We start from the raw sequence: 55,031 nt of genomic DNA, 5'->3' as shown, positions 1-55,031 counted from the left end.
CCCTGCTTTTCGATATTCTCCAGCACCTTGGTGATGTCTTCGCGAGCAAGGGTACGTTCGGGCGTCAGCACCAGATCGAAGGCATGCTGAGGCGGACCGAAGGCAGCCAGCAACGATTCAGGCACGCGTGCAAGCGCTTCGCTTCGCTCCACATACAGGTACATCTCGTTCTTGCGCGGGCTTTTGTAGATCGAGCAGATGCGTTTCATGGTGTTTCTTCCAATACATCGAGAAGAGCCTGTCCCATCCGCCCGCGGCGCCAGCCACGCAGGGAATCGGGAAGCTGATAGGGTCCAGTGGGGTAGCCTGTTTTGAGCAATGCTTCGAGCACCTTCTTGCGCAGCATCAGTTCAGGCGCAATATCCAGAACTTCCGCTTCGCGCTGGCCCACCGCGCGCAACTTCTTCAGCAGCCCCGACACCTCCAGCGGCAGGGGCTCCGGCAACGGCGCCGGCCATTCCTGTTCCGGTGTCGCAGCCGCGCTACGGATCAGTTCCAATAGCGTTTCGCCGTCCTGGCGTACGGTTCGCGGGTGCATGTCTTCGATGCGTGACAGGCCGACCAGATCAGACGGCTGCGTTCGTGCCAGTGGCCACAGACTGTGCTCGCGCAGGACACGGTTACGTGGCTGATTGCGTATCCTGGCCTGCCGTTCACGCCAGGCAGCCAGGACCTTCAGTACCGCCAGCTGACGCGGCTTGAGTCGCCAGGCCTGTTTGACATCGCGATAGGCTTCGTCAGGATCGGCCTCACGCTGCAGATTCAGTACCAGTTCCGCGCCATCCTCGAGAACCCAGGCGCGCTTGTCCTCGGACAGCCTGGGTATCAGGGCCTCGTACAGCTCTGCCAGGTGTTGCGCATCCTCGGCGGCGTACTGAATCTGGGTTTCGCTAAGCGGCCGCTGCAGCCAATCCGAACGGGTCTCGCCCTTGGGCAGTTCAATGCCCAGAACCGCCTGCACCAGCCGCGAATAGCCCATGGAAAAGCCGATATTGAGGTAACCAGCCGCCAGCTGGGTATCGAACAGCGGCGCCGGCAAGCTGCCCGCCAGACGCAATAGCACCTCCAGATCCTCGCTGCAGGCGTGCAGCACCTTGACCACGGATGGATCTTCGAGCAAACCGGCGAAGGCGCTCCAATCATCAATGAGCAGCGGATCGATAAGATAGGCGCAGCGCCCGTCACCAACCTGAAGCAAGGCAGCGATCGGATAGAAGGTATCGACCCGCATGAATTCGGTATCCAGCGCGACATAGGGCAGCGTGCGCCATTCGGCGCACAGGCGGGCCAGATGAGCGTTATCCAGTACCCATTGCGTTTCGATGGCCACTAGGCCCTCCTTTCTTGTCCGGCATGCGACCCGTATATCTGGTCGAAAGCCGCGCAGTATATAGTGCTGGCGCGCCTTCGCACGCTGAACATGAATCCTGGCGTTGCGTATTGACGTCTTGCAAACCCACACCGGAGGTCGCCATGCCACTTGCCCACCTGATCACCGCCGACCAACTGGCCGCACGGTTAGAGGATCCGTCGCTACGTATCCTTGATTGCCGTTACGCCCTGGATGACAGGGAATATGGCCAGCACAGCCATGCCAACGGGCATATTCCAGGCGCCAGCCATGTCGACCTCGAACGTGACCTGTCGGGGAAAATCATAGCGGGCGAGACCGGCCGGCACCCGCTGCCCCTACCTGCAGACATGATTGCTCGCCTTGAGGAAGTTGGAGTAAGCAACGACAGCGAGATCGTGCTTTATGACGACGGCCCCGGCGCCTTTGCTGCGCGCGCCTGGTGGCTGCTGGCCTGGCTGGGCAAGCGTGATGGGGTGTACCTGCTGGATGGCGGCTTCCAAGCCTGGCAGGAAGCGGGGCTACCCATCGAGCAGCATTCCCCGGCTGTCCCGCCGGGCCGCTTCGTCGGGCAGCCGGACGACAGCCTCGTCATGAACGCAGCGGCGCTCTCACGCGAACTGGAATCGCCACGCCTGATGCTGATCGATGCGCGTGCCCTGCCCCGCTTTCTCGGCGAAGTCGAGCCGATCGACCCGGTCGCCGGCCACATCCCTGGCGCCATCTGCGTCCCGTTCACGGGCAACCTCGACCTCAGCGGACGCTTTCTCGCACCGGACCTGCTGCGTACACGTTTCGACCAGCAACTGGCCGGCCGATCCGCACAAGACCTGATCGCCTACTGCGGATCAGGCGTGACGGCATGCCACAACCTGTTCGCCCTGTGTCTGGCGGGCTATCCGCTGGGCAAGCTCTATCCAGGCTCCTGGAGCGAATGGATCATCGACCCGGGACACCCGGTTGCCTGATCCAGAAAAATGGCCGACAAGTCAGAAACTGCCCGAGTGGTTTTTACGGATATTCACCCTCTTATCGGTGCCAATCGTCGTCCTTTACGAAAAATTGCACTCTTTCATTTGCGACGGATCAGCGAAGCTTGATAGGGTCCGAGCCGCTTTTTCCCCTGGAGTACAACAATGAAAAAAACATGGTTGAAGACCGCGATCGCAGTAGCCGTAGGCGCCCTTTCCACCCAGACCATGGCTGCCGGCTTCGCCCTTAACGAACAAAGCATCAGCGGTATGGGGACCTCTTTCGCCGGTCGCTCCTCTTCCGCAGACGACGCCGCAACCGTCTTTGGCAACCCAGCTGGCATGGCTCGCCTGAAGCGCGAGCAGGTCACTGTCGGCATGGCGGCCATCAATGCCAACACCGACATTTCCGATGCCACCGGCTCCTTCAGCGCAGGGGGGGGCCGTATCCAGGGTCCGACAACGGGAAGCAATGACGGCGATATCGTTCCGTTCACTGCCGTACCCATGGGTTATTACGTCAAACCCATCGATGACAAATGGGCTGTTGGCGTTGGCCTCTATGTGCCATACGGTGTTATCACCGATTACGAAAGTGGTTTTCAGGGCCGCTACTTTGGCGATTACAGCGAAGTCCGCGTGATCACGGTACAACCCACCGTGAGCTACCGCTTCAATGAAAAGCTGTCTGTCGGCTTTGGCCCAACGATCAACCGGGTCAACGGTGAGCTGCAGAGCGCTTCACCCAACGCAGCTCAGTTGGGAGGTTCCGATGGCCGGGTCAAGGTAACGGGCGACGACACGGCCGTTGGCTTCAACGTAGGCGTTCTTTACGAGTTCAGCCCTGGCACTCGCGCTGGCGTAACCTACCGTTCCAAGGTGGAATACACGCTGGAAGGCGATACAAAAATCACAGGTACCGGCTTTGGCGCTGCTTCTGGAACCAAGTACGACGCATCGCTCGACCTCACCACCCCAGAGACAATCGATTTTTCTCTTACGCACGAGCTCAACGACGCCTGGACGGTCTATGCCGGTGCCATGCTGACTCGGTGGAGCCGCTTCGAATCGATCATCATCGAGAACGACGGCGTACCAGGCCCGCTACAAGGCAGCCTTTCACCCATCATCGAAGAGCAGGACTGGCACGACACCTGGTCCTACGCGCTCGGCGCCGCCTACAAGCTGAACGATCAATGGACGCTGCGTTCAGGCATCGCACTGGATCAGAGCCCGACCAACAACACCCATCGTTCGCCACGCATCCCAAGCGGGGATCGCACGGCGGTGAGTTTTGGCGTTGCCTGGAGCCCAAGCGACGACGTCACCGTTGACCTGGCCTACTCCTACCTTTGGGAAGAGAGTGTCGAGGTCAATCGCAGCAGGGATTACTCAGGCGGATTGCTAACGCAAAACTACAACGCCAGCTACGAAAACAGCGCCCATGGTTTTGGTGCAGGCTTGACCTATCGTTTCTGATACACCTCGCCCCGGCCGCTCGGCCGGGGCACCCTCCCGCTACTTGGCTAACGCCTTTTCCACCGCAGCAATCAGCTCAGGATCGTCCGGCTCGACCTTGCTGGAAAAGTAATCCACCACCTTGCCATTGCGATCGACAACATACTTGTAGAAGTTCCAGCGCGGCGCGCCTCCGGCCTGCTCGGCCAGTTCCTTGAACAGCGGCGTGGCATCGCTGCCCCTGACCGGTTGCGTCTGGGCCATCGGAAAGGTCACGCCATAGTTGACGTAGCAGACTTCGGCCGTCTCGGCTGCATCGTCCGACTCCTGAAAGAAGTCATCGGACGGCACGCCTAGAATGACTAGTCCCTCATCCTTGTACAGCTGATACAGCGCCTCCAGCCCTTTGAACTGGGGAGCAAAGCCACAGAAGCTGGCTGTATTGACCACCACCAGAGTCTTGCCATTGAACTCTTCACACAGGTCGATGGTTTCCTTCGAGCGCAGTTTCGGCAACTCATGCTGTAGCAGCGCCGGACAATCGGCGGCCATGGCGGGGCCGGCTAGCAAGGTCAACGCCATTGATGCAGCGAGTAGATAGCCTTTCATCATGCTTCTCCGATCAGGGTCGCGGTCACGCTAACCCCGGCGCAGTGAGTCGGCAACGTTTTCCTTGGCATGCAGGGCTGCGACCCGAACCGCTATATACAAACGGATATAGCGCTGACAAACTCGCCGCCACTGACAACGGAGGCTCGATGAGCGACCCACAAGATCTCGGCCCGCTACGCATCGATGGCCAACTCTGGTTCAACCGTGGCGAAAAGGGTTACCTCGGCGGCAAACGTATCGAACTGCTCCAGCAAATCGACGCCACAGGTTCGATCACCCGCGCAGCCAAGGCCATCAATCTCAGTTACAAGGCCGCCTGGGATGCGGTCGATGCGATGAACAATCTTTCGGAGCGGCCGCTGGTCATCCGTGCCGCCGGCGGCACTAAAGGTGGCGGCACCCAGCTGACGGAATTCGGACGCGAGATGCTGCATGTCTGGCAGCGCATGCAGCACGAGTACGAACGCTTTCTTGCGCAGGTCGCGAGGGGCATCGACGGGTTCGAGGACATCGACAAATTGCTCAGGGCCATCGCCATGAAAACCAGCGCACGCAACCAGTTTCGTGGCCGCATCCTTCGCGTCGATAAGGGCGCGGTAAACGGCAGCCTCAGCCTCGACATCGGAGAAGGCCAGACCATCACCGCGACGCTGACCAATGACAGCATCGACGAACTGCAGCTGGAAGTCGGAAAGACCGCCATCGCCCTGATCAAGGCCAGCTTCGTGCTGCTGTCGCCTGATCCCGCCGTGAGGATCAGCGCACGCAACCGGCTGACCGGCACCATCAGCGGGCTTAACCCCGGCGCGGTGAATTGCGACGTCAAGCTGCTCCTGCCTGGTAACCGCACACTGGGCGCAGTCATCACCAATGAGAGTGCCGAGGAATTATGCCTGGCGCCTGGACAACCCTGTACGGCGCTGATCAAGGCGTCGCACGTCATCATTGCCGTGGATTAGGAGCGCCCATGAATCCGTTTCGCCCGATTGCGTTACTGCTGACATGTCTGCTGCCACTGGTCAGCCAAGCCGCGGAGGTGCAGGTCGCCGTTGCAGCGAACTTCACCAAACCGATGCAGGTGATTGCCGAGCGGTTCGAGCGGGATACCGGGCACAGGGCCCTGCTCGCCTTCGGGTCTAGTGGAAAGCTGTATGCGCAGATCCGCAACGGCGCACCCTTCGACGTCTTGTTGTCAGCAGACGAACAGGTGCCCAGCAAGCTGGAGCGCGAGGGGCTGGGTGTTCCGGGGAGCCGCTTCTCTTACGCCATCGGCACGCTGGTGTTGTGGTCACCCCGCGCGGGTTACGTTGACGGGGCCAAGACGCTGACCGAGCAACCCTATCGCCATCTCGCCATCGCCAATCCGAAAACCGCACCCTACGGCGCAGCGGCCATGGCGACACTGGAGGGGCTTGGCCTCACCGAGTCCGCTCGTGAACGACTGGTGCAAGGCGAGAACATTGCACAGGCGCACCAGTTCGTGGCCAGCGGCAACGCTGAGCTCGGCTTCGTTGCCCTCTCCCAGGTCGTGGACAAGGGTGTGATCGGTCAAGGTTCGGGCTGGATAGTCCCGGCGCAATACCATCCGCCGATTCGTCAGGATGCCCTGTTGCTGCAAAAAGGCAGCGACAACCCGGCGGCGCTGTCGTTGATCGACTACCTCAAAGGTGAGAAGGCCGCCGAAGTGATCAAAGCCTACGGCTACAACCTGGAGTGAAATCGAGATGATGCCGCTGGACGACATCGGCGTGGCGGCAATCCTGCTGACGCTCAGGCTCGCCGCGACAACGACGGTGCTGCTATTGCTGATCGGCACCCCTATCGCCTGGTGGTTGGCGCGGACGCGTTCGCGCCTCAAGGGACCGGTCAGTGCTGTGGTGGCGCTGCCGCTGGTATTACCGCCCACAGTGCTGGGCTTCTACCTGCTGGTGGCCATGGGCCCGAACGGACCGGTCGGCCAACTTACCGAGAGCCTTGGGCTGGGCACATTGCCCTTCACCTTTGCCGGCCTGGTCGTCGCATCGGTGTTTTATTCCATGCCTTTTGTCGTGCAGCCCCTGCATAACGCGTTCGAGGCTATCGGCGAAGCGCCGCTCGAAGCCGCCGCGACATTGCGGGCCGGGCCGCTGGACCGTTTCTTTTCGGTCGTCCTGCCACTGGCCCGCCCCGGCTTCATCACGGCCAGCATTCTCGGCTTTGCCCATACGGTGGGCGAGTTCGGCGTGGTGCTGATGATTGGGGGAAACATTCCTGAGAAGACACGGGTGCTTTCGGTACAGATCTACGATCACGTCGAGGCGATGGAATATGCCCAGGCGCACCTGTTGGCGGGCGGCATGTTGCTGTTTTCGTTCCTGGTGCTGCTCGCCCTTTACAGCAGCCGCCTGAAACAGGGGTGGCGCGGATGACGAGCAACCCAAGCGGAATCCAGGCCAACCTGAAGATGGAACATCCCGGCTTCGCGCTGGATGTGCAGCTGGAACTACCGGGCCGGGGAGTCAGCGCATTGTTCGGGCCCTCCGGTTCCGGCAAGACCAGCTGCTTGCGCTGCATCGCCGGGCTCGAGCGCAACGCGACCGGACAGGTCAGCATCAACGGCCATTGCTGGCAGGATTCGGTCAGCGGTCTGCTGGTGCCACCGCACCGGCGTGCGATCGGTTATGTGTTTCAGGACGCCAATCTGTTTGCTCACCTGTCGGTGAAGCGCAACCTCGAATTCGGTATGAAGCGGGTCGCGCGCGATGAAAGGCGCGTGGTCTGGGATCAGGCTGTGGAACTGCTCGGCATCGGTCATCTTCTTGAGCGCATGCCTGAACGCCTATCGGGCGGGGAGCGGCAACGTGTTGCGATCGCCCGGGCGCTGCTGACCAGCCCGCAGCTGCTGTTGCTGGACGAGCCTCTGGCCGCGCTGGATTTCAAGCGCAAACAGGAAATCCTGCCCTACCTGGAACGCCTGCATGATGAGCTGGAAATTCCGGTGGTGTACGTCAGCCACGCCCCGGACGAAGTGGCACGGTTGGCCGATTATCTGGTGCTGCTGGATGATGGTCGTGTGGTGGCTCAGGGCGGTCTGCGGGAAACACTGGCGCGCCTCGATTTGCCCACCGCGTTTGGCGAGGACGCGGGTGTGGTGATCGACTCGGTGGTGGCCGAGCACGACACAAGCTATCAACTGACACGGCTGGTGTTTCAGGGCGGCGAGGTACTGGTGGCCAGGCGCGACGAAGCCATCGGGCAGGGTCTGCGGTTTCGCGTTCATGCACGGGATGTCAGCCTGGCCCTGGCCAAGGCCGAAGGCACCAGTATCAATAACCTGTTGCCGGCATGCGTCGAGCAGGTCGTCCCCGCCGACACGCCCGCTCACGTACTGGTGCGCTTGAGCGCTCAGGGCACGCCCTTGCTGGCGCGTATCAGTCGTCGCTCGGCTGATCAGCTGGACGTTCGCGTTGGCAAGCAGCTATGGGCGCAGATCAAGACCGTCGCGCTGCTCGGCTGAGTCAGAGCTGCAGCGCCAGTGCAACCAGGACGCCGCATTCGGTCAGTTCCAGCAAGGCACCGGCCGTATCGCCGGTGGTGCCGCCGATGCGACGAGACATCGCCCGTCGTGCCTGGACACTAATTCCGGCAGCTACCAACAGCGCCAGCCAACCGCCCTCGCCAACCAGGAGACACAGAACGGCTACTGCAACCAGAACCCTGCGAACCGCCGTGCGGGGGAGGTGCTCCGCCAGAGCCTGGCCGAGACCGCCGGTGCGGACATAGGGCGTCGTCAGAAACAGTCCGATCAACGCCGTACGCCCCAACAACGGCGCCAGCAACAGCGCCAGTCTTTGCCCCTCGGCAAGCAGCGTCCAGAGCGCGACGAACTTGAGCAACAGGACCAGCACCAGCACCACTACAGCGATCGGCCCGCTGCGCGGGTCTTTCATGATGGTCAGGGTGCGCTCTCGGTCACCGAACCCGCCCAACCAGGCATCGGCGCTGTCGGCCAGGCCATCGAGATGCAACCCGCCGGTCAGCGCAACCCAGACGGCAAGCAGCAGCGCGGCCTGCAGCGGGATTGCCGCGCTTTCAGTCATCTGAGCGACACACCACAAAAGCCCGCCGATGATCAGCCCCACCACGGGGTAATAAAGCAGCGACCGCCCAACCTGCTCAGGCCGCGGCATCCCGCTCAGACGTACCGGCAGAATGGTAAGGAACTGCAGGGCGATCAGGAATGGCTGCATGCTTCTTCCAGCCAGAGCATGGCGTCGGTGAAGCCGGTCTTCAGCCCGAACATGGCGCCGTGGCCAACCTCCACCTGCAGCAGCTGCTCTCGCGGCAAACCCCGTGCCTCAGCCAGTAGCAGGCGCATCACGCCGCCGTGAGTGACCAGGAGAATCCGCTCGCCAGCGTAACGGTCGGTCAGGCGTTCGATGGCCGTAAGGATGCGCGCTTCGAACTCGGGCAACGGCTCGCCACCCGGTGGGGTGAAGCTGTACGGGTTTTCCCAGAAGCGACCCAGCGCCTCGCTCTGATCGACCATCAGCTCGGCCGCGGTGCGTCCTTCCCATTGGCCGAAGTCCAGTTCACGCAGATCCGGCTCCAACTCCATCGGCAGATCACGCTGCTCCGCCAGTTCGGCCGCAAAGGCGGCGCAACGGCGCAAGGGGGAGCTGACGATCCGATCCCAAGGGCCTGCGTTCACCACCGCCTGGCGCATCTGCTGCCAGCCGACATCAGTCAGCTCATCATCCAGGCGTCCACGAAAACCACCGCCGGTAACTGTCTCGCCGTGACGCAGCATGTCCAGATGCAGGCTCATTCGCCCCGTCCCGCGACAGCCGCTTCGGCGAAGGTCGCCATCTCGTCGTGCAGCGCGCAGGCCAGACGTAGCAGAGGCACCGCCAGGGCGGCGCCACTGCCCTCACCCAGCCGCAGACCGAGATCCAGCAGCGGCTCTGCATCCAACGCTTCCAGCACGGCCAGATGTCCGGGCTCCGCCGACCGGTGCGCGAACAGTAGCCAGTCGCGGCAACCGGGATTCAGGCGCACCGCACAGAGCGCCGCCACGCTGCAGATGAATCCATCCACCAGCACTGCGATACCCTGCTGAGCGCAGGCGAGGTAAGCGCCAGTGAGCGCGGCCAGTTCAAACCCGCCGAGCCGCTGCATCCAGCTGAGGGTGTCGTGCTGACCACCGTGCAAGACCAATGCACGCTCGATCACGGCGCACTTATGCGCCACGCCCGCAACATCCAGACCAGTGCCAGGGCCAGCCAGGCGGTGCGGTTCGCACTCCAGCAAAGCGCAGGCCAGCGCAGCGGCAGTTGTGGTATTGCCGATGCCCATTTCCCCGCCGATGAATAATGCCGATTGCTCGGCATGGGCACGCAACGCGCTGTCACGTCCGGCCTGCATCGCCTGCAGACAGACATCCATGCTCATCGCGGGCCCCTCGGCGAAGTTCGCCGTACCTGCGCCCAATGCCAGGTGCCGAACGCCTGGCAATGGACCGACCGGCATCGCGGTGCCAAGGTCGATCACCTCGAGCCTGGCGTTCAGCTGACGGGCCAGAACGCTGATCGCCGCCCCGCCGCTGACGAAGTTGGCAAGCATCTGCCCGGTCACCGACTGCGGAAAGGCCGAGACGCCCTCCGCCGCAATTCCATGGTCGCCTGCGAAGATGCTGATCCAGACCGGGTCGACGCTTGGCCGTTCCTGCCCACGCATCGCCGCCAGCCCAGGGACCAGCGCATCGATACGCCCCAGCGCGCCACCGGGCTTGGTCAGTTGTGCGTCGCGCTGGATGGCTGCCTGACGCGCGGCCTCATCCAGCCCATGACAGGGAGCCTGCCACCAATGCCTGGTCAAAGCGGTTCTCCTTTCAGAGTCATCGGCAAGCCGGCCACGGTGAACACCACCCGCTGGCAGCGCTCGGCCAGAGCCTGGTGCAGCCAGCCAGCCTCATCGACGTAACGACGGCTGAGTTCGCCCAGCGGCACCACGCCCATCCCGGTTTCATTGCTGACCAGCAGAATGCGACCCGGAAGTTCGTCCAGGCATTCGAGAAAGGCGTCGCGCTCCTGCGCCAGCCGAGCAGGGTCATCCTGCATCAGTAAATTGGTGAGCCACAGGGTCAGGCAATCGACCAGCAGACAGCGGTCGGCGCCGGCGTGCTCATGCAGCACAGCCGCCAGTGCCAGCGGTTCTTCGACCAGCGCCCACTGCGCAGGCCGACGGGCCCGATGCTCGGCGATGCGCGTGCTCATCTCGCCGTCCAGCGGCTGGCTGGTGGCGATATAGGTAACCGCCAGGCCGGACTCGCCCGCCAGGCGCTCGGCCAGCCGGCTTTTGCCGGATCGGGCGCCGCCGAGAATCAGTTCGATCATGCCGTGTTCATCCCAAGGTTACAGACCGCACAGGCTTTTCAGCCGAGGCGTGTCCAGGTACGCCTCGACCAGATCGGCCAGACGATCGATGTCACGTTCGCGCAACGCGTGGTAATCGACACGCAGCACCTCGCCCAACCCGGCCCAGCGCAAGAGCGCCTGGCAGGCGTCGGGGGTTTCGAAAAGGCCATGAAGATAGGTGCCGAGCACCTGTCCATCCGGGCTGATAGCGCCTTCCATGCGGCCATCGTCGAGCTCTACCGCAGCCCGCTCGAGCGCCGCGCCAGAGCTGACGCCGGCATGGATTTCGTAGCCGCTGATCGGAGCATCCCCTATCAGCAGGCGACCGCTGACATTACGCAGCTGCTTTTGCGCCGCCAGCTCGGTGCTCAATTCCAGCAGGCCAAGACCGTCGCTCAGCCCAGCCGGGCCCTCCAGCCCGAGGGGGTCGGCAATCTGCTCACCCAGCATTTGCAGTCCCCCACAGATGCCGAGCAGCTTGCCGCCGTAGCGCAGATGACGCTGGATTGCGGTCTCCCAACCGTTCTCGCGCAGCCAGGCGAGGTCCGCGCGAACGCTCTTGGAGCCCGGCAGGATGATCAGATCCGCACCCGGGATTGCCTGGCCGGGGCCGACGAATCGCAGGTCCACCTGAGGATGCAGGCGCAGCGGGTCGAAGTCGGTATGGTTGCTGATCCGCGGTAACGCCGGCACCACCACCTTGAGGGTCCGCTCGGCCTTGGCCGACTGACGCACGTCGATTGCGTCCTCTGCTTCGAGGTGGAACTCCGTCAGATAGGGCAACACGCCGAGGACCGGCTTGCCGGTACGCTGTTCCAGCCAGTCCAGCCCCGGCTGCAGCAGTGCGATGTCACCACGGAATCGGTTGATCACGAAGCCCTGCACCCGCGCCTGCTCGCTCGGGCTGAGCAGTTCCAGGGTGCCGACCAGGTGCGCAAAGACGCCACCCTTGTCGATATCGGCGATCAGGATCACCGGGCAGTCCACCGCTTCGGCAAAACCCATGTTGGCGATGTCGTTGGCGCGCAGGTTGATTTCCGCGGGCGAGCCGGCACCCTCGACGACTACCACCTGATACGACTCGCGCAGCCGCTGATGCGAGGCCAACACCGCCTCCATCGCCACGCGCTTGTAGTCATGGTAAGCCACGGCGTTCATGTTGCTGACTGCACGACCGTGGATGATCACCTGTGCACCGATATCACTGTTGGGCTTTAGCAGCACCGGATTCATATCGGTGTGCGGCGCCAGCCCGGCGGCCTGCGCCTGAACCGCCTGCGCGCGACCGATTTCGCCGCCTGCCGCAGTCACCGCACTGTTGAGCGCCATGTTCTGCGGTTTGAACGGCGCCACCGCTACGCCCTGGCGATGAAGCCAACGGCACAGTGCGGTCACCAGCGTGCTCTTGCCGGCGTCCGACGTGGTGCCCTGAACCATCAGTGTGCTCATGTGCGAAGGTCTCGATAGTTCGTCAAGGCGCTCCCCAGCCGTCTCCAGCTCGCCTCGACGGGCGGAATGCCGAACCGCAGGCTGGGCGGGTAGTTGAAACGGCGCACGAGAATGCCCTGGCAGGCCAGATATTGATGAAGCAGGGCCGATTCGTCAGTAACGACCCACTGGAACAGATCGCAGCCACCGGTGGGCGCCAGCCCGCTGGAGGCCAACAATTGAGCCAGCCGCCGGGCATCGGCGCGAAGACGCTCGCGCTGGCGGTGCTGTCCTTGCCTATCGGCGAGCAATACCGTACCGATGAAGCGTGACGGTCCGGCGATCGGCCAGGGCCCCAATGCATCTCCCAGCGCGGTAAGCAGTTCGGCCTCTGCGAGGACAAACCCGAGCCGCGCGCCAGCCATCGCGAAGAACTTACCGAACGAGCGCAGCACGATCAGCCCTGGCAGGTGCGCGTGACGGGCCAGGCTGTGTTCCGGCGTCGAGTCCATGAAGGCTTCGTCGACTACCAGCCAGCCACCACGGCTTGCCAGCTGGGCGTGCCAGTCCAGCAACAGTTCGGGAGCCAACAGCCGTCCGGTGGGATTGTTCGGGTTGACCACCACCAGCACATCCAGCCCATCCAGCGCTCGCGGCACGCTGCCTTCACCGATTTCGCTGAGCCGATGCCCTTCGCGGCGCCAGGCCTGGGCGTGCTCGCCGTAACAGGGCGAGACAATGCCGACCTGCAGCTGCCGTCGCAGCCGTGGAAGCATCTGGATCGCCGCCTGCGAGCCGGCTACCGGCAGCAGGGAAGCCGCGCCGTAGTACCCGTGCGCAGCAGCCTCCAGCTCGTCTTCGTCTTCCGGGAGCCGGCTCCAGGCGTCCACCGGGACTGCCGGCAGGTCGAACCCGTACGGGGCGATACCGGTGGACAGGTCGAGCCATTGCGCCAAGGGAATATCGAAAGCCTGTGCCGCTGCCCGCAACCGCCCGCCATGTTCAAGCATGCAGCCAACCCCCCAACAGCAACGCCAGCAGCCAGAGCCCAACGCCCGTCCAGACCATATCCAGCGCCCGCTCGATATCGCGTGCAACCGGAGCGTTGCCCTCTCCCAGCACGGGTCGCTGGTGCAGCTGGCCGTGATAGATCGCTGGCCCGCCCAGGGATACGCCTAGCGCGCCGGCTCCCGCCGCCATCACCGGGCCTGCATTCGGGCTATCCCAGAGCGGCGCCTGCTTTCGCCAGCAGCGCAATGCCCTACCTGTCTGCCCAAGCACCGCATAGGTCAGCGCCACCAGCCGGGCGGGGATGAAGTTGAGCATGTCGTCCATCCGCGCAGCGGCCCAGCCGAAGCGCTCGAAGCGCGGATTGCGATAGCCCCACATGGCGTCGAGTGTATTGCTAAGGCGGTACAGGACCACCCCTGGCGCACCGGCAACGGCGAACCAGAACAGCGCGGCGAAAACTGCATCGCTGCCGTTCTCCAGCGCCGATTCGGTGGCCGCGCGTGCCACGCCCTGCTCGTCCAGTTCACGTGTGTCCCGACTGACGATGAAACCTACTCGCCGACGCGCTTCGGTGAGGTCTCCCTTGCGTAGGGCGAGCGCGACCGGAACCAGATGCTCGCCCAGGCTGCGCAGGCCCAGCGCGACGTAAAGCAGGAGGACTTCGACCAGCCAGCCGATCCCCGGCAGCAGGCTCAGCAACCAGGCCACAAAGGTCAGCGGCAACACCGCCAGGCACCAGGCGGTGACCCCGTGGCTGCGCCAGCCGCGACCATCCGGGCCGTTGAGTTGCCGCTCGATCCGGTCGGCAAATCTGCCGAAGACCACCAGTGGATGAGCGCGGCGGGGCTCACCCAGCAGTGCGTCCAACCCAACCCCGGCAAGGCAGCTCAGGGCAAGACTCAAGATGTCTCTCCCCAGCGATCCTCGAACAACAACTCCTCCAATGGGCGCGGCTGGGTCCAGCCTTGCAACGCGAGCATGGGCGCCGGATAGAACTCATCGACCGGCCCGAGGCAGATCACCGCCACCGGCTCGGCTCCGCTCGGCATCTGCAGCAACCCGGCCAGTGCCTTCGGGTCGAACAGCGAGACCCAGCCCATCCCCAGCCCCTCGGCCCGGGCCGCGAGCCAGAGGTTCTGTATGGCGCAGGCTGCCGAGGCCAGGTCCATGTGCGGCATGGTGCGCCGGCCAAAGACATGGGTTTCACGACCATCCATCAGGGCAACGACCAACAGTTCGGCGCAATCGCTGATGCCCTCGACCTTCAGGTGCATGAATTCACGGCCGCGCTCGCCCAGCGCGTTGGCCGTAAGCACCCGCTCCCGCTCGACCAGCTCAGCGATGGCCAGACGCAGGTCCGCGCTGCGAATGCGAATGAAGCGCCACGGCTGCATCAATCCAACGCTCGGCCCCTGGTGTGCCGCTTCCAGCAAGCGCGCCAGAACCTCCGGCGCCACCTCGCCGCCACTGAAGTGGCGCATGTCACGTCGTTCGGCGATGGCGCGATAGACCCCGGCGCGCTGCTCATCGGTAAAGGCATGCTCGCTCATGGCTTGAACAAGGCAGCCGCTGCCGCGGGATCGGACGGCAGGTAGAAGTGGATATAGGAAGCGGTCAGCCTTCCCTGCCTGTACACCGCCTCCGCCGTTCGCTTGTAGTTCGGGCATTGGCCGCGGGCAATCGGTTGCAGGGTTGAATCAAGGGAGGAGTGGTGGAAGGTATGCCCCCGCAGACGTCCTTCAGGCAGCTCGACGTCCTGCAGCGCCAGCGCGGTAAGACGCTTCTGCATCCTGGCTTCGCCAGAGAGCAGGCCAAGCATGGCTTCACGGTCGCCTGCCTGGTCAGTCAGCCCGTCGAGCAGATAGAGCATGCCGCCACACTCGGCGACAATCGGCTTGCCTGCGGCGTGGTGAGCATGAATCGCCTCGCCCATCGCGCGGTTGCGGCCAAGGGCGCGCGAATGCAACTCCGGATAACCACCCGGCAGGTACAGGCTGTCCACAGCAGGCAATTTCGAGAATCGCAGGGGCGAGAAGAACAGCAGTTCGGCACCGAGCGCCTGGAGCAGATCGAGATTGGCCTGATAGACGAACGCGAACGCTGCATCCCGCGCCACTCCGATGCGCACGCCCTTGAGCAGCGGCTCGATGGTTCCGGCTTCCGGCGCTGGAAAACTCACCGATGACGGCAGGTCGCAATCGGCACTCGCTGCCAGCGCGTCGGCTGCCGCATCGAGCTTCGCGTCCAGGTCAGCCAGCTCCTGCGCCTGCACCAGCCCCAGATGCCGGCTAGGCAAACCGACCGCCTCGCTGCGTGGCAGTGCACCAAACCAGGTGGTATGTGCAGGCAGGCATGCACGAAGGACCTCACCGTGGCGATTGCTGCCGACGCGATTGGCCAGCACGCCGGCGAAGGGAAGATCGGGCTGGTAGCTGGCCAGGCCATGAGCGAGGGCGCCGAAGGTCTGCGCCATGGCTGAGCCATCGATTACCGCCAGTACGGGAATACCGAAATGTCGCGCCAGATCGGCCGCCGATGGCGTGCCATCGAACAGCCCCATGACGCCTTCGATGAGGATGAGGTCGGCCTCGCCCGCCGCTTCCCACAGCAGCCGACGGCTTTCATCTGCGCCCACCATCCACAGGTCGAGCTGGTAGACCGGATGACCGCTGGCACGGGCCAGCACCATGGGGTCGAGAAAATCCGGGCCGCACTTGAAGACGCGCACTCGCCTGCCCTGGCGCCTGTGCAAGCGAGCCAGGCCGGCGGTTACTGTGGTCTTGCCCTGTCCGGATGCCGGTGCTGCGATCAGTAGTGCCGGGCAGTGGCGCGATTCGCTCATGACGCCCCCCTGGTTCCAGCGCAGGCGAGTTCGGGCGCCTGCAACGCAGCGGTACTGCGAGAATGCCGCGTCACCCACATTCTCTTATCTGTGCTGCACGCCCAGCCCATGACCCAAGCTGCCTGATTCCTCGAAGATGCCGGGAACTTCTGCATCAGAACTCGATTCCTTTTTGAGCCTTCACACCAGCCTTGAACGCATGCTTGACCATACCCATTTCGGTCACGGTATCGGCCGCCTCCACCAAGCGCGACGGTGCACCGCGACCGGTGACCACCACATGCTGGAGCAGCGGGCGCGACTCGATATCGGCGAGAACGGGCTCGAGGTCCAGGTAGCCGTATTTGAGTGCAATGTTCAGCTCGTCCAGCACCACCAGCCCGATCTCGGGGTCAGCCAGCAGCTGAGCGGCAACCGCCCACGCCTCCCTGGCCTTGGCCATGTCGCGCTGGCGGTCCTGGGTTTCCCAGGTGAAGCCCTCGCCCATTACGTGATAGCGGACCTCCTCGGGAAAGCGGCGAAAAAAGCTCTCCTCACCAGTACTGGCCGCACCCTTGATGAACTGTACGACGCCGACCCTGATGCCATGACCAAGAGCGCGGGCGACCATGCCGAAGGCAGAACTGCTCTTGCCCTTGCCGTTACCAGTGTGTACCAGCAGCAGCCCGTACTCCTGCTGCGCTTCGGCGATCTTCTCGTCGACCACTGTCTTCTTGCGCTGCATGCGTGCCTTGTGGCGATCATCGCGCTCGCTGGAATCGCTCATGCGCAATCCCCTTGGACGCTCCAGGCGCCCGGCCTGACGACCCGTACCGCGGCGGTAACTCCTGCGCTGCCGATGGTCGTGTCGTATGTGCCGTAACCGTCCTTGTAGGCGCCGCCGGCCATGGACAGGCCGGGTACGGGGCGAAGCAGGCCGGGCAACGACAGCGTCTGGCAGCGCTCGATGCTCTCTCGGTCGAGAACCGTTGTGGCCGTCAGCGTAGCGGTCTGCTGACCGACAGGCTTCGCTGGGACGGTTTCAGGGTCGAGGTCGAGGAGGCGCTCTGCGCCATGGGTCATGGAAAGCGGCGCGAGGCCAAGCAGCGTGCAAACTGCAGAAGCATGGAAGGTCTTGCAGATCAAGTTCAGGTCTCCGTCGTGCCCGCCGCACGACATCAGTCGATGAGGCAGACGGAGAATGCGAAGGGAGCGCAGGTGCAAGCAGCCGCACCCCGATCAGCGCCCGCCGCACTGCCGTGGAATGCGACAGGCCGGTCTCCGGGCTTGCGAGCGGATGCCATGCACCCCGGAACCGCGGCCTTCCCATGCCTGTGGCACAGTGGCTGTGAGCGGTGTCCTGTCTCGCCTACCGTTGCGGGGGCAGCGCCGGAATCTTCATCGAATGAACCGGCTTCCCTGTTTCACCCACTGGCTTTACGCCAGGGGCACCTGAAGCAGCGCGGAGGTTAGTCCAAGGCCCTTCCCAGCGCAACCGGAAGCAGCTCCAGCCTGCACCTGGCCAGCCCTGGATGCGCTTAGGGCCGAGGAGATGAGATGTTTACCGGAACGCCCGGCGCTGATCGGCTTCGAATGCAACAATGCCAACCTGTCACTCACCATACAGACGAGAAGTCACTTGCCCATGACCAGCATCGTGCAGATCTCCGACACCCATTTCGGTACCGAGCAGGCGGCCGTGTTACAAGCCATGGAAGACCATGTACTCGAGCACGGCGCGGATCTGCTGATTTTTTCCGGCGACATCACGCAGCGCGCGCGCGCCGGGCAATTCGCCGACGCCCAGGCATTCGTCCAGCGTCTGCATGGTCATGGAATTCCAGAGGCGCTGGTGATTCCCGGCAACCACGACATCCCGCTGTACAACCTCTTTGCACGTTTCCTGATGCCCTACCGCAACTATCGGCGCCATTTTGGCAATGATCTTGAGCCGACCTTCGAAAATGAAAACGTGCTGGTGATTGGCCTCAACACCACTCACCCGCGCCGACACAAGGACGGGCTGATCACTGACGAGCAGGTTCAAGCCGTCTCGCGACGCCTCAAACAGAGCGACCCGCAAAAGGTGCGCATCGTGGTGGCGCATCAACCATTTGGCGCAATGGTGTTGAGCGATCTGAGCAACCTGCAGCACAACGCTGATGCAGCCTTGCACCGCTGGGCTGACGAAGGACTGGATCTGGTGATGGGTGGCCACATCCATCTGCCCTACGTACTGCCGCTGTCCAAGCAATACACCGAACTGTCGCGGGAGATCTGGATGGTTCAGGCAGGAACCACGCTGTCATCACGGGTGCGTGGCACCTCACCGAACTCCTTCAATCGCCTCAAGCTGCACCCTGGCGCCGACAAGAAGGTCTGTGTCGAGCGCTGGGATCTGCTGGACAATCAGTTCGTGCTTGGTTCGCACTTCAATCTGCATTGGTGAACGCAGCAGGTTGCCCAACCGCCGAGCTTCAACCTGCCGCGACCCCAGGCGAGATCAGCCAAGCATGCCGGCCACCGCGAGTCCGGTGAGATAGACACCGACAAACCCCAGGTTGAACGCGACAAACAGGTACAGGCTGTATTTCAGGTAGCTGCCAAATGTCAGCCCCGGCACCTTGCTCATGGCCACGATGCCGGCCGCCGAGCCGATTACCAGCAGCGAACCGCCGACACCCACCGCGTAGGTCAGCACCATCCATTCGGCGATGCCCATCTGCAGGCCGGACTTGAGCAACGCAGCGGTCAACGGCACGTTATCGATGGCCGCCGAGAGCAGGCCCATCAGGTAGTTGGCGAAAACTGCCGGGACCTGGTCGTAGATGCGCACCAGACCGTCGAGCACATGAATCTCCTTGAGCATCCCGACCAGCAAGAGGATGCCGAGGAAGAACAGCAAGGTCTCGAACTCGACCTGACGCACATACTCCAGGATCGGATCGGTCTCGATGTCGTCGCTGAAGAAGCGCGCCACCAGGAACATGATCGACAGGCCCGTCAGAAAGGTCAGCACCGGCGGGATCTGGAAAAAGAAATTGCCGGCGATGGTGCTCAGAATGGTGCCCAGGAAGATCAGCGCGATGGCGATGTCGACCCGACGCACGTCGGTGCGGTGACTCTCCACTACTACCTGCCCGCTCATGCCCAGCGAGAGCATCGCCGCCAGCAGCATGACCGCGAGGAAGGCCGGGAGCGCCAACAGCAACAACTGCAGGATCTTGACCTTGCCCGCCAGAAAGATCATCAGCGTGGTGACGTCACCGGTAATCAGCGCAACGCCACCGGAGTTCACTGCAAAAACCACCAGCGCGGCGTATTTGATGGTCTTCTCGGCACTGAGCTTGAGCGAGAGGATCAGCGTGATCGATACCAGCGTCGCGGTGATGTTGTCAGCCAGCGACGAGAACACGAAACAAAAGGTGGCGGTCAGGAACAGCAGGGCCCGCTCGCTGATTCGCCTGGGCAGGACCAGGTAGATCAGGTTTTCGATCAGACCTTTCTTGTTCAGGTACGCGACGAAGGTCATCGCGGCGACGAGGAAGATCCACAGCCCGGCGATCTCCGCGATGTTTTCGTTGAGGCTGTCCAGCACCCGTTCGCGCTCGGCGCCCTCTGGGCTGAACACGAACAGCAGCATCCAGGCCAGGGTGCCGAAAAACAGCGTCACCTTGGCTTTGTTGACGTGGGTTATTTCTTCGAGAACAACACCGAGCAGAGCGGCCACGGCGAGGCCGATCAGCACTAGCTGAAGTATTTCAGGCATGGGACACCAGATGCATAAGGGGAACGGTTTGTGCGCGGTCTGCGCACCCGAGGAAGTTGGGGCGCCGATCATATCCAAAGTGCGACAATCCGACACCTGACTAATGTCAAACCCAGGATTATTTCGAAATATTCTGCCGCGCGGCAGGCGCTCTGGAGCTAGTGGCGGGGCACGAAACCGGCAGGTTTGCTGGACAACCAATCGACAAAGGTGCGCAGGCGCGGGTCGTTCATCAGGGCGTCTCGGTTGTTAAACGTGAGCGCCAGGTCCTTTTCGCTGAAAAGGCGATGGATCTGGTTATGGCAGGGCCGGCAAACCCAGAGCGTGGCGGTAATGCGCTCTTCTCGTGCGAAACGCTTGCGCACGTAGGTCTTGCCGTGAAGTGCTTTGGGAATCAGGTGATGACGCGTCAGCGGGGCGCTGCGCTGGCAGAGCTCGCAACGTTCAGGCGGATCCGGCAAGCGCAGGATCGGCATCCTAGCGACTCCGCCCGGAAGCTACCCCCGCCAGTGAGCAGCATCGCAGGGGAAGTTCGTTCAATGCCCTTGCACCAGTCATGTTGACCTCCAGCCAGGCGCCGATGGATCAGGGATTTCGAGCGAGGCGCTCACTGTCGAGCACGCGCTTGGCACCGAGGTAGCTGCTCTTCCAGTAACTGTTGGAGAGGCTGTCAAGGCGTACCGTTCCGCCCGTCGAAGGAGCGTGTACGAAACGTCCTTCTCCAACGTAGATGGCCGCATGACTGACGCGACGCCCGCCGCTGGTGGCAAAGAACAGCAGATCACCCGCCTTGAGCGCGTCGCGCCCGACGGTCATCCCTTGCATGGCATTCATCGCCCGGGTTGTGCGCGGCAACGCGACACCCGCTGCGCCTCGGTAGACATAACTGATCAGACCGCTGCAATCGAAGCCACCATCGGGCGTGTTGCCACCGTAGCGATACGGCGTACCGACAAGTCCCAACGCGGTGAACAGAACATCTTCAGCAGTGCCGGGAGACTGCTGCATCGCTGGCGCAGGCGCGACAACCAGCGGCTCGACAGGCCTCTGGCTGGAACAGGCGGCCAGCAGCATGGCTGCCAGCAAGACCATCGTATATCGAGCCAGAAGCGGCATGGCAGAGCAGTCCAGACGAATGAGCCATCACTCTGCCGGCATGCGCGGGTGGTTGCAAGCCCGGCGCACGGCTATCTCAGCAGTCAGTGATGAGTGGGAATGCTGCTGGAATCATGGGCCAGCGCCAGCACGCGCTTGGCCTGCATGAAGCTGGCGCGCCAGTAGGCGTCGTCTAGGCTGTCGACACGGACTCCGCCGCTGCGGCGACTGGCGGAATGGATGAACTGCTGATCGCCGATGTAGATGCCGGCATGGCTGACACGACCACGACCGCGGTTGTTGAAAAAGACCACGTCACCGGGCTCAAGCTCGCTGCGTTTGATCTTCGGCGCATCCAGATTGATCATTTCGCGAGTCGAGCGCGGCAGCTCGATACCGGCTTCCTTGCGGAACAGGAAGCCGACGAAGCCACTGCAATCGAAGCCGGTCTTGCTCGAGTTGCCACCGTAGCGGTACGGCGTTCCCACCAGCTTGAATCCAAGTTCCAACACGCTTTCGGCCAGTCCGGGAAGCTCGTAGCCCTGTTCGTCGGCGAGTTCACGCAGCTGTTGCTCGGTGGGCTCGCCCGGATCGGCCTGAGTGACGTCCTGCGGCTCCACCGGCAGACTGAACGCGAAGCCCTTCGGCACTGCCGGGGTTTGGCCCTGCTCCGGCTGGCCGGCACATGCAGCCAGCAGCAGGACCAGTGAAACAGGCAACAGAATCGAGAAGCGTCGGCGCATGACAACAATACGTCAGGAAGTCGAAGTGGCGGAACTATGCCCGCTGACGCTTTGATGAGCAAATTCAATCGTTGAAAATGTGACGAACAAGGTGCGGCAAAACGTCTGCCGCGTTTCCAGCCATGTGCAGGTCAACCAAAAGCGACAGTTCGCTGGCGCAAGGGTCGACCTGAGCCGTAAAACCGCCACGGTTTCGCACCTGCAACAAGGGCTCGGCGATATAGGCGAAACTGGCCGAGGTCCCCCCTGCGATCACTGCATCGAAGCCTGTCTGCATCTGCTCATGCAAAGAGTGCAGCGCCTGCTTTGGCAGCAGTTCCTCGAACAGCACCACTGGTGGCCGAAGCACGCCACTGCATCGGGAGCAGCGCGGTGGCAGCGGCTGCGCCAGGTGACCCGCCAGGTCATGGCTTTCCTGGCCGCAGTCCATGCAGAACAGAGGTGCAAGCGTGCCGTGGATCTCAATCAGCCGCTCAGGTGGGCTGCCCGCCGCCCGGTGATAGCCGTCGACATTCTGGGTCAGCACCCAACAGCCGGGTTTTCGATTTTGCAGTTCGGCAATCGCCAGGTGCCCCGCGCTGGGCTCTCCTGTGAGGCAGCCCCGTCCGATCTCGGCGAGGTATTTCCAGCAGAGAGCAGGATCGTGCCTGATCATCGAAGCGGACAGCGCGACTTCGATCGGCACTCCGTCGTCCGTCGGCTGGTTGTACAGCCCACCGACACCGCGGTAGGTCGGCAGGCCTGAATCGGCAGAAAGGCCGGCGCCGGTGATGAACAGAATGCGCTCGGCCCTGCGCAACTCGCGCGCCACTTGCTGGATTCGGTCGTGCATGCGGCTCCCTCGAAACCGGAACGCAACCTTTGACCCTGTCCAAGGCCAGACGTGCCACCTCGCGCCTCTCTGCCCATGGCAGCTGGGCGCGACCGTGATGGTCAGGCGTTGAGCAGCATGGCGTAACCGAGCGAGGCCAGAAACCAGGCCGGCAGCGGCCCGAGCAGCCAGCGCACGGCCCAGCATTGCGGCACGAAACCGACGCCATGGACGAAGCCGGCTGAGACACCCCACATCACCAGCATCAGTTGTGAATGACTGTAGCCCCCCTGTCCGTCGAGCATGGCGGCCGGGTGGATCAGCAACACCAGCGCCAGCGGCGCCGCCAACAGCAGCGAGACGGCGTAGCTGGCTCGCCGATGCAGGACGCTACTGCCCTGAATGATCACTGTTCGGGTCCGCGTCCAGATCCTGGGTCGCCTCGAACCAGAGCGCAGTGATGATGCCGAAGCTGCACGCCAGCAGCACCCCAAGGATCCAGGTGAAATACCACATGTCGTTATCTCCGTTGGCAGATCGAGGCCAGACGCATGCAGCGCCCGACCATTCGCTCAGTACAGTCCGTGCGGGTTGGCTTCTATGGTCCGGTCGTTCAGTCGCCCCCACATGCGCACGTAGCTCCACAGCGTGTAGCAAAGGATCAGCGGCACGAAGATGCAGGCCACGACGGACATGATGCCCAGGGTCTTTTGGCTGGACACCGCGTCCCAGATCGTCAGGCTGGAGGCCGGGTCGAGGCTCGACGGGAAGACGAAGGGAAACAGCGCTAAGCCCGCAGTACAGAGGCTGCCAACGATCATCAGGCTGCTGCCGAGAAAGCTCAGCCCTCCTCTGTTGCGGCCACTGCCGAGCAATGCAAGCAACGCACCGACGATACCGGTCAGTGGCGCGACCATGGTGATGGGATAAAGGCCGTAGTTAGCCAACCAACCCGGGTTGTTGCGCATCACCTGCTTGTCCAGCAGTGGATTGAGCGCCGCCCCTGGGTCTGCCACCCACGGCTGGCTGAAGCCCTGGACTCCAAACGTCAGCCACAGCCCCGCACCGACGAAGCCGGCAAGAAATACCAGCGCGCAGAGGCGGGTCGCCAGGCGTGAACGCTCCCCCAGCGCGCCCTCGGTGCGCATCATCAGCCAGGCACCGCCATGGGCGCTGAGCATGCTCAGGCTGACCACGCCGCATAGCAGCGCGAAGGGATTGAGCAGTGCGAAGAACGAACCGTGGTAGCTGGAACGCATCGACTCGTCGAGCTGGAATGGCAGGCCGAGAAACAGGTTGCCAAAGGCCACGCCGAATACTAGCGCCGGGACGGCCCCGCCGACGAACAGCGCCCAGTCCCAGGCGCTGCGCCAGCGTGGGTCCTGTACCTTGCTGCGGTAGTCGAAGCCCACCGGCCGACAGAACAGTGCAAACAGCACCAGCAGCATCGCCCAGTAGAGCCCGGAAAAGGCCACCGCGTAGACCATCGGCCAGGCCGCGAACAGTGCACCGCCTGCGGTGATGAACCACACCTGATTGCCGTCCCAGTGCGGGGCGATGGTGTTGATCGCCACGCGCCGCTCGTTGTCGGTCTTGCCGACGAAGGGCATCAGCGCCATGGCACCCATGTCGAAGCCATCGGTCAGGGCAAAGCCGATCAGCAGCACACCGATCAGCACCCACCAGACCAGCTTGAGAACCTCGTAATCGAACATCGCTTTTACCTCACACGGGGGCAGGTTCGGTGGGGGTATCTTTCTCTGGCGCCGGCGCGGCGACAGCCTCGCGAAGCTTGCGCATGTGGCTGGCGGCCGCCGCTTCCAGCTCGAAGTGATAGCGCCCGGTATGCAGGCTGCTCGGGCCCAGCCGGGCGAAGCGGATCATCAGGAACAGCTCCACTACCAACAGCAACGTATAGAAACCCACCAGGGCCAGCAGCGAACCCCACATATCCCCCGCTGCCAGGGTCGAGGTCGACAGGTGCGTTGGCAGCACCTCAGCGATCGACCAGGGCTGGCGGCCGTGCTCGGCGACGTACCAGCCGGTCTGTGCGGCAACCCACGGCAACGGCAGGCTGAACAGCGCGAACTTCAGCAACCAGGGTTTGTTCTCTGCATTGCGCTTGACCGAAGCCCAGCTGGCCAGGGCGAACAGCAGCAGCATGAGGAAGCCGGCCAGGACCATGGCGCGGAAGGTCCAGAACAGGCTGAACACATCCGGAATGGTATCCAGCGCGGCAAGACGGATCTGCTCGTCGCTGGCGTCCGCCACGTTATCGGTGTAGCGCTTGAGCAGCAGGCCATAGCCCAGGTCCTGCTTGACCTCGTTGAAGGCCTCGATGTTCTCCGGCGACTTGTCACCGCCACGCAGCGTCTGCAGCCGCGTTTAGGCAAGCATGCCGTTGCGAATGCGCTGCTCGTGCTCGATCAGCAGGTCCTTGATGCCCTTGATCTCTTCGTCCAGCGAGCGGGTCGCAATCAGGCCCAGTGCATAAGGGATCTTTACCGCATAGTCGGTGCGCTGCGCCTGCTGGTCTGGCAGGCCGAACAGGGTAAAGCCGGCCGGTGCCGGGTGGGTTTCCCACTCCGCCTCGATGGCGGCGAGCTTGACCTTCTGCACATCGCCAATCTCGTAGCCCGACTCGTCCCCCAGGATGATCACCGAGAGGGTCGAGGCCAGGCCGAACACAGACGCGATGGCGAATGACCGCCGGGCAAAGCCAAGGTCGCGCTTCTTCAGCAGGTAGAAGGAAGAGATCGCCAGGACGAATATCGCGCCCGTCACGTAGCCGGCCGATACCGTATGCACGAACTTCACCTGCGCCACCGGGTTGAACAGCAGCGCACCGAAGTCCACCAGCTCCATGCGCATGGTCTCGAAGTTGAACTGCGAGCCGACCGGATTCTGCATCCAGCCGTTGGCGATCAGGATCCACAGCGCCGAGAGGTTCGAACCGAGCGCCACCAGCCAGGTGACGGCCAGATGCTGCATCCTGCTCAGCCGATCCCAGCCAAAGAAGAACAGACCGATGAAGGTCGACTCCAGGAAAAACGCCATCAGCCCTTCGATCGCCAGCGGCGCGCCGAAGATGTCGCCCACGTAGTGGCTGTAGTAAGCCCAGTTGGTGCCGAACTGGAACTCCATGGTCAGGCCGGTGGTGACGCCGAGGGCAAAGTTGATCCCGAAGAGTTTGCCCCAGAACTGGGTCATGTCCTTGTAGACCTGCCGGCCGGTGATGACGTAGACCGACTCCATGATGGCCAGCAGGAAGGCCAGCCCCAGCGTCAGGGGCACGAAGAGAAAGTGATACATCGCCGTCATGGCGAACTGCAGACGTGATAGATCGACAACGCTTTCGGAGATCATCTCGGTACTCCCTGAGGGACTGAATCCCGTGTATCAAGCAGATAGCCGGCAACCTGCGCCGGCCCCCTTTCCGGAACACCGGGCGCATCGAACCAGATGGTTTTGATGATCATGAGGATCGCCACCTTGGCCAGCATCACCAGCACGATGTCCCGCTTCAGCGATGACCTGAACATGCCCGCCTCCCCTGCTCCGTAATTGAGGTGCTTTGCGCAGCCTCAGCGCTTCCCGACGGGATCTATGCTGCGATTGGAGGCCCCGCTCGGGAGCCGGGATTACTCTGCTGTCTCGACCCACCCGTGGAAGCTGTGCTCAGGGCCGAGGCAACTGAAGTGTCGTGCGCGCCCACTGCGGCGACAACTGCGACAGGCTGCCCCAGCACACCGTCGCCAGCCGCCGCCGGCCACCGCCTCGCTGCCCTGGCAAGGCCGGCGTGAACTGCGGCGGACCGTCGCATTCAGGGCACCCTTAACCACCGTCGAAAGCCCGTGCCGCTGGTGGTTGAGAGTGGACTCCAGGCGAAATCCCAGGGTACGGGTGGCAGTTCCTCCAGCTCCGCAGCCAAGGGACGGGGGCGCTGGCGTAGCTGAGGTTTCCAATCGAAGACATGAATGTTGTCGCCTCCCCAACCGATCACGATGCCAATCGCCGGGCTGTCGTCACTGACCACCCAACGCGCTGCGGCGGCGATCATCATGGCCTCTATATGGTCCGATTCGATCAGCTCGCGGTAGCCCGACCCGAGGAGCCAGCGGCAAACGCTGAGGTGGAAGGTCCAGCCGAGAGCCACCTGACAACCGTAGGCCCAGGTCATGAACTGGCGGAACACATTCATCCCATCTGGCGGGTCGAACTTGAGTAGTTGAGGACATACATCGAACAACGCGTGCCAATAAGGCAGAAGCCTGGCATCCAGATGCACGAAGCTGCAGGCGTTGCTGGGGTAGTCCGGGAAAGGCAGCCGCAAGCCAACGCGACTGACGGTGCGGTTCGATCTTTCTGTCATCGTCATGCTGAGTCCCCTGTATTGACTGATCCGTCGGTTGCCGACGGTCTTCCGTCCAACCCGCAGCGTCACGGCGGGCAGACGGCGCCATGAACCGGCCAGGAGTTCAGGGGGCGTGGGGATTCAGCGCGGGCCAATGGCGCCGAGGTCTGCGCGGGTCCGGGGCTGGTCTTGCTGGTGGCAGCGCTGCGCTGCGCTTCAGCCAACCCAGGGCGAGCACCACCAGGATGCCCAGAAAGACTGAACCGCACAGTGGGCAGTCAAGGGACTGCCGGGCCAGCTCATGAACGTCCGCGGCCAGCACTTGATCGCCGGCCGAAGACGCATCGGTGGTGCAGAAGGAGGTCTCGCCCAGGGCCAACAGCAAGCCCTGGTGGGAGCCGTGGTTCAGGCTACAGGCAAAGCCATCGAGCAGGATGCAGACAAGGAGCACCCAGGTGATGGTCTCGATACGCTTGGCTTTGACGATGGTCATGTCTGGACTTTACACCGGGGCCCTGCCATCAGCGCTGCGCCAAACCGCCGCATTAAGTGCGGTTAATGATTGACCGTGAAAGCAAGCATCGCCGAAAGCTGGGACATGGGTCGGCCACTGTCGTTGTGCCATTGATTGAACAGGGCCTGCACCGCAGCCTGGTCGCGCTGGCTGGCAGGCACCTTGTCCACCACCTTTTGCGCCTTGAGCGCAGCCACCACGTCATTGCTGGGGATAAAGGTGTCCTTGCCGGCCATGCGCAGGAGGCGCGGCGCCGACAACCCGCCAAGCTGACATCCCTGTTTGGCCAGGTACCGCCACAACCCGACGATGTCGGTCACCGGCCAGTCGGCGATCAGGTTGCCAAAGCTGCCATGTTCCCTGGCGACATCCAGCACGAACTGCGCGTTGCGCGGCACGCTCTTGAGCTTGCCCAGATGGCGGATGATGCGCGTGTCCTGCATCAATCGCTCGATATGCTCGCCGCCCATCAGCACCAATTTGTCCGGATCGAAACGAAAGAAGACTTCCTCGAACGCCGGCCACTTGGCATCGACCAGGCTGTGCTTGAGGCCGGCCCGGAAGATTCGCAGGCTGATCAGCGAAAGGTAGCGATCATCCGGAACGGCGCGAAGCTCATCAGGGCTGTTGGGCCGCGGCAGACGGCTCTCCAGTGCCGCGGCGGAGCCGAAACGATTGAGACAGTATTCGTGCAGCCATTTGTAGTCGCGCATGCGGGTCCTGAACATCATTCGAAACGAGCCGCACAGGGTGCCCGGGGCGAATCGGTGCCGCAAGCCCGGCCATCGCAGCCGGGCCGCTCTCTTCAGCCGCGCAGACGATCCGCAACCTGAAGTAGCGTCTGTTCGGTCGCGCTCCAGCCAAGGCAGCCATCGGTGATGGATACGCCGTATTGCAGCTCATGCGTCAGCGGCTGGCAGCCATCGAACAGGTGGCTCTCAAGCATGACCCCGCGCAGACTCGTGTCGCCAGCCAGACGCTGCTCGATCACGCTCCGCAGCACTGCGGGCTGACGCAGCGGATCCTTGCCACTGTTGGCGTGACTGCAGTCGACCATGATCCGCGGGACGATCCCCTGTCCCAGCAGAGTGTCCCGGGCGCGGGCGACGCTCGCCTCGTCATGGTTGGGAGCACCCTGGCCACCGCGCAGCACCAGATGGGTATCGGGATTACCGGCCGTACTCAACATCGCCGGGTGGCCCAGGTCATCAATGCCGAAGTGTTGATGCGGATGCGCGGCTGAGCGCATCGCATCGCAGGCGATCGCGAGACTGCCATCAGTACCGTTCTTGAAGCCCACCGGCAGATCCAGCCCACTGACCAGCTCACGATGGATTTGCGATTCGCTGGTTCGCGCGCCGATAGCGGCCCAACCCAGCAGGTCATCGAAGTACCCTGCCGCAAGTGGCTGCAGCAGCTCAGTGGCGATCGGCAGGCCGCATTCGATGATGTCCAGCATCAGGCGGCGCGCAACGGTCAGGCCCTGGGCCATGTCACCGGTGCCATCGAGCTGCGGATCATAAACCAGTCCTTTCCAGCCCACCGTAGTACGCGGCTTCTCGACATAGGCGCGCATTACCAGCAGCAGTTTATCGCTGACCTGGGGCACAAGCCCGGCCAGACGCGCCGCGTAATCCAACGCCGATTGCGGATCATGCAGCGAACAGGGGCCAACCACCACGAGCAGACGAGCGTCCTCGCCATTGAGTACGGCCCGGATGGCATCACGGTCGGTCTGGATGCGTTTGGCGAGCGATGCACTGAGCGGAAGGCGTTGGCGTAGCAAGGCGGGGCTGGGGAGCGGCTGAGCGCTGCGTCTGGTTGGAGAACCAACAGGCGACTGGTCTAAGGCTAGGGCGTTGAGCGGTGAATTCATGATCTGGCGTCCTTTTGGCCGGCGCGGCATCTGTGCCGCGTCGGCGCTAGCGAAGTGTTCGGTCTAGAGGTTTCGGAGTAACGCAGTTAAAACGGCTAAATCGCCAGTCATAGCGGTAGGTGCGGTATTCATTGCGGTAGCTGTACATGGTGTTTTCCTCTATTCGAGTTGCCTTTTCAGGCTGGAAAAAACAAACCCCCGGTCGGGTGGCCGACCGGGGGTTCGAAAACTGACTGGTGGCGACCCTGTGCTGCTAGGGCGCCTGTGGGGTATCAGGCGCGCCTGTGGCTAAACCAATACCCAAAGTAATAACCGGCAGCCACAACCATCCGCCCGCACTCCGTCGTGACGCGGGGGGCGCCTGAGATGGTGATGGACACTGATGTTGGGCTGGCGAACATGTTCGACTCCTGGAGTGGGCTAACCATAGAGCTTCAGGCGTCAGGCTTCAAGCCGGAACGCCAAATCTGCAGCTTGCCGTTTCTACAGGCTCATCACATCGAGGAAGCGCGGCGTAGCGGCGTCATCGATGCGCAGGCTGGTGAAGTCGAACAGGTTGCGGTCGGCGAGTTGCGACGGCACCACGTTCTGCAGGGCTCGGAACATGATCTCGACGCGACCGGGCGACTTTCGCTCCCATTCCTGAAGCATTTCCTTGACCACTTGGCGCTGCAGGTTTTCCTGCGAACCACAGAGATTGCACGGGATGATCGGGAAGGCCTTCATCTGCGAATAGGCTTCGATGTCAGCCTCGCTGCAGTAGGCCAGCGGGCGAATCACCACGTTGCGGCCGTCATCGGACAGCAGCTTCGGTGGCATGGCCTTGAGGGTGCCGCCGTAGAACATATTCAGAAAGAAGGTTTCAAGAATGTCGTCGCGATGATGACCGAGCGCCATCTTGGTCGCGCCGATCTCATCGGCAAAGGTATAGAGCGTACCGCGGCGCAGGCGCGAGCACAGCGAGCAGGTCGTCTTGCCTTCCGGGATCTTTTCCTTGACCACCGAATAGGTATCCTTTTCGACGATGTGATACTCGACGCCAATGGATTTCAGGTATTCGGGCAGCACGTGCTCAGGAAAGCCAGGTTGCTTCTGGTCCATGTTCACGGCAACGATCTCGAACTTGATCGGGGCGACCTTCTGCAGATACAGCAGCACGTCGAGCATCGTATAGCTGTCTTTGCCGCCGGACAGGCAGACCATGACCTTGTCGCCATCCTCGATCATGTTGAAATCGGTGACAGCCTCGCCGGCAAGGCGGCGCAGGCGCTTCTGCAGTTTGTTCTGGTTGACCGAGAGGTTGCCCATGTCTGGAGTCCGGTGAGATGCGAAAGGCGCGCATTTTACGCGCAAAAAGTGCCAGCGCCCCACCCCGTCCATCCAGCCCTTACAGTGCTGGCGCTGTGCTAGGCTTGCCAGCATGAACGACGATCTCGAACCCGACATGGACCTGGCCGAGCAGATCCTCATGCTGCTGCGCGAACGGCCCGAAGGCTGCAGCGAATACGAGCTCATCCAACAGCTCAAGGCCCGACATAGCACGCATATCCCCAACCTGCCGCTGCTCGACAAGCTGGTGCTGTTTCGCACCCACTTTCTCGTATTCAACGCCCTGTATCGCTTGCGCGATCAGCTCTGGGGCGAGACCAGCCATAGCCTGCAGATCTCGCCGCTGTGCGTTCAGCTGCATCCCTACCTTCCAGGCGACTGCGGTGTTGTCGAGAACGACCCATTGCGCGAGTACTACCTGGACATGACGAACCTGCGCGATACCGACGAAGCGGAAGTCGAGCGGTTGCTGGCGAGCTTCTGGGCGCGGATGCGTGGCGATTTCATCGGCGAGAGCAGCGATGCCTCGGACCCGGATCAGAAGCGTGCCGCGCTGGAATTGTTCGAGCTTGATCAGGAAGAGCCGTCGCTGAGCTTGCCCATGATCAAGCGTCGCTACCGCCAGTTGGTCAGCATTCATCATCCCGACCGCGGAGGCAGCACAACGCGCATCCAGTCGATCAACCTGGCGATGGAAATACTGCAACGCTATTACCGATGAAGAGGTAGCTTCCATTTACTCTAACCAACCTGATGCGCCGTGCCGCTGCCTCCCTATACTGCGACTTAAGGTCGCACGCCCGTCGCATTGACGGCACGCCAGGCGAAGCGACCCTCCAAACAGAGGAGACGCTGGCATGATCAATCACGTATGGGGACTCTTTGCGCATCCTGGCCAGGAATGGCAGGAAATCACCGGTGAGGAACGCGGTGTCGGCCGCCTGCATCTTGGAGAGGTGGCGGCACTGGCGGCGATACCGGCCATATCGGCATTCATCGGCACCACCCAGGTCGGCTGGAGCATCGGCGGTGGCGAAGCGGTCAAGCTTACCGAGAGCAGCGCCCTCCAGCTGACGCTACTGTCCTACCTGGCCATGCTCGCAGGTGTAGCGGTCATGGGCGCGTTCATCCACTGGATGTCGCGCACCTACGACGCCAGCCCCACGCTGGTCCAGTGTGTGGTATTTGCCGCCTATACCGCCACGCCGCTGTTCGTTGGAGGCCTGGCAGCGCTCTACCCGCATATCTGGCTCGGCATGCTCGTCGGTACGGCGGCGATCTGTTACACCACCTACCTGCTGTATGTCGGCCTGCCTACGTTCATGAACATTCCTTCGGACGAAGGCTTCCTGTTCTCCAGCTCGGTGCTTGCCGTTGGCCTGGTGGTCCTGGTAGCGATCATTGCCCTGTCGGTGATCATGTGGGGCATGGGCGTCGGGCCGATCTACGTTCGATAACTTCAATTGAGCCGGAGCCGGCGTGAGGATCATCGCGCCGGCTCGCTGCTGCCTGCGACATAGTGGTGTTGAATCCCTATCGCGCTTGGGCGTCTATACAGCAACAGCTGCGTTCAAGCACCTGGCATTAGGAGGCTCCATGACCCCAGAATTCATCAGCTTGTTCACCCGGCCGGACCGCGCCTGGGAAACCATTCGTCAAAAGGAAGATGCCCATAGTCTTCACTATCTTATGCACCTGCTATTGCTGGCACTTGTTCCAGCTGTGTGCCTGTTCATCGGTGTCACGTTCGTGGGATGGAGCCTGGTAGAGGCGGAACGGGTGCGGCTCAACTTCGGCAGTGCCTTGCAACTCTGTTTGCTGCTGTACGTCACCATCATCGTCGGCACCGTGATCATGGGTTTCTTTGTCCGCTGGATGGCACGCGCGTTCGACGTGCGACCGAACATCAATCAGTGCATCGGCTTCGTCGCGTATGTAATCACGCCCTTCTTGCTCGCCGGTGTGACGGGGCTGTATCCGAATCGCTGGTTTGCCGCTCTGGTCCTGCTGATTGCGGGTATCTATTCGACTTATCTGTTATTCACCGGCCTGCCGGCGTTCATGCGCCAACGCAGTTCGCAGAGCTTTCTGTACGCCAGCTCGATCTGGGCTGTGGCGTTGCTGGTGATGGTAACGATCCTGGTGTCCATGATTTTGTTCTGGTCGCAGTTCCTCCAGCCGAACTACGAGCGAAACGTTGAGCAAAATCAGAGCTATGGCTTCGAAGAGAACCGCCCACAGGAAGAGCCAGGTGGCCTGGATAACGAGCGGCGTTTCAACGAACGCCCCAATGAGTGAATCGACTCGAACACCTCGGCCCGCTTTGACATAATGCCGCGCTCTGCAACCGGAGTTCCCGATGCCCGAGCGACTTAAGGCCCGTGTCGAAACCTGCTACCAGCTGGCCGAGGATTTCTTCAAGCGAGGCTTCGAGCGTCCGCAGATCAGCTTCAAGCTTCGCGGTCAGAAAGCAGGTGTCGCCCACCTGAACCAGAATCTGCTGCGCTTCAACCCTCAGCTGTATCAGGAAAACCGCGAGCACTTTCTCAAGCAGACCGTGGCCCATGAAGTGGCCCACTTGGTCGCTCATCAGATGTTTGGCGGTCGGATTCGGCCTCATGGCGAAGAATGGCAACTGATCATGCGCGGCGTATACGAACTCCCGGCTGATCGCTGCCACAGCTATGCGATTTCCCGTCGGCAAACCAGCGCCTACATCTATCGATGCGCCTGCCCTGAGCGGGACTTTCCGTTTACGGCTCAGCGCCATGCCTTGGTACGCAAAGGGCGCCGCTACTTCTGCCGCAGCTGCCGTTCCACGCTGGCTTACAGCGGCGAACAGCGAATCGACTGACCGACCGGCGCCCTACAGGCATCTGGCGCGCCAGGCAGCGAGCACGAACAGCGCAGCCAGCACTGCCGTCAGCGGTAGCCATCCCGCATGCTCCCACACATAGCCCGCCGCATATCCCACCACGCTTGAACCCAGATAATAGGCACACAGGTAGAGCGCCGAGGCCTGCGCCTTGGCGCCCTTGGCATGTACACCGACCTGCCCGCTGGCGACGGCGTGCGCGGCAAAAAAGCCGAGCGTGAACAACGCCAACCCGACCACAATCGCGAACAGCCACGGTGTCGAACACAGCCCCACACCCAGTAGCATCAGCCCAACACCGCCTTGCAGCACCCTCCTCGCACCCAGCCGCGGGACCAGCCGCCCTGCCCAACCGGCACTGAATATCCCAGCCAGATAGACCGTAAAGAGCAGACCAATGATGGTCGAAGACAGGCCAAAAGGTGGCCCAGCCAGGCGAAAGCCGATGTAGTTGAACAAGGCAACGAAACCTCCCATCAGCAAAAACGCTTGCAGGAATAGGTTACGGAGGATCGGATTGCCAAGATGCTCTGCGAAGTTTCCCATCAGCCCGCGCAACGTGAGCGGTTGTGCCTTGAAATGGCGCGAGGGTGGGAGCAGCCAGCCGAACGCAACCAGGGCAGCCAGCCCCAGCGCAGCGATTCCACCCAGCGCCAACTGCCAACCACCGATGTCACTCAGCAAGCCTGATAACAGCCTGCCCAAGAGCCCACCCAGTGCGGTTCCGCCGATGTACAACCCCATCGCTGCGGGCAACGATTCGGGATCAAACTCCTCCCCCACATACGCCATCGCCAATGCCGGCAGTCCACTGAGCGCGAGCCCCAGCAATGCGCGCAGCACCAGCAGCAGCGTCCAGGACTGCGCCAACGCGCACGCCAAGCCGAGAATAACCGCGAGAGTCAGGGCAGCCACCATGACGGGCTTGCGTCCCCAGCTCTCGGCAAGCGCACCTGACACCAGCAGAGCGAGCGCCAGCGACAACGTCGTCAAGGACAACGCCAGGCTGCTGCTGGCAGCCGATACAGCGAACCGCGCGGCCAACAGTGGCAACAGTGGCTGCACGCAGTACAGCATGGCGAAAGTGGCGAACCCGGCGCAGAACAGCGCCAGCGTTGCGCGGCGATAGGCATTCGTGCCGCGCTTGAAATGGCCATGGACCGAAACATCGAGAGGCATGCTGCTACCAAACAGGCGATCGCCATCATGCAGGCGGAAAAAGGCGCGCAGGCTACCACAGCGGGCACCGGCCCGATCGTCCCCCGCCACGTCGCAACTACCTGAAGCAAGGTATGCCTGAACGGCGCCAGGAACGAAATTCATGCCTGACCGTTCGGCGTTTTGGTTGTGCCAACTGAGCTTCACTTGAGTGAGATCAATGAAAGTGAAAGTGGCCGTAATAACCTTATGCTTTGTGGACGAATGGCTTTGATTACCTTGCTCCTGTTACCTAGACTTCAGGCACAGCAGTCGGAAGTTAGCAAGGGTGACCGCAGTGGCAAACGACACCGATCTCGCGTCAATTGGCAAACCACAGGAAACGCGGCTTTTCGTATTTCTGCTGGTATTCCTGTTCCCCCTGTTGAGCATCGTCTCCGTTGCCGGCTACGGCTTTATCGTCTGGATCAGCCAGCTGGTCATCTTCGGCCCTCCCGGCCCACCTGGCTAGGCATCGAGCCCCCGCCGGGGAAACCTTGAATTATTCCCCTTAGCCGCATCCATTGATGCCGGCGGAGCCCATAAAAATGAACACTGCCTTGCACATCGCAAGCCTGCTCGTCCATTGCCGCCCCGAGTTGCTAGAAGCGGTGAAACGAAACCTGGCGTTGCTGCCTGCCCTTGAACTGCACCAGGAAAGCCCGGCCGGGAAAGTGGTTGTGGTCCTGGAAGCTGAACACGAAAGCCGCATCCTCGACACCATCAACCACATCCAGCAAATGCCCGGCGTACTCAACGCTGCCCTGATCTACCACGAACTCCTCACCCATGAAGGAGAGCCTGAATGAGCCTCACTCGTCGCCAATTCGCCAAGGCCAACGCCGCGGCCATCGCTGCATCCGTGGCGGGCATGCCCATCGCAACCAGCGCCAGCAACCTGCTTACCGACCCCCAAGCCACCAACCTCAAGTGGAGCAAGGCGCCTTGCCGCTTCTGCGGCACAGGCTGTGGCGTGATGGTCGCTACCGCCGGTGATCGTGTCGTGGCTACCCATGGCGATGTCAAAGCCGAGGTCAACCGGGGCATCAACTGCGTCAAGGGCTACTTCCTGTCGAAGATCATGTACGGCACCGACCGCCTGACCCAGCCACTGCTGCGCATGAAGAATGGCCAGTACGACAAGCAGGGTGAGTTCCAGCCCGTCAGCTGGGAACAGGCGTTCGACGTCATGGAAGAGAAATACAAGACCGCCCTCAAGCAGAGCGGGCCCAGCGCTGTCGGCATGTTCGGTTCCGGCCAGTGGACTGTCTGGGAAGGCTATGCAGCCAGCAAGCTGATGAAGGCCGGCTTCAGGTCCAACAACCTCGACCCGAATGCCCGGCACTGCATGGCCTCGGCTGCCGTAGGCTTCATGCGCACCTTCGGCATGGATGAGCCGATGGGCTGCTATGACGACATCGAAGCCGCCGACGCCTTCGTGCTCTGGGGCTCGAACATGGCCGAGATGCACCCGGTGCTCTGGACGCGGGTAACCGACCGCCGCCTGAGCGCGCCACATGTAAAAGTCGCGGTGATGTCGACTTTCGAGCACCGCAGCTTCGATCTGGCCGATATTCCGATGGTGTTCACGCCGCAGACGGACCTGGTGATCCTCAACTACATCGCCAACTACATCATCCAGAGCGGCGCGGTCAACCAGGACTTCATCAAGAACCACACCAAGTTCGCCAAGGGCGCGACCAACATCGGCTACGGCCTGCGCCCGACCGACCCCCGTGAACTGAAGGCGGAGAATGCCGCTGCCGCCGGCGGTTGGACCGATATCAGCTACGAAGACTATGCCGAGTTCCTCAAGCCCTACACGCTGGAGCATGCGGCGAAGGAATCGGGCGTGCCTGCCGAGCGCCTGAAAGCCCTGGCCGAACTCTATGCCGACCCGAAGGTGAAGGTCATGTCGTTCTGGACCATGGGCTTCAACCAGCACACCCGCGGTGTCTGGGCGAACAACATGATCTACAACATCCACCTGCTGACCGGCAAGATCAGCGAGCCCGGCAACAGCCCCTTCTCGCTCACCGGCCAACCCTCTGCCTGCGGCACGGCGCGTGAGGTCGGCACCTTCTCGCACCGTCTGCCTGCGGACATGGTCGTCACCAATCCCAAGCACCGCGCGGTCACCGAAAAAATCTGGAAACTGCCCGAGGGCACGATTCCGGAAAAGCCCGGCTACCACGCCGTGCAACAGAGCCGGGAACTCAAAGACGGCAATCTCAAGGTCTACTGGACCCAGGCGACCAATAACATGCAGGCCGGCCCGAACATCATGCAGGAAGTGCTGCCTGGCTGGCGCAACCCGGAAACCTTCGTCGTGGTTTCCGACGTGTATCCCACTGTCTCGGCCCAGGCCGCAGACCTCATTCTTCCCGCCGCGATGTGGGTGGAAAAGGAAGGCGCCTACGGCAACGCCGAGCGGCGCACGCACCTATGGCACCAGCTGGTCAGCCCGCCTGGCGAAGCACGCTCCGACCTCTGGCAACTGATGGAGTTTTCCAAACGCTTCACCACCGATGAGGTCTGGCCAGCCGAGCTGCTGGCCAAGGCCCCGGACCTGAAGGGCAAGACATTGTTCGAAGTCTTGTTCAAGAACGGTCAGGTCGACAAATTCCCCACCTCGGATATCGAAGAGGGCTACCGCAACCAGGAGTCGGAGGCCTACGGCTTCTATGTCCAGAAAGGCCTGTTCGAGGAATACGCCCAGTTCGGCCGCGGTCACGGCCATGATCTTGCCGACTTCGACCTTTACCACCAGGAGCGCGGCCTGCGTTGGCCAGTGGTAGACGGCAAGGAAACACGCTGGCGCTACCGTGAAGGTCATGATCCTTATGTTGCCAAAGGCGCAGGCGTGCAGTTCTACGGTTATCCGGACAAGAAAGCGATCATCTTTGCGCTGCCTTACGAGGTGCCAGCGGAGATGCCCGACGAAGAATATCCGTTCTGGCTCAGCACCGGCCGCGTGCTGGAGCATTGGCACACCGGCAGCATGACCCAGCGCGTTGACGAGCTTCACCTCGCCGTACCCGATGCGCTGGTCTACATGCACCCCGAAGACGCTCGCGACCTCAAGGCGCGCCGCGGCAGTGTGGTCAAGGTAATCAGCCGCCGGGGTGAAATGCAGGCGCGTATCGAAACGCGTGGACGCAACAAGCCACCGAAGGGCCTGATCTTCGTGCCCTTCTTCGACGCCAACAAACTGATCAACAAGGTCACCCTCGACGCTACCGACCCGATCTCCAAGCAAACCGATTTCAAGAAGTGTGCCGTGAAGATCGAAGTGGTCAGCATCGCCTGAGGAGAGTCGCCATGAAATTTCGTTTACTACCTTTGACGCTCCTCGCGGTAGTTGGCCTTGCCGTGGCGGCCGGGCCGGACTACCCGCTGGATGCCCCTGCCCCGGACGGACGTCGGCCGGGCGGTACCATTACCCAGGAGTTCACCCCCCCGCCGCTGAAGGACGAGGAAAACAAGGACCTCAGGCGAGAGCGCAACTATCCCGAGCAGCCACCGACTATCCCCCACACCATCCGTGGCTATCAGGTCGACAAGAACGGCAACAAATGCCTGGCCTGTCACAGCCGGGCCAACAGTGCACGCACCCAGGCGCCGATGATCAGCATCACTCACTTCACCGATCGTGACAGCCAGACGCTCGGTACGGTTGCGCCACGTCGCTATTTCTGCACCCAGTGCCACGTAGTGCAGCACGACGTGAAACCGCTGGTGCAGAACGACTTCGAGAACATCGACGAACTGCTGTATCACGAACATCAGCAGAACGAAGAGTGAGGACGCCTGGATGAAGTCGATACTGTCGTTTCTCAAGCGATACTGGGCCGTCCTGCGACGGCCAAGCGTGCATTACAGCCTTGGTGCGCTGACGCTCGGCGGATTCATTGCCGGCATCATCTTCTGGGGCGGGTTCAATACCGCCCTGGAGGCGACCAACACCGAAACCTTCTGTATTTCCTGCCACGAGATGGAAGACAACGTGTACATGGAAATCAAGGACACCATCCACTACACCAATCGCTCCGGCGTGCGCGCCACCTGCCCCGACTGTCATGTGCCCCATGAATGGACTGACAAGATCGCGCGCAAGATGCAGGCATCCAAGGAGGTCTGGGGCAAGATTTTCGGGACCATCAATACTCGCGAAAAATTCCTCGGCATGCGCCGGGAAATGGCTGAGCGCGAGTGGCGTCGCCTGAAGGCCAATGATTCGCTCGAGTGCCGCAACTGCCACAACTACGAGTTCATGGACTTTACCCGCCAGAGCAAACGCGCCGCTCAGTTCCACTCCAAGGCGCTGGGCACCGGCGAAGCGACCTGTATCGACTGCCACAAGGGCATCGCCCACCGCCTGCCGGACATGCATGGTGTGCCTGGCTGGTAACCCACCCGGGCCGGCGCAGGCTTTTGCTTCGCGCCGGCTTGCGCTCTCCCCATCCAGCGATTCCTTCCTGGGCTGCGCCTGAACAACCGGCTTGCAGACGAGTCGAACAACGGCTATCTATCGTTGCGCCCATAACAAGGAGTCCCCCATGCGCTATTGCCTGCTCGGCACGCTGATGGCCGCCAGTGCCCTCGCCCACGCCGAAGTCCAGACCCGGGAAATCCCCTATACCGCTGCCGATGGCACGGAGATGGTCGGTTACTACGCCTATGACGATGCCACCGAGGGGAAGCGACCTGGCATTGTCGTAGTCCATGAATGGTGGGGCCTGAATGACTACGCCAAACGCCGCGCTCGTGACCTGGCCGAGCTTGGCTACAGCGCATTGGCGATCGACATGTATGGCCAGGGCAAGAACACCGAACATCCCAAAGACGCCATGAGTTTCATGAAGGCGGCACTGGCTGATGCCGATGCCGCCAAGGGTCGCTTCAATGCCGGCCTGGATCTGCTCAAAAAGCAACAACAGACCGATAGCGACAAGCTTGCAGCAGTCGGCTACTGCTTCGGCGGCAAGGTCGTACTGGACATGGCCCGCCAAGGCGTGCCCCTTGACGGGGTAGTCAGCTTCCACGGCGCACTGGCCACCGAGACCCGTGCTGCGCCAGGTAGCGTCAAGGCGCGGGTGCTGGTCGAGCATGGCAGTGCCGACAGCATGGTCAGCGCCGATGACGTCGCGGCACTCAGCGCCGAGATGGTCAAGGCCGGCGCCGACTACCAGCTCGTCAACCTGCCTGGCGCCAAGCATGGTTTCACCAACCCAGGCGCTGACCAGTTCCAGGACAAGGGAGTCGATGTGGCCTACAACAAAGCCGCCGACGAGCGCTCGTGGAATGACATGCAACGCTTCCTCGAGGAAACATTCGACAACCCACGGCCATAGCGCACAGCTTCGTTCGCCGGGTTACGCCGTGTTTGAAACCCGGATTACGCCTTAGGCTAATCCAGGCTACGTGGCGTGATGCATCGCAGGATGGAATCGCCGCAGGCGCTTCCATCGTGATGCTTACGCGAGGGCTTGGCGTGGCCGTGCTAGCATTGCCGCCACTGCAACCTTTCCAGTCGATCGCGAGTCATGGCCGAACACGATTTTCGCTACACCCTGCTCAACCCCGGACACACCCTGACCGAATGCCGCGCCCTGGCACCGGGCCGTTACCAGGTCACCGGCAACGGTGGCAATGTTCGCTCAGGCGATGTCCTTATCGTCACGCTCAAGGGCAGCCGAGACCTTTCCCAGCGCTTGACCGTCGATAAGGTTCGTCACCTGATAAACCCGCCTGGCCAGTGGATGGCCGTGGCGAACGGGCCGGTGTTCAAGGAACTGGCGATCATCAACTGGCAAGTCGACTGCGACGGTTGTGGCAAGCGACTGGATTTCGAGTTCGCCGTCGATGCCAGCAAGGGCGAAGCCGCCCGCGCCCCGGCCGCCGAAGCACGAATCGCCGAACTGGGCTGGAAGAACGACACCAACCGACACCTTTGCCCAGCCTGTCAGAGGGCGAAGCCATGAACAAAACCCTGTTGGCCGGCTTGGTCTGCTTGTCCGTAACGGGATGCGCGGTAGAACCGTTAACGCTGCAGAACGATGTCACCTATATTGCCGAATGGATCGGCGACGAACCGGTAGTGGGCCGCAACCCTCTATCGCTGACCTTTAGCGACGATCGCGCCTACGGCAATGCCGGCTGCAACCATTGGTTCGCCAGCTACCAGCTCGACGGACAGAAGCTGCGCTTCAGTGAGATCGGCAGCACGCGCAAGATGTGCGCCGAGCACATCATGAAGCAGGAACAGCATTTCCTCGAACTGCTCTCTCAGATCGAACGCTGGGATGTCTCCAAGATCGATCAGCTGCGGTTCTGGCCTGCCAAAGGTGCCCCGCTGCGAGTTTGGCCAGAGCAGAACTAGGCTGCGCCAAAGCTGGGCACGCCAGTCGATAAACGCACTGCCAGCAAGCGTATGGCTCAGTAGCACCGGGCGTCGATGTCGACTATTGCAACCAGGGCTCCTGCCCCGCCGTCAGCAAATTCTCGCGCCACATCTGGCCTGCAGTGGCTCCGAGCCGCATAGCCCTTGATTCCAGCTTCCTCCGTCGCTACGTCAGGCCCACTTTGGCCTGCCCGTCCAGACAGAGCGCCCATCAGATTTTCCTAACTGGCACGCGTCATGCAAAGCCTCTGGTAACCAGTTTTGGGGACCCTGGTACAGGCAGGCCAGGGATTCCCCTCTTTTATCGAAAAGAAGCCCAGGCCGCTCGGTGTCGAGCGGCCTTGCCAAATCAGCGATAGACCTCACGTCGGAAAATCAGGGGCGGCGAGCCCCGGTAAATACCGAAACTTGCCAAACCGGCAGCCGGTACCCGTCCCCCGCCAGTCCAGTTGTACTTGAGCCACTCGGGCATGGCCGGCATGGTTACGGTTACGCTTCCCTGGTTACCCTCTCCCGGCGCACTCAGCACTAGGGCGCCTTCGCCGCCGTCCAGAGCCCTGACGGAAGCAATGACTTCACCTTGGGAAAGATTGCCGGTATAGGCTTGTAACGAGGGCGCTCCCAGCGATGCGGAGGTTGTGCAGCGATCTTCCTCCTGCCTGAAGCCTGCTGCCGTACCGAGTGGCTGCCAGGTTTCGATCGTTATCGGTAGGTTCAGGTCTTGCAGTCTCCGAACCGTGCGCATTGCCGAGCGACAGCCGACCGAGGCGAACTTCGCTGCCAGGAGTCTGCTCAAGTTCGTAGGTATAAGGTTGGCAGCCTGTGCCTGGCGAGGAATGGCAGACTCCGTCCTGGTCTGTAATGCCGGCAGCCGTCAATGTCTGCTCCACTGCAGCAACGAAGGGAAGGTCAACCAGCGAATGTATTTCCTGAGGCGCATAGACAAGCTGCTCGCCAGACCAGCGGTACAGCCGGGAGCCGTTGCCGTCGTTAATGCCTTCGATTACCGCCTCAGCAGAGCCGCGCGTGTGCAAGCGCTCGTCCAATGCAGCCTTACCGACGATCGAGCGATAAGCCTCACGAGCCGGAGAGCCGAGCCGCCAGAACGGCGGACGATCATAGTTGTTCGTAACCGCACCTGCGCTGTTATAAGCGGTCACCGTCACCTGAGGTTCGAGGCCAGGAGCAAAGTCCATCGGCTGCCCCTGATAGCTGAATGTACTGCAACTCGGGGTCAGACTGGCCGTTGCGGTTACCCCCAGACGGGCCGGAATGAATCGACCGATGAGGTTACTGACGCCCCCATCGACAGTCTCGCCGAAGTAACTGACGCCTTGGTTCGGACTAGCGGTCAGCTGAAAGACGCCAACTTCTGAAATCCTCTGTGCGGTAACGGTGCTCATCTCGCCATGCCCATGGTCGTAGGCCGTCACGCTGAGAACGCCGTTATCACCTCCTTCTGGAGCCATGAGTGTGTGCTTCAACATAAACGCACCATTGAGGGCGCTTAGTGTGAAGTTCGGAGTGGTTGCGTTGTCCGCTAACGCTTGGGCAGTACGGGGCTCGCTATCGGAACCGCCCCAGCCGACGGCCCGGAAGCGCACCGGAAACGGCTCCCCTGCAGCGATGAATACGGGACATTCTTCTATCGTCATTCCCTTGCAACGCTGATCCACCGGGCGGTTGTCGATGTCCGTCTCGATATGGATTCCGTAGGGTTTACTGACAAACAGGTCGGCCCCCTGCATGGCCAGCCCCTGCTCATTACCTTCTGCTGGCGCATACCGGACATTGAGGTTCATCCTCCCAGCGTCGGGGTAACTGACCGTCAGCGCGGCCCTCGCCTCGGAATCGAATTTCAAAGTGACCGGGGTAAACTCCGACGCCGAACCCGCTGGGGTCGTCCTGATTGTGGTGCCGTTGAGGCTGACCGCCTGACTACCGGAGCTTGGCGAATCGTACGTAGCATTGAATCCGATGGTTTTGGTTCCACCTCCAAACCCGGCCACGCACTTCTGCGGGTCTTTGGTACCGGCCTTGACGGCTCGTAACCAGACCTCGGGCTGAGGGCGGTTGGCGATCAGTGTGGGTACGTCGACGATGAAGCCGCTCTCCACGCCCACCAGCTTGCATCCCGCCGTAGAACAGGTGGTTTCGCCAAAGGACAGAGCCGGGGGTGTCGACCCGCCCACGCCGATTGTCGCCTCCCCTGGGCGAGTAACCTGCACCATAGCCTTGGCAGTTCCACCGGTGAAACTCAATTGATTACTGCCTTGCCATACCGCTCCATCGGAAGTGAGCATCGCTGTAACCGCCTCGCTGTAAACCTTGGAGCAATCGGCATTCAGGCAAGCGGTCACCGTTACTTCTTGTGGGTTGCAGGTAAGCGAGGGCGAGGAATAGCGCAGATCGAAGTGATGTATCTGCTCGTCGATGGACTCAATGTCGGTAGCGCACACGTTGAGGTTGTCGATTTCGTGGATGTTGGTCGATCCGCCCGTAGAGCCGGTGAGGGACAGATAGAACCGCTCCGGCAACGCCGCCTGGCCGTTGCCACTGGCCATTACGTTGTAGCGATTCAGATTCGGCAGTACTTCGAAGCTTGAGCCTGTTTTGCGTTCCATCGTGACCAGTACCTGGCCCTGGACTCGAGCGTCAATGGTCAAACGATAACGATGGCCCGGCGAAGCGCTGGTGCTGGAGGCAGCGTCAACTTCAGGACTGAGCATACCCTCGGTCCCCCTTAGATATTTGTAGCCGGTCAATCCGCTACCCGACCCCCGGACGCTTACCGAATCGCGAATAAGCCCGCTTCCACCAACACGGCCCTCGGTGGGGTTGGAGAAGTTGCCGTATTCATCGATGGCAATTCCAAGCCAGCCACCGGCGAAGCCATTGACCTTGTTGCTGCTGTCGTTGAGCTGGGCATATCCCAGCGAGCCGCCAAACCCACCCGGTTGTGGAGTTTGCGTGGCATCCGACAGGATGACCGCGATGCCATCGGCACCGCTGCCGTTGTAGGCGAAATAATCGAACTCGACCTGGATGAAGTTGCCCTGCGCCGGGAACAGCCGCTGCAATGCCGACGCGGTGGAAACGTTATTTGCGTTACTGGTCAGGCGCAGGCGACCCGAATAAACAGCCGGCGTAAAGGCCGTCCTACCACGACTGGAAACCGCCCAATCGGTGCTCAGTCCACTGTCGAAATTGTCGCCAAAACACTGTAGACGACGCGAACATTCATGGCGTTCTTTAACCAGAGCAGCAATTTCACTGGCACTGAGCGCACCGTCATAGATGCGCAGTTCATCCAGTTCGCCATTGAAATGACGGCCGGCCAGCTGATCCCAACCCAGTTGCAACGGATCGGTGTTGGCAACCGGAGTTCCACTGAAGCTGGCTCGTCCAGACTCGACGCCATTGATGTAAATGCGCTGATCTCCCGGTGTGTAGCGAACCACCACGTGGCTCCACTGCCCGACTGCAAGCGCCTTGTTGCTATTGAACTGGACTGTTGCGTTAGGCCCGGTCGTCTGCCACCACCAATTCACCGTACCGTTCGAATTGAGATGAAACTCGTAGTTTTCGTCCTTTGACAAAATGCTCATCAATCCGCCGCTCGCCGGAAGGCTGCGCGGCTTGACCCAAACGCCAATTGTAAAGCTGTCACGCAAGGAGAGCAGGTCATCATGTGCTGCCTGCAAGTATTGGCTGGAGCTGGCAACAAAGCTGCCGTAACCACAGGTCCCCTGTGAGTCCACCGCCGGCAATGCAGGCGTGGCTGATGCCGCCGTGGCACCGTTGATAGCGCGACCGACCAAGCCGTTGCCGGAGGCATCCTTCACGTCCCCAGCCGCGCCCGTCCAGCTCGCTTCGTCCAACAACCAGCTTAGACGCAGCTCGGCCGGCTTGGCACAGCTACCCACCGGTACCACATAACGAACAGAAGCATTCGATGCCAGCGACACGTTCGATGCCGTTACCGCACCGTACAGCCTGACAGAATCTCCGATAACCACATTGCGCTGGCTGTAGACATAACCGCTGAACGTCGTATCGGTATTGAGCGTGACGTCACTGTAGCCGTACAGGAACAGCTTGCTTGCTGAACCCGCGATTTCGTTCCCCGGCGAGTTGTAGAGAGAGCGATAGCCCAGGCTCGGCGCATCTCGTACGAACAACCGAACCCGCCCGTTGCCAGCGACCTGTATCTGCGAATCCGAACCCGTCACCAGTGAACCGATCCAGTAATCGCCGGGTGAAAGCGACAGAACGGCGCGATAGCCGACCTGTAACTGAGCGATGTAAAAGTTCTGGCCATTGCTGTTGATCGACAGTTGACCTTCTGAGCCCACGTCGACAGTTCGATACCGGTTCACACCGTTGCCAGTGAGCGTCCCGCTCCCTTGGTAACCTACGTTGACATCCGTCGTGCTGGAATAGCTCTGGAAAGCCCCCGGGGACTGCGAAGGCCCGTTTGAGACGATCGCCTCACACTGACTGGTCGTACAGGTCGGCGCGAACCAGGACCACCAGTTTCGGGTGATCGTCCCGGCGTGCAGTCGCGCATCGGGGCTGTTCTGCAGTTGTGCGTTATAGCCGAAGTAGATCCCGCCAAGGTTGTAGCTCTGCAGGCCATCAGGGAAGTTCTCTGAGCAGATTCCTACTTCGGCACTCCAGGCAAGCAGAGACCAGGCCATCCCAATACAAGCAACCAGTACGTTACGGAATAGAGTTTTCATCAGGGCTTCCTTTCCACCACTGCACTGAGCTGCCGATAGGCGTAGTCCGCTTTCGCGCCAGGCTGGCCGTTCTGTGCAGTAGAGACGAGTCGAAATAGCGTGATGCTCCCCCCGTCCGCCTCGGGATACCCATGCCGGCGACACTCGACATGTACGGCAAACTCATCGAGGCCGCTCCCGGCTAACGTAGGCGAGACGTTCGAGTCGCAGACTCCCCCCTCGATCGCACGCGATATACCCCACTCCAGCCCCGCGCTGGCCGCCTGATATGCGCGCGCCTGTTGAATCGCCAGGCTGCTGGTCCCGTGCTGTGTCGCAGACAGGTGCGCCATGGTCACGATGATCAGGGTGACAACAATCATCAGGAACAGGGCTGCAACCAGGCCGAACCCAGCCAAATGCCGGGGTGATCGGAAATCAGGGCGCATTATCGACGTGAACCTGTTGGGTGAGCCGAAGGACCTCAGCGTCCTGAGCGATACCGAGTTCCAGGCTCAATAGCCCCCCACGCTGTGCGGTACCGCCCCGGTAGCTGAAGCGACACTGGCTAACGTCACCGGTAAGTTTTAGAGGGTTGGCACCGGGTGGTGGTAACAAGGGCAGGCTCTCCAATAGCTGGTCATAGCTGTAGCGAACCAGTTCGCCATTCAGGCAGCGATACCCCACCACGCGCTCCGCCAGGTAGAGCCGACGCTGGGGTGAGGCCATGGCAAAGCGAAACCCACCGGAAGGCAAATTGCCAAGCGCAATGAGCGACTCGCCCGCCGGCGCACCGGTCCGTAAAGAGAATGCTGTCCCGCTCGGTGTGATCACGCCTGGATTGGCGAACTTCCAGACGTTTGCGCCGGCAAGCGGTGCGCCCCCGGATTCAGCGCCAATGTTGTACAGCACCATCCAGCGCGCGCCATCGAGGTCCATTGACGGGGCTAGTAGCTGGACGTTGTCACAGCTAAGGTCGGCCGTCGTGCTCCCGCAATCGGCTGCCGCTTCGCCGAAACGCAGCCCATCGCTGTCATTGCGGTTCGGGCGGTAGCGACCAGCGCTGTGAATCAGCAGCAATTCGAGGGCCTGCCCATCGGCGGACACGCGTAGGGAGTTAGGGACCGCGAGTCTGACGTCCCGCGTCATTCGCTGAAGGGCGCCAGCCCCGAGATCGACCAGCTCGGCGCGACGACTCTGCGCCGCGAAGCTTTCCATCGGCCGGCCCAACACTGTTGAAATCATCACCGCCACCAGGCCGGCCAGCGCGATGACCATAACCAGCTCCACCAGGGTGAAGCCGCGCTTTTTCAGGGACATAGGCTTGCCCCCGAGGCGTCTGTTTCGCCGTAGCAGGTGCGATAGCCGCTCAGCTGCAAAATGGCGCCGGACGGATCGGTTACGCTGACGTCGATGCGCAGGGCCTGAACGCCGCTCCAGGCGTCCGGGCCGTTCACCGAAACGGCGACGTTATAGGCTGCCAAGTCAGCAATCGCAGTACCGAACGCATCATGCGGCGCCTCGGACAACCCCGCGTAGTCGCGAACGTCGTTGAAACAGGCGCGGGCAATGTCGCAGGTCGCATTGGCTTGAATGGCAAACGTCTGCAGCTTGATCTCTTCAATATAGGCCTCGGCGATCGCCAGGCTCTGCTGGCGCAAGAGCGGATCGGCGGAGCGCGCCGTTATCGAGGCCATCGCAGTGAACAGCGCGGCCGCTGCGATACCGATGATCACGATGGCAATCACCATTTCGACCAAGGTCATGCCACGCTGCTGCCTCATTGCACCAGCCCGGTTTCGGCGGTCACGCTGAAAGTGAACACGCCGATGGTGGCGCTCGACGCGCTGGAGGGGCGCCCCAGCGAGTCGAACACCACCGGAAAATTGGTCACCGACACCGAAACGCCTGCTGGCACCTCGGTGTTGGCGAAGGGAGTCTGGCCGTCCGGCCCCTGCACCTCAGCACTGAACGCGCCCGAAGTGCAGTTGGCGGCGCGGCGCAGATGGTAGCCACCAGTCCCAAGACTGACCTCGGTCAGGCAGCCGCTGGCCAAGGCCAGCTTTTGCGCGTAACGCACGGCCGAGACCGTTTCCTCGAAGAACAGGCGCTCGTCGAATACCTGCCGATAAAAGAAACGCGGCCCCACCACAGCGGCGAGAATGCCGATGATGACGAGCGTCATGATCAACTCGACGAGGGTGAAGCCAGAGGAGCGGATCATGAAAGATACAGCCCCATCAGGGTGACAGCCGGAACAGCATTGGCCGCGCCACTAGTTGCATTTGGATACATCAACCGCGATCAGTGGCGCAGCAGTTGCTGTCGCCTCGGTGTATTTCACCTGACACTTAGTTACATCCGTAACGTTTTTTGCCGAGACGGTGGCGGGTGCTCCTGCCGTTCCGACAATATCAAAATCGCTTGAAGATATTTGTGCCGCCAGCAGTATTCCTGCCGAAGTTGGATAACCGTTAGACATCGGGATCGTGACGCCTTCCAGGCTCACTGAAGTAACTGCTGAGGTCCCAGTCCCGGTGGTAGTCGCTTTCCCAGCAACGAATGCTGAGTGAGCTATTGCTGAGGCAGATTTGATCGCACCTGCAGCTCCTTGTACCGCAGCAGACCTAGCGTCCGTACTAAAGTCAGCAAACCTCGGCAACGCAAACGCCGCCAGTATCCCCAGAATCACAATAACCATGATCAGCTCGATCAGGGTGAAACCACTTTGCTGCTTTTTCATATCTGCACCTTGCTACTTGGTTTGTTAAGCGATTGATCAATTGAACGTGTAGGTCACTTCGCCAAGATCGGCGTTGTAGGTAATGACGTCATTTCCACCGTCAGGCTGGTAGGTAAAACGGCAGCCGTTTGCAGCAGTGCCTGTGCCGCTGGCCGCAACGTACTGAACGTTGCCCCCAGTGGTTTCGGACACCACCGGAGCGGAACCCTGCAAAACGCCTTGGAATACCTGCACACAATGTGCGGCCGTCAAGTTGACGGTCGCGCCTGCGCCATCGGACCGTCCGGTCCCGATCGCCCAGCCATTCGCGTTGACATCAATGTCGCCATTGCCGAAGCCGCGAACGTTTTGCTGACAATTGGCGGTTTCACACCCCAAAGTGCCGCCGCCACGGTTTATTTCGAACTGGGCACGAGCCAGCAAGACGGCAGCAGATAGCGCACCCGTGGTTCCTGCGACCGCTGAGCGATGCGCGTCCTTCGTTGCATTCATAAACCTCGGCAACGCAACCGCCGCCAGGATGCCGAGGATGGCGATGACCACCACCAACTCGATCAGGGTGAATCCGTTCTGTTTTCTCATTGCCTTGCTCGCTCCTCGGTTGCGTCTATCCATATGGCCAGTTTCGGGCCGGGACGGGTTTAAGTTCAGGCTCATGAATCCGTCCGAGTTCGTGAGCCTGTTATTGCCTTGTCGCGGCCAGTGGTGCGTCAATGCTCCCCTGCGGCGGGCCCTCGCTGAGCCACGCGCGCCAGGGAATTGGCACTACTTAGCTGAAAGCACAGCATTGCAAACAGCCGGCCAAATGGAGCGGCAGTCGCAGCGCCTGTAGGTTTCGTCGATCAGGTCCCTCCCCTTGCAGCCGACGCAAGGTCCCACATGGGCAAAAACACACCCAACGCCAGTACCAGCACCATCACACCCATGCAGACGATAAGGATTGGCTCGATGGCGTCGGCCAGCTGCTTGAGGTCGTAGTCGACTTCCTGTTCGTAGAAGTCGGCGACTTCGATAAAGAGGTCGTCCAACGCGCCCGTTTCTTCACCCACGGCCATCATTTGCAGGACGAGCGGTGTAAACAGGCCGGAGTTATAGGCCGAACGCGTCAAGGCTTCGCCCCGCTCGACGCTCTCGCGAATGCCGAGAATCGCCTGGCCGATATGCCGGTTGCCGACGCTGGCGCTGTTGATCGAGAGGGTTTGCAGCAACGGCACACCGGCGCGGTACATCATCGCGAAGGTGCGGGTAAAACGCGCCAGGGCGATGCGTTCGAAGATGCCGCCGACAATGGGCAGGCGCAGTTTGATGCGGTCCCATTGGAGTCGTCCGGCATCGGTCTCGATCCATTTGAAGAAGGCGTAGAGCCCACCGACGATGCCGAGCAGAAGCAGCCACCACCAGTCGCGCATGAAATTGGAAGTGCCGATCAGCACACGGGTGGCCCAGGGCAGCTGGGCGTGGAACTGGGCGAACACCTTGGCAAACGCGGGAATGACCAGCAGGTTGATTACCGCCAGCGCGACGCCCATGGCGACCATGACGAAAATCGGGTAGCGGGTGGCCTGCTTGATGCGCTTGCGGGTTTCGCGCTCCAGCTCGAGGTAGGCCGCCAGCTGCCTGAAGGCCTGATCGAGCTGGCCGGTGTTTTCGCCGACGCTGACCATGCTGACGAAGAGGTTGTTGAACACCCTGGGGTGCGTATTCAGCGCCACGGCCATGGACTGGCCGCTTTCCAGACTGGCACGCACGTCCTGCAGGATCTGCCGGAAGAACAGGTTTCGGTTGGATTCGGCCAGACCGCCGATGGCACGGATAATCGGTACACCCGCCTTGCTCAGGCTGTACATCTGGCGGCTGAAGATGATCAGCTCGTCCAGGTCGACGCGTTTGCGCCGCAGCTTGTCGCGCAGCATCGCCAGCGCATCGCCGCTGCCTGTCGGAGCCTGACCTGCTTCGATGGTCAGCGGTGTGATCTGTCGCGACAACAGTTCGCTAGCGACCAGGTCAGCGCTGGCGCCATCAAGATCCCCGCTGACCTTGGCGCCCTGGGCGTTGCGGCCGGTGTAGCGGAAGGTGGGCATCAGGCACACCCTCCGGCAACCCGGAGTGCCGACAGCATGGTGCCAGCCAAGACCCGCGAACTGATCAAGCATCTGTAGGAGCGAGCTTGCTCGCGAAAGCCGTGCTCCGCCGAGCATCCCGGGTTCGCCAGCAAACTGGCGCCTATAGGAGCGGCACGGCATGGCGCGGGCCGGGCGTTCACGCCGTCACCTCGTCATCCGCCAGGGTGGCGCACACTTTGAGGACTTCATCGACACTGGTAATGCCGGCGATGGCGTAGTCCATGGCGCACTCGGCCAGCGGCCGGTAATGAGGCTGCTGGCGCGCCGCCTCGGCAAAGCCCTGTGGATCACCACGGCGCAATGCAGCAATCATCGGCTCGTCGAGCTCGAGCAACTCGTAGACCCCGACCCGTCCGCTATAACCGCTGTTGTGGCACTGGTGGCAGCCGCTGCCTTTGCGGAAGCGTTTGTCAGCCAGCGATCCGCCATGCAGCGCTTCAAGCCAGGCCAGCTGGCGCGGATCGGGTCGGTCTTCTTCCTGGCAGTTTTCACAGACGCGGCGAATCAGCCGCTGCGCCAGTACGGCGTTGAGGGCTGTGGCAACCAGAAAGGGCTCCACACCCATGTCGATCAAACGCATGGCCGACGTCATGGCGTCGTTGGTGTGCAACGTGGACAGCACCAGGTGGCCGGTGAGTGCGGCACGCAGGGCGATCTCGGCGGTTTCCTGATCGCGGATTTCGCCGACCAGCACGATATCCGGGTCCTGACGCAGGGCAGCGCGCAGCACGCGGGCAAAGGTCAGCTCGATCTTTGCATTGACCTGCACCTGATTGACCCGCTGAAGCCGATACTCCACCGGATCTTCCACGGTGATGATCTTCTTCTCCGGACTGTTCAATTCGGAAAGACCGGCATAGAGGGTCGTGGTCTTGCCCGAGCCGGTCGGCCCGGTGACCAGCACCATCCCGTGAGGGCGCTGCAACAGGCGACGTAAGCGCTCTAGCATCGCCGCCGGCATGCCGGTGCCGTCGAGCTGGAACATCGCGCCGCTCTGATCGAGCAGACGCATCACCACCGACTCGCCGAACTGCACCGGCATGGTGGAAACCCGCACGTCGAGGTTGCGGTTCTTCACGCGGATATTGAAACGGCCGTCCTGAGGCAGGCGCTTCTCGGAGATGTCCAGGCCGGACATGATCTTCAGGCGCATGACCAGCGCCGAAGCGACCCGGTGCTCCTTCATGACCTGTTCGTTGAGCACACCGTCGATACGCTGGCGAATGCGCACCACACCTTCGTCGGGCTCGATATGAATGTCCGACGCCTTCATCTGCACGGCATCCTCGAACAGCGTCTGCAGCAGCCGAACCACCGGCGCATCGCTGTTACTCTCGGCGCCCAGACGCGACAGGTCGAAATCGCTCTCCTGCAGCTCGCCTTCCAGCTCCCCGGCCAGCGAGGCAATCTCACTGGTGCGGCGATAGAGCTGATCCAGGGCAGCGAGCAGCTCGCTTTCCCGAACCACAGCCGGAAACACTCGCTTGCCCAGCAGGCGCTCCATTTCGTCCTGGGCGAACAGGTCGAGTGGATCGGTCATGCCGACCAGCAGCCCCTCGCCCTGACGCGACAGTACGAGCACGCGGAAACGCCGCGCCACCGCCTCGGGCAGGCTCTGGGTCAGCTGGTTGTCGAACTTGTAGTGCTTGAGCTCGACAAAGGGAATCTGCAGCTGCTCGGACAAGGCGTGCAGCAGGCGACCTTCGTCGATAAAGCCAAGATCGAGAACAGTCCGGCCGAGCTTCGAACCGGTACGTTTCTGATCCTGCAGCGCGTGCTGCAGCTGTGCATCGTTGATCAGCCCGGCCTGGACCAGGAGGTCACCGAGGCGAATCTTGCGCTGGCGAATATCCTGCGTCATCTCGTTCCTCCCAGGGAACCGGCGCGTTCGGAGGCGAACTGGCGCGCGCTTTGATCCAGGCCCTGCCCTTGCAGCGCCAGGAGGTAATGCCGGCCGGCCTGGGCCGGTTGATCGAGTTGTTCCAGTGCGATGGCCAACCCCAGCTGCCATGCGCCCTGGCCCGGCTGGAAGGCAACCAGCTGGCGGTAGCGGGTGGCACTGGCAGCCCAGTCGCCCACCTGCTGGTGAAGCGCGGCAAGCAAGGCGTGATAGGCGGTATTGCTCCGCAGCTCGGGCACGTGCTGTTGCAGCGTGGCGATGGCTGCATGCTGATCGCCGGCCTGCAGCTGTCCACGAGCCAGCAGCTCGCGCATCTGTGCATCGAACGGATGCGCCTGCAGCTGCGATGGTAGCCAGCCGAGCAACGCCACGGTGTCGCCGGCTGCAAGATAGGCGCGAGCCAGCCAGCGGCTGATCTCGGGGTTGTCCGGCTGGGCCTGATGCAGCGCCTGCAACTGCTGGATAGCCGACAAGTGATCACCGCGAGCCAGGGCCTGACGTGCGCTGGCAAGGGCGTCGGGCTGATGCGCGCCGATACTGAGGGCCTTTGGTCCGGCCGCAGCGACAGGCTCAGCGACTGGCGCGGCTTTCTGACGGTTTAGCTGTGCCGGCGCCGGTTCGGCCGGCATCGGTGTACGGACCGGCTCTGCCGCAGGGGCGTCGCGGGTAACCCAGTCCGGCCACTGCGATTGCTCCCGCTCGGCTGGTTCGGCCACCGGCAGCGCGGCCGTAGATTCCTCCTCGTCGGCATCGCTCCGCGTTACCTCCAGCCACAGTTGCGAGCGGTCGCCTGCCAGTTCGAGCCGGTCGGCGACGGTCAATTGCTCGCCAAAACCGATGAGGAGGACGTGGACATCATCTCCCACCCCTTCGACCCGCCAGGAAAGAGTCTGGCCGTTTCGTTCGATGCGACCGGACAGCCCTTCGCCAGCAAAGCGCACATCCTTCAGGGCAAAGCTGACTGAACCGGTCGCATCGGTTCGCTGGTAGCTGACGGGGCGGTCAAGCAGCAGCTGTAGGACAAAATGTTGCCCATCGTTCTGGGGAAGCACATCGAGCAGCCGGGTAGTGACCTCCCTGTCCGCCACCGTTGCCGTCGGCTCGACCGGCTGCACGGCAGCGGACGGGACCAGCGCAGGCTCGGCTACCGGGCGCAGCTCAATACCCAACGCGAACAGCGCAACAGCCATCAGTCCGACAACCAGCACCGCCAGCAGCCTTTTGCGCAGCTGCTGGCTTCTCGCGCGGCGCGCCGCACCGGCTTCGTCCACGGCATGCATGTTGCCCAAGCGCAGCCGCTCGTCCGGCGCGGCGCGGCGCGCTTCAAGGTCACGCAGCATGTCGTTGACCAGGCTCATGGCAGTACCCCGGCAAGCTGCGCCAGCCAGGGCCAGGCCCCGGCAATCAGCGCCAGCGAGAGGCAACCGCCGGCCATGGTCCAGCCGAAACGACGCGAAGGGTTTCGCCAGAAAGAACGCGCGCCTTCGGTGTCGTCCAGCGCACGGCGAACGTGGCGGGCCAGGACCTGGCGAGCACCTTCACCAAAGGCCGCCATCAGGCACTTGTTCGCCAGGACGTTCAGCAGGCGTGGCACGCCACCGCTGCCGCGAACCAGCAAGCGCACCGCTGAAGCCTTGAACAGCGGCTCGCCACGGTAGCCCGCCACGGCGAGGCGCTCGTTCAGGTAGCGTGTGGCATCGCTGACGTCCAGCGGCCGCAGGCTATAGGAAAAGGTGATGCGTTGGCGCAGCTGGCGGAAGTCCTCGCGGGCGAGGGTCGCATCCAGTTCCGGCTGGCCGAACAAGACCACTTGCAGCAGCTTGCTGTGTTCGGTCTCGAGATTGGTCAGCAGACGCAGGGCTTCCAGCGTTGCGGTCGGCAATGCCTGTGCTTCGTCGATCAGCAGGACGGTGCTCTTGCCCTGCCCGGCCAGATCGATCAGCCGCGCGTGCAAGGCGGTCAGGAGACCGTGATTGTCCAGCTCCGCCGCGTCGCGGACATGCAGCTCGTGCGCCAGCGCCTGACGCAGGGCCATGGGCGTCAGCGTCGGATTGGGCAGCCAGGCCACCTGATAGTGCTCGGCGTCCAGCTCATTGAGCAACGCACGGCACAGCAGCGTCTTCCCGGTGCCGACCTCGCCGGTGACCTTGATGAATCCTTCGCCCTCGCCCAGCGCTACCCGCAGCAGATTGAGGCAGGCCTGGTAGGGCGCCAGCTGGACCAGAAAGCCGGTGTTCGGCGTAAGCGCGAACGGCTTTTCGCGCAGGCCGAAAAATGCTTCGTACATACCGGCCGTTACCTGGTCGACCGGAAGGATTCGGCAGACCGGCGCAAATCATCCAGCCAGACCTGGTCGTCCACCACCTGTGGCCGCATGAGAATGACCAGCTCGGTCTGCTGCAAGGCCTTGCGCTGCTGCTGGAACAGGGTGCCCACCACTGGCAGCTTCGAGGCCCAGGGGATATTGGCGTCGGTATTGGTGTTGCGGTTCTCCAGCAAGCCGCCGATGACCACCACCTGACCGCTGCGGG

At 62.0% G+C, this 55,031-nt stretch carries 60 protein-coding genes, 2 pseudogenes and 1 riboswitch (2 of these 63 only partly in view); of the genes and pseudogenes, 19 read left to right on the top strand and 43 right to left on the bottom strand.

Translation table 11 applies throughout. The features are described from left to right. Both AC4LFW_RS04510 and rnd read right to left on the bottom strand, forming a co-directional pair. Nucleotides 1–209: the 5' portion of a YcgL domain-containing protein gene (locus AC4LFW_RS04510; RefSeq protein ID WP_491818023.1), read on the bottom strand. Its footprint begins 85 nt before the window's first position; only the first 209 of its 294 coding nucleotides appear in the window; its start codon is at nt 207–209; the stop codon falls past the left edge of the window. Further along, nucleotides 206–1,330: a ribonuclease D gene (rnd, locus tag AC4LFW_RS04505; RefSeq protein ID WP_491818022.1), complete on the bottom strand. Its 1,125-nt coding sequence runs from the start codon at nt 1,328–1,330 to the stop codon at nt 206–208. The genes AC4LFW_RS04510 and rnd overlap by 4 nt, the downstream gene beginning before the upstream one ends. Nucleotides 1,331–1,473: 143 nt before the next feature. Between rnd and AC4LFW_RS04500 the strand changes: the two genes are divergently transcribed. Then, the gene (locus AC4LFW_RS04500; protein ID WP_491818021.1) at nt 1,474–2,319 is read left to right on the top strand and encodes a sulfurtransferase; all 846 of its coding nucleotides are present in this window, start codon (nt 1,474–1,476) and stop codon (nt 2,317–2,319) included. Between the two features lie 168 nt (nt 2,320–2,487). After that, nucleotides 2,488–3,801 carry an OmpP1/FadL family transporter gene (locus AC4LFW_RS04495; protein WP_491818020.1) on the top strand — a complete coding sequence of 438 codons (1,314 nt, stop codon included), beginning with the start codon at nt 2,488–2,490 and terminating at the stop codon, nt 3,799–3,801. 39 nt (nt 3,802–3,840) lie between these two features. On the opposite strand, the gene AC4LFW_RS04490 is transcribed toward AC4LFW_RS04495, so the two are convergent. After that, a complete protein-coding gene (locus tag AC4LFW_RS04490) occupies nt 3,841–4,389 on the bottom strand; it encodes a glutathione peroxidase (protein ID WP_491818019.1) in 549 nt (182 codons plus the stop codon). A gap of 149 nt (nt 4,390–4,538) precedes the next feature. Here AC4LFW_RS04490 and AC4LFW_RS04485 point away from each other — a divergent pair, with 149 nt between their 5' ends. Genes AC4LFW_RS04485 through modC form a run of 4 tightly spaced genes read left to right on the top strand, consistent with a single transcriptional unit; the run spans nt 4,539 to nt 7,888 of the window. Then, complete coding sequence (locus AC4LFW_RS04485; RefSeq protein WP_491818018.1) at nt 4,539–5,351, top strand: TOBE domain-containing protein; 813 nt, start codon at nt 4,539–4,541, stop codon at nt 5,349–5,351. 8 nt (nt 5,352–5,359) lie between these two features. Continuing rightward, complete coding sequence (modA, locus tag AC4LFW_RS04480; protein ID WP_491818017.1) at nt 5,360–6,109, top strand: molybdate ABC transporter substrate-binding protein; 750 nt, start codon at nt 5,360–5,362, stop codon at nt 6,107–6,109. A 10-nt stretch (nt 6,110–6,119) separates the two neighbouring features. After that, complete coding sequence (modB, locus tag AC4LFW_RS04475) at nt 6,120–6,800, top strand: molybdate ABC transporter permease subunit (protein ID WP_491820124.1); 681 nt, start codon at nt 6,120–6,122, stop codon at nt 6,798–6,800. Then, complete coding sequence (gene modC, locus AC4LFW_RS04470) at nt 6,797–7,888, top strand: molybdenum ABC transporter ATP-binding protein (RefSeq protein ID WP_491818016.1); 1,092 nt, start codon at nt 6,797–6,799, stop codon at nt 7,886–7,888. The genes modB and modC overlap by 4 nt, the downstream gene beginning before the upstream one ends. A gap of 1 nt (nt 7,889) precedes the next feature. Here the strand turns inward: modC and AC4LFW_RS04465 are convergent, their stop codons facing one another. From AC4LFW_RS04465 to AC4LFW_RS04415, 11 genes are all read right to left on the bottom strand, one after another. Continuing rightward, the gene (locus AC4LFW_RS04465) at nt 7,890–8,621 is read right to left on the bottom strand and encodes an adenosylcobinamide-GDP ribazoletransferase (protein ID WP_491818015.1); all 732 of its coding nucleotides are present in this window, start codon (nt 8,619–8,621) and stop codon (nt 7,890–7,892) included. After that, nucleotides 8,606–9,199 carry an alpha-ribazole phosphatase family protein gene (cobC, locus tag AC4LFW_RS04460; protein WP_491818014.1) on the bottom strand — a complete coding sequence of 198 codons (594 nt, stop codon included), beginning with the start codon at nt 9,197–9,199 and terminating at the stop codon, nt 8,606–8,608. Before cobC ends, AC4LFW_RS04465 begins: the two co-directional genes overlap by 16 nt. Further along, entirely contained in the window at nt 9,196–10,248 is a 1,053-nt protein-coding gene (cobT, locus tag AC4LFW_RS04455) for a nicotinate-nucleotide--dimethylbenzimidazole phosphoribosyltransferase (RefSeq protein ID WP_491818013.1), read from the bottom strand. Before cobT ends, cobC begins: the two co-directional genes overlap by 4 nt. Continuing rightward, nucleotides 10,245–10,766, bottom strand: a complete 522-nt coding sequence (gene cobU, locus AC4LFW_RS04450; protein WP_491818012.1) for a bifunctional adenosylcobinamide kinase/adenosylcobinamide-phosphate guanylyltransferase — start codon at nt 10,764–10,766, stop codon at nt 10,245–10,247. The genes cobT and cobU overlap by 4 nt, the downstream gene beginning before the upstream one ends. An 18-nt stretch (nt 10,767–10,784) precedes the next feature. Further along, complete coding sequence (locus AC4LFW_RS04445; RefSeq protein ID WP_491818011.1) at nt 10,785–12,236, bottom strand: cobyric acid synthase; 1,452 nt, start codon at nt 12,234–12,236, stop codon at nt 10,785–10,787. Beyond that, entirely contained in the window at nt 12,233–13,225 is a 993-nt protein-coding gene (cobD, locus tag AC4LFW_RS04440) for a threonine-phosphate decarboxylase CobD (protein WP_491818010.1), read from the bottom strand. Before cobD ends, AC4LFW_RS04445 begins: the two co-directional genes overlap by 4 nt. Continuing rightward, nucleotides 13,218–14,129: an adenosylcobinamide-phosphate synthase CbiB gene (cbiB, locus tag AC4LFW_RS04435; RefSeq protein ID WP_491818009.1), complete on the bottom strand. Its 912-nt coding sequence runs from the start codon at nt 14,127–14,129 to the stop codon at nt 13,218–13,220. Before cbiB ends, cobD begins: the two co-directional genes overlap by 8 nt. After that, the gene (gene bluB, locus AC4LFW_RS04430) at nt 14,126–14,776 is read right to left on the bottom strand and encodes a 5,6-dimethylbenzimidazole synthase (protein ID WP_491818008.1); all 651 of its coding nucleotides are present in this window, start codon (nt 14,774–14,776) and stop codon (nt 14,126–14,128) included. The genes cbiB and bluB overlap by 4 nt, the downstream gene beginning before the upstream one ends. Beyond that, nucleotides 14,773–16,068, bottom strand: coding sequence for a cobyrinic acid a,c-diamide synthase CobB (locus tag AC4LFW_RS04425; protein ID WP_491818007.1), 1,296 nt, complete (start codon nt 16,066–16,068; stop codon nt 14,773–14,775). The genes bluB and AC4LFW_RS04425 overlap by 4 nt, the downstream gene beginning before the upstream one ends. A gap of 154 nt (nt 16,069–16,222) precedes the next feature. Further along, nucleotides 16,223–16,834, bottom strand: a complete 612-nt coding sequence (gene cobO / locus AC4LFW_RS04420) for a cob(I)yrinic acid a,c-diamide adenosyltransferase (RefSeq protein ID WP_491818006.1) — start codon at nt 16,832–16,834, stop codon at nt 16,223–16,225. Beyond that, nucleotides 16,831–17,193 (bottom strand): hypothetical protein, encoded by a 363-nt coding sequence (locus AC4LFW_RS04415; protein ID WP_491818005.1) that lies wholly within the window; start codon nt 17,191–17,193, stop codon nt 16,831–16,833. Before AC4LFW_RS04415 ends, cobO begins: the two co-directional genes overlap by 4 nt. Nucleotides 17,194–17,302: 109 nt before the next feature. After that, nucleotides 17,303–17,518, bottom strand: a riboswitch (cobalamin riboswitch). A gap of 174 nt (nt 17,519–17,692) precedes the next feature. Here AC4LFW_RS04415 and AC4LFW_RS04410 point away from each other — a divergent pair. Further along, on the top strand, nt 17,693–18,496 hold the full coding sequence (locus tag AC4LFW_RS04410; RefSeq protein ID WP_491818004.1) for a metallophosphoesterase family protein: 804 nt from the start codon (nt 17,693–17,695) through the stop codon (nt 18,494–18,496). A gap of 54 nt (nt 18,497–18,550) precedes the next feature. Here AC4LFW_RS04410 and nhaD read toward each other — a convergent pair whose 3' ends face one another. From nhaD to ttcA, 15 genes and pseudogenes are all read right to left on the bottom strand, one after another. Next, nucleotides 18,551–19,816, bottom strand: a complete 1,266-nt coding sequence (gene nhaD / locus AC4LFW_RS04405; protein ID WP_491818003.1) for a sodium:proton antiporter NhaD — start codon at nt 19,814–19,816, stop codon at nt 18,551–18,553. 158 nt (nt 19,817–19,974) lie between these two features. Then, complete coding sequence (locus AC4LFW_RS04400; RefSeq protein ID WP_491818002.1) at nt 19,975–20,292, bottom strand: hypothetical protein; 318 nt, start codon at nt 20,290–20,292, stop codon at nt 19,975–19,977. A gap of 109 nt (nt 20,293–20,401) precedes the next feature. Beyond that, nucleotides 20,402–20,932, bottom strand: coding sequence for a C40 family peptidase (locus AC4LFW_RS04395; RefSeq protein WP_491818001.1), 531 nt, complete (start codon nt 20,930–20,932; stop codon nt 20,402–20,404). An 83-nt stretch (nt 20,933–21,015) separates the two neighbouring features. Next, on the bottom strand, nt 21,016–21,654 hold the full coding sequence (locus tag AC4LFW_RS04390) for a C40 family peptidase (protein WP_491818000.1): 639 nt from the start codon (nt 21,652–21,654) through the stop codon (nt 21,016–21,018). A gap of 64 nt (nt 21,655–21,718) precedes the next feature. Further along, a complete protein-coding gene (locus AC4LFW_RS04385; protein ID WP_491817999.1) occupies nt 21,719–22,486 on the bottom strand; it encodes an NAD-dependent protein deacylase in 768 nt (255 codons plus the stop codon). 101 nt (nt 22,487–22,587) lie between these two features. Further along, entirely contained in the window at nt 22,588–22,875 is a 288-nt protein-coding gene (locus AC4LFW_RS04380; protein WP_491817998.1) for a cyd operon YbgE family protein, read from the bottom strand. Then, nucleotides 22,856–22,981: a cytochrome bd-I oxidase subunit CydX gene (cydX, locus tag AC4LFW_RS04375; protein ID WP_491817997.1), complete on the bottom strand. Its 126-nt coding sequence runs from the start codon at nt 22,979–22,981 to the stop codon at nt 22,856–22,858. Before cydX ends, AC4LFW_RS04380 begins: the two co-directional genes overlap by 20 nt. 56 nt (nt 22,982–23,037) lie before the next feature. Beyond that, nucleotides 23,038–24,180, bottom strand: a complete 1,143-nt coding sequence (gene cydB, locus AC4LFW_RS04370) for a cytochrome d ubiquinol oxidase subunit II (RefSeq protein ID WP_491817996.1) — start codon at nt 24,178–24,180, stop codon at nt 23,038–23,040. Nucleotides 24,181–24,190: 10 nt separating this feature from the next. Continuing rightward, nucleotides 24,191–25,831: pseudogene (locus AC4LFW_RS04365) on the bottom strand (cytochrome ubiquinol oxidase subunit I). Further along, nucleotides 25,828–26,007: a cytochrome oxidase putative small subunit CydP gene (gene cydP, locus AC4LFW_RS04360; RefSeq protein WP_491817995.1), complete on the bottom strand. Its 180-nt coding sequence runs from the start codon at nt 26,005–26,007 to the stop codon at nt 25,828–25,830. Before cydP ends, AC4LFW_RS04365 begins: the two are co-directional and overlap by 4 nt. A 281-nt stretch (nt 26,008–26,288) precedes the next feature. Continuing rightward, nucleotides 26,289–26,843, bottom strand: a complete 555-nt coding sequence (locus tag AC4LFW_RS04355; RefSeq protein WP_491817994.1) for a putative natural product biosynthesis protein — start codon at nt 26,841–26,843, stop codon at nt 26,289–26,291. A gap of 100 nt (nt 26,844–26,943) precedes the next feature. Then, entirely contained in the window at nt 26,944–27,312 is a 369-nt protein-coding gene (locus tag AC4LFW_RS04350; RefSeq protein ID WP_491817993.1) for a DUF2946 family protein, read from the bottom strand. 62 nt (nt 27,313–27,374) lie between these two features. Beyond that, nucleotides 27,375–28,046: a DNA-3-methyladenine glycosylase I gene (locus AC4LFW_RS04345; protein WP_491817992.1), complete on the bottom strand. Its 672-nt coding sequence runs from the start codon at nt 28,044–28,046 to the stop codon at nt 27,375–27,377. Between the two features lie 92 nt (nt 28,047–28,138). After that, complete coding sequence (locus tag AC4LFW_RS04340; protein WP_491817991.1) at nt 28,139–29,209, bottom strand: 3-deoxy-7-phosphoheptulonate synthase; 1,071 nt, start codon at nt 29,207–29,209, stop codon at nt 28,139–28,141. Between the two features lie 483 nt (nt 29,210–29,692). Then, nucleotides 29,693–30,517 carry a tRNA 2-thiocytidine(32) synthetase TtcA gene (gene ttcA / locus AC4LFW_RS04335; protein WP_491817990.1) on the bottom strand — a complete coding sequence of 275 codons (825 nt, stop codon included), beginning with the start codon at nt 30,515–30,517 and terminating at the stop codon, nt 29,693–29,695. A 112-nt stretch (nt 30,518–30,629) separates the two neighbouring features. Between ttcA and AC4LFW_RS04330 the strand changes: the two genes are divergently transcribed. From AC4LFW_RS04330 to AC4LFW_RS04315, 4 genes are all read left to right on the top strand, one after another. Continuing rightward, complete coding sequence (locus tag AC4LFW_RS04330; protein ID WP_491817989.1) at nt 30,630–31,259, top strand: DNA-J related domain-containing protein; 630 nt, start codon at nt 30,630–30,632, stop codon at nt 31,257–31,259. Between the two features lie 136 nt (nt 31,260–31,395). Beyond that, complete coding sequence (locus tag AC4LFW_RS04325; RefSeq protein ID WP_491817988.1) at nt 31,396–31,995, top strand: Yip1 family protein; 600 nt, start codon at nt 31,396–31,398, stop codon at nt 31,993–31,995. Nucleotides 31,996–32,134: 139 nt separating this feature from the next. Further along, nucleotides 32,135–32,836, top strand: coding sequence for a Yip1 family protein (locus tag AC4LFW_RS04320; RefSeq protein ID WP_491817987.1), 702 nt, complete (start codon nt 32,135–32,137; stop codon nt 32,834–32,836). Nucleotides 32,837–32,897: 61 nt separating this feature from the next. Continuing rightward, complete coding sequence (locus AC4LFW_RS04315) at nt 32,898–33,392, top strand: SprT family zinc-dependent metalloprotease (protein ID WP_491817986.1); 495 nt, start codon at nt 32,898–32,900, stop codon at nt 33,390–33,392. A 12-nt stretch (nt 33,393–33,404) separates the two neighbouring features. Here the strand turns inward: AC4LFW_RS04315 and AC4LFW_RS04310 are convergent, their stop codons facing one another. After that, nucleotides 33,405–34,592, bottom strand: coding sequence for an MFS transporter (locus AC4LFW_RS04310; RefSeq protein ID WP_491820123.1), 1,188 nt, complete (start codon nt 34,590–34,592; stop codon nt 33,405–33,407). A 316-nt stretch (nt 34,593–34,908) separates the two neighbouring features. Between AC4LFW_RS04310 and AC4LFW_RS04305 the strand changes: the two genes are divergently transcribed. From AC4LFW_RS04305 to AC4LFW_RS04270, 8 genes are all read left to right on the top strand, one after another. Continuing rightward, the gene (locus AC4LFW_RS04305; protein WP_491817985.1) at nt 34,909–35,082 is read left to right on the top strand and encodes a nitrate reductase; all 174 of its coding nucleotides are present in this window, start codon (nt 34,909–34,911) and stop codon (nt 35,080–35,082) included. 76 nt (nt 35,083–35,158) lie between these two features. Then, a complete protein-coding gene (locus tag AC4LFW_RS04300) occupies nt 35,159–35,419 on the top strand; it encodes a chaperone NapD (protein WP_491817984.1) in 261 nt (86 codons plus the stop codon). Next, nucleotides 35,416–37,920, top strand: coding sequence for a nitrate reductase catalytic subunit NapA (gene napA / locus AC4LFW_RS04295; RefSeq protein WP_491817983.1), 2,505 nt, complete (start codon nt 35,416–35,418; stop codon nt 37,918–37,920). The genes AC4LFW_RS04300 and napA overlap by 4 nt, the downstream gene beginning before the upstream one ends. A gap of 11 nt (nt 37,921–37,931) precedes the next feature. Continuing rightward, a complete protein-coding gene (locus tag AC4LFW_RS04290; protein ID WP_491817982.1) occupies nt 37,932–38,414 on the top strand; it encodes a nitrate reductase cytochrome c-type subunit in 483 nt (160 codons plus the stop codon). A gap of 10 nt (nt 38,415–38,424) precedes the next feature. Next, nucleotides 38,425–39,021, top strand: a complete 597-nt coding sequence (locus AC4LFW_RS04285) for a cytochrome c3 family protein (protein WP_491817981.1) — start codon at nt 38,425–38,427, stop codon at nt 39,019–39,021. Nucleotides 39,022–39,169: 148 nt separating this feature from the next. Beyond that, on the top strand, nt 39,170–39,964 hold the full coding sequence (locus AC4LFW_RS04280; RefSeq protein ID WP_491817980.1) for a dienelactone hydrolase family protein: 795 nt from the start codon (nt 39,170–39,172) through the stop codon (nt 39,962–39,964). Nucleotides 39,965–40,156: 192 nt separating this feature from the next. Next, entirely contained in the window at nt 40,157–40,594 is a 438-nt protein-coding gene (locus tag AC4LFW_RS04275; RefSeq protein WP_491817979.1) for a hypothetical protein, read from the top strand. Further along, nucleotides 40,591–40,992 carry an META domain-containing protein gene (locus tag AC4LFW_RS04270; protein ID WP_491817978.1) on the top strand — a complete coding sequence of 134 codons (402 nt, stop codon included), beginning with the start codon at nt 40,591–40,593 and terminating at the stop codon, nt 40,990–40,992. Before AC4LFW_RS04275 ends, AC4LFW_RS04270 begins: the two co-directional genes overlap by 4 nt. Nucleotides 40,993–41,362: 370 nt before the next feature. Here AC4LFW_RS04270 and AC4LFW_RS04265 read toward each other — a convergent pair whose 3' ends face one another. The 13 genes and pseudogenes from AC4LFW_RS04265 to mshL all read right to left on the bottom strand — a co-directional run. Then, nucleotides 41,363–41,758 carry a hypothetical protein gene (locus AC4LFW_RS04265; RefSeq protein WP_491817977.1) on the bottom strand — a complete coding sequence of 132 codons (396 nt, stop codon included), beginning with the start codon at nt 41,756–41,758 and terminating at the stop codon, nt 41,363–41,365. Between the two features lie 88 nt (nt 41,759–41,846). Further along, nucleotides 41,847–45,713, bottom strand: a pseudogene (locus AC4LFW_RS04260) (LamG-like jellyroll fold domain-containing protein); the annotation flags it as partial. Between the two features lie 41 nt (nt 45,714–45,754). Next, the gene (locus AC4LFW_RS04255) at nt 45,755–46,183 is read right to left on the bottom strand and encodes a hypothetical protein (RefSeq protein ID WP_491817976.1); all 429 of its coding nucleotides are present in this window, start codon (nt 46,181–46,183) and stop codon (nt 45,755–45,757) included. Continuing rightward, complete coding sequence (locus AC4LFW_RS04250; protein WP_491817975.1) at nt 46,173–47,054, bottom strand: PulJ/GspJ family protein; 882 nt, start codon at nt 47,052–47,054, stop codon at nt 46,173–46,175. Before AC4LFW_RS04250 ends, AC4LFW_RS04255 begins: the two co-directional genes overlap by 11 nt. After that, the gene (locus tag AC4LFW_RS04245; protein WP_491817974.1) at nt 47,045–47,518 is read right to left on the bottom strand and encodes a prepilin-type N-terminal cleavage/methylation domain-containing protein; all 474 of its coding nucleotides are present in this window, start codon (nt 47,516–47,518) and stop codon (nt 47,045–47,047) included. The genes AC4LFW_RS04250 and AC4LFW_RS04245 overlap by 10 nt, the downstream gene beginning before the upstream one ends. Continuing rightward, nucleotides 47,515–47,958, bottom strand: a complete 444-nt coding sequence (locus tag AC4LFW_RS04240; protein ID WP_491817973.1) for a pilus assembly FimT family protein — start codon at nt 47,956–47,958, stop codon at nt 47,515–47,517. The genes AC4LFW_RS04245 and AC4LFW_RS04240 overlap by 4 nt, the downstream gene beginning before the upstream one ends. A 51-nt stretch (nt 47,959–48,009) precedes the next feature. Next, nucleotides 48,010–48,477 (bottom strand): type II secretion system protein, encoded by a 468-nt coding sequence (locus AC4LFW_RS04235; protein ID WP_491817972.1) that lies wholly within the window; start codon nt 48,475–48,477, stop codon nt 48,010–48,012. A 36-nt stretch (nt 48,478–48,513) separates the two neighbouring features. Further along, nucleotides 48,514–49,134, bottom strand: coding sequence for a prepilin-type N-terminal cleavage/methylation domain-containing protein (locus AC4LFW_RS04230; RefSeq protein WP_491817971.1), 621 nt, complete (start codon nt 49,132–49,134; stop codon nt 48,514–48,516). Nucleotides 49,135–49,319: 185 nt separating this feature from the next. After that, a complete protein-coding gene (locus AC4LFW_RS04225) occupies nt 49,320–50,558 on the bottom strand; it encodes a type II secretion system F family protein (protein WP_491817970.1) in 1,239 nt (412 codons plus the stop codon). Nucleotides 50,559–50,736: 178 nt separating this feature from the next. After that, complete coding sequence (locus tag AC4LFW_RS04220) at nt 50,737–52,461, bottom strand: GspE/PulE family protein (RefSeq protein WP_491817969.1); 1,725 nt, start codon at nt 52,459–52,461, stop codon at nt 50,737–50,739. Next, nucleotides 52,458–53,858: a tetratricopeptide repeat protein gene (locus AC4LFW_RS04215; RefSeq protein WP_491817968.1), complete on the bottom strand. Its 1,401-nt coding sequence runs from the start codon at nt 53,856–53,858 to the stop codon at nt 52,458–52,460. The genes AC4LFW_RS04220 and AC4LFW_RS04215 overlap by 4 nt, the downstream gene beginning before the upstream one ends. Further along, nucleotides 53,855–54,787, bottom strand: a complete 933-nt coding sequence (locus AC4LFW_RS04210; RefSeq protein ID WP_491817967.1) for an ExeA family protein — start codon at nt 54,785–54,787, stop codon at nt 53,855–53,857. The genes AC4LFW_RS04215 and AC4LFW_RS04210 overlap by 4 nt, the downstream gene beginning before the upstream one ends. Nucleotides 54,788–54,795: 8 nt before the next feature. After that, a protein-coding gene (gene mshL / locus AC4LFW_RS04205) for a pilus (MSHA type) biogenesis protein MshL (protein WP_491817966.1) crosses the window boundary here: on the bottom strand, nt 54,796–55,031 show its final stretch. The gene runs 1,366 nt beyond the window's last position; only the last 236 of its 1,602 coding nucleotides appear in the window; the start codon falls outside the window, past its right edge — the gene reads right to left on this strand; the stop codon is at nt 54,796–54,798.

Source organism: Stutzerimonas sp. C6.4V, from assembly GCF_058536345.1.
This window is presented reverse-complemented; position numbering and strand designations above follow the sequence as displayed.

Bases quoted from the DNA above. Each gene is read 5' to 3' on its own strand.
- AC4LFW_RS04500 (WP_491818021.1), top strand. From the start codon at position 1,474: ATGCCACTTGCCCACCTGATCACCGCCGACCAACTGGCCGCACGGTTA.
- AC4LFW_RS04495 (WP_491818020.1), top strand. From the start codon at position 2,488: ATGAAAAAAACATGGTTGAAGACCGCGATCGCAGTAGCCGTAGGCGCC.
- AC4LFW_RS04490 (WP_491818019.1), bottom strand. From the start codon at position 4,389: ATGAAAGGCTATCTACTCGCTGCATCAATGGCGTTGACCTTGCTAGCC.
- AC4LFW_RS04485 (WP_491818018.1), top strand. From the start codon at position 4,539: ATGAGCGACCCACAAGATCTCGGCCCGCTACGCATCGATGGCCAACTC.
- modA (WP_491818017.1), top strand. From the start codon at position 5,360: ATGAATCCGTTTCGCCCGATTGCGTTACTGCTGACATGTCTGCTGCCA.
- modB (WP_491820124.1), top strand. From the start codon at position 6,120: ATGCCGCTGGACGACATCGGCGTGGCGGCAATCCTGCTGACGCTCAGG.
- modC (WP_491818016.1), top strand. From the start codon at position 6,797: ATGACGAGCAACCCAAGCGGAATCCAGGCCAACCTGAAGATGGAACAT.
- AC4LFW_RS04465 (WP_491818015.1), bottom strand. From the start codon at position 8,621: ATGCAGCCATTCCTGATCGCCCTGCAGTTCCTTACCATTCTGCCGGTA.
- cobC (WP_491818014.1), bottom strand. From the start codon at position 9,199: ATGAGCCTGCATCTGGACATGCTGCGTCACGGCGAGACAGTTACCGGC.
- cobU (WP_491818012.1), bottom strand. From the start codon at position 10,766: ATGATCGAACTGATTCTCGGCGGCGCCCGATCCGGCAAAAGCCGGCTG.
- AC4LFW_RS04445 (WP_491818011.1), bottom strand. From the start codon at position 12,236: ATGAGCACACTGATGGTTCAGGGCACCACGTCGGACGCCGGCAAGAGC.
- cobD (WP_491818010.1), bottom strand. From the start codon at position 13,225: ATGCTTGAACATGGCGGGCGGTTGCGGGCAGCGGCACAGGCTTTCGAT.
- bluB (WP_491818008.1), bottom strand. From the start codon at position 14,776: ATGAGCGAGCATGCCTTTACCGATGAGCAGCGCGCCGGGGTCTATCGC.
- AC4LFW_RS04425 (WP_491818007.1), bottom strand. From the start codon at position 16,068: ATGAGCGAATCGCGCCACTGCCCGGCACTACTGATCGCAGCACCGGCA.
- cobO (WP_491818006.1), bottom strand. From the start codon at position 16,834: ATGAGCGATTCCAGCGAGCGCGATGATCGCCACAAGGCACGCATGCAG.
- AC4LFW_RS04410 (WP_491818004.1), top strand. From the start codon at position 17,693: ATGACCAGCATCGTGCAGATCTCCGACACCCATTTCGGTACCGAGCAG.
- nhaD (WP_491818003.1), bottom strand. From the start codon at position 19,816: ATGCCTGAAATACTTCAGCTAGTGCTGATCGGCCTCGCCGTGGCCGCT.
- AC4LFW_RS04400 (WP_491818002.1), bottom strand. From the start codon at position 20,292: ATGCCGATCCTGCGCTTGCCGGATCCGCCTGAACGTTGCGAGCTCTGC.
- AC4LFW_RS04395 (WP_491818001.1), bottom strand. From the start codon at position 20,932: ATGCCGCTTCTGGCTCGATATACGATGGTCTTGCTGGCAGCCATGCTG.
- AC4LFW_RS04390 (WP_491818000.1), bottom strand. From the start codon at position 21,654: ATGCGCCGACGCTTCTCGATTCTGTTGCCTGTTTCACTGGTCCTGCTG.
- AC4LFW_RS04385 (WP_491817999.1), bottom strand. From the start codon at position 22,486: ATGCACGACCGAATCCAGCAAGTGGCGCGCGAGTTGCGCAGGGCCGAG.
- cydX (WP_491817997.1), bottom strand. From the start codon at position 22,981: ATGTGGTATTTCACCTGGATCCTTGGGGTGCTGCTGGCGTGCAGCTTC.
- cydB (WP_491817996.1), bottom strand. From the start codon at position 24,180: ATGTTCGATTACGAGGTTCTCAAGCTGGTCTGGTGGGTGCTGATCGGT.
- cydP (WP_491817995.1), bottom strand. From the start codon at position 26,007: ATGTTCAGGTCATCGCTGAAGCGGGACATCGTGCTGGTGATGCTGGCC.
- AC4LFW_RS04355 (WP_491817994.1), bottom strand. From the start codon at position 26,843: ATGACGATGACAGAAAGATCGAACCGCACCGTCAGTCGCGTTGGCTTG.
- AC4LFW_RS04350 (WP_491817993.1), bottom strand. From the start codon at position 27,312: ATGACCATCGTCAAAGCCAAGCGTATCGAGACCATCACCTGGGTGCTC.
- AC4LFW_RS04345 (WP_491817992.1), bottom strand. From the start codon at position 28,046: ATGCGCGACTACAAATGGCTGCACGAATACTGTCTCAATCGTTTCGGC.
- AC4LFW_RS04340 (WP_491817991.1), bottom strand. From the start codon at position 29,209: ATGAATTCACCGCTCAACGCCCTAGCCTTAGACCAGTCGCCTGTTGGT.
- ttcA (WP_491817990.1), bottom strand. From the start codon at position 30,517: ATGGGCAACCTCTCGGTCAACCAGAACAAACTGCAGAAGCGCCTGCGC.
- AC4LFW_RS04330 (WP_491817989.1), top strand. From the start codon at position 30,630: ATGAACGACGATCTCGAACCCGACATGGACCTGGCCGAGCAGATCCTC.
- AC4LFW_RS04325 (WP_491817988.1), top strand. From the start codon at position 31,396: ATGATCAATCACGTATGGGGACTCTTTGCGCATCCTGGCCAGGAATGG.
- AC4LFW_RS04320 (WP_491817987.1), top strand. From the start codon at position 32,135: ATGACCCCAGAATTCATCAGCTTGTTCACCCGGCCGGACCGCGCCTGG.
- AC4LFW_RS04315 (WP_491817986.1), top strand. From the start codon at position 32,898: ATGCCCGAGCGACTTAAGGCCCGTGTCGAAACCTGCTACCAGCTGGCC.
- AC4LFW_RS04310 (WP_491820123.1), bottom strand. From the start codon at position 34,592: ATGCCTCTCGATGTTTCGGTCCATGGCCATTTCAAGCGCGGCACGAAT.
- AC4LFW_RS04300 (WP_491817984.1), top strand. From the start codon at position 35,159: ATGAACACTGCCTTGCACATCGCAAGCCTGCTCGTCCATTGCCGCCCC.
- napA (WP_491817983.1), top strand. From the start codon at position 35,416: ATGAGCCTCACTCGTCGCCAATTCGCCAAGGCCAACGCCGCGGCCATC.
- AC4LFW_RS04290 (WP_491817982.1), top strand. From the start codon at position 37,932: ATGAAATTTCGTTTACTACCTTTGACGCTCCTCGCGGTAGTTGGCCTT.
- AC4LFW_RS04285 (WP_491817981.1), top strand. From the start codon at position 38,425: ATGAAGTCGATACTGTCGTTTCTCAAGCGATACTGGGCCGTCCTGCGA.
- AC4LFW_RS04280 (WP_491817980.1), top strand. From the start codon at position 39,170: ATGCGCTATTGCCTGCTCGGCACGCTGATGGCCGCCAGTGCCCTCGCC.
- AC4LFW_RS04275 (WP_491817979.1), top strand. From the start codon at position 40,157: ATGGCCGAACACGATTTTCGCTACACCCTGCTCAACCCCGGACACACC.
- AC4LFW_RS04270 (WP_491817978.1), top strand. From the start codon at position 40,591: ATGAACAAAACCCTGTTGGCCGGCTTGGTCTGCTTGTCCGTAACGGGA.
- AC4LFW_RS04265 (WP_491817977.1), bottom strand. From the start codon at position 41,758: ATGCGCACGGTTCGGAGACTGCAAGACCTGAACCTACCGATAACGATC.
- AC4LFW_RS04255 (WP_491817976.1), bottom strand. From the start codon at position 46,183: ATGCGCCCTGATTTCCGATCACCCCGGCATTTGGCTGGGTTCGGCCTG.
- AC4LFW_RS04250 (WP_491817975.1), bottom strand. From the start codon at position 47,054: ATGTCCCTGAAAAAGCGCGGCTTCACCCTGGTGGAGCTGGTTATGGTC.
- AC4LFW_RS04245 (WP_491817974.1), bottom strand. From the start codon at position 47,518: ATGAGGCAGCAGCGTGGCATGACCTTGGTCGAAATGGTGATTGCCATC.
- AC4LFW_RS04240 (WP_491817973.1), bottom strand. From the start codon at position 47,958: ATGATCCGCTCCTCTGGCTTCACCCTCGTCGAGTTGATCATGACGCTC.
- AC4LFW_RS04235 (WP_491817972.1), bottom strand. From the start codon at position 48,477: ATGAAAAAGCAGCAAAGTGGTTTCACCCTGATCGAGCTGATCATGGTT.
- AC4LFW_RS04230 (WP_491817971.1), bottom strand. From the start codon at position 49,134: ATGAGCCTGAACTTAAACCCGTCCCGGCCCGAAACTGGCCATATGGAT.
- AC4LFW_RS04225 (WP_491817970.1), bottom strand. From the start codon at position 50,558: ATGCCCACCTTCCGCTACACCGGCCGCAACGCCCAGGGCGCCAAGGTC.
- AC4LFW_RS04220 (WP_491817969.1), bottom strand. From the start codon at position 52,461: ATGACGCAGGATATTCGCCAGCGCAAGATTCGCCTCGGTGACCTCCTG.
- AC4LFW_RS04215 (WP_491817968.1), bottom strand. From the start codon at position 53,858: ATGAGCCTGGTCAACGACATGCTGCGTGACCTTGAAGCGCGCCGCGCC.
- AC4LFW_RS04210 (WP_491817967.1), bottom strand. From the start codon at position 54,787: ATGTACGAAGCATTTTTCGGCCTGCGCGAAAAGCCGTTCGCGCTTACG.